The following is a 57,671-nucleotide window of genomic DNA, read 5'->3' as shown; positions in this document are numbered from 1 at the left end:
GGTTACAGCGGTTTCAAACCGACTTTTGCGTAAATCCTTTTCTAGCGCAGCATATATCTCTTCCTCCGAATCTTCCAAGGCGGACTTAAGCATTTTCAGTTTAGACATTCTAGCTTTTACATCCGTTTTACGCAAATCGAATTTATGTTGTTGCTGTAATTCGAAAACCGATTTTATTTCTTGTTCCATAACTATTAACGTTCAGCATTTAAGGAATGTGAGAAATATAAGTTTGTGAGCTTACATGAAATCCTAAATGTCTTATGTGGTAAATTGATGTATAAATTTAGTTAAAATGAATTCATTTCATTAAAAATTCATTCATTTAAAGCATATTGCAATTAATTTAAATTACACAAATGAAGAAATTGTTTTTTGTTTTTGCATTCTTAATTCCAACGTTTATTTATGCGCAAACCATTAAAACAGATGTATTGATTTTGGGCAATTCAGATGCTGCATTTGCTGCTGGAGTTCAGGCCACAGAATCAGGTGTAAACGCTGTGGTTTTAACGCAAAGCGATGGCTTCAAACTCAGTAAAATTAAAAACTTCCCTCAAACCGGTGTAACTAAAGCCTTCGAAAAAAGAGCTAGAAAATCATTAAAACTAGCGGATAGTATTCCGCTGCCAGAAATGAATAATCAGGTTTTAAATGCAGTTATTAAAAACTGGTCTGACAGCTCGAAACTATTGGATGTAATAAATAATGCTCCTTATTATGAAATTAAACGCTCGGGAAATGGTTGGGAGGCAAAACTCACAAAGGATGAAAGTATCAAGGCAAAAGTTTTAATTGTTACTGATAATCCAGAAAAAATTTTCTCGGCGCTTAAAGTCCAAAGTTTAAAAATAGCCGAAACGAGCCCTTTAAATTATGCCGAAAACTTATACCGCACAACAATTAGCGGGATAAATGGTTCTTCTGATTTTCTCTCTTTGTATAATCTACTCATCCCAAATCAGGAAAATATTTTATACATCAATTCTGATAATTTAGAAATCGGTCAGGCAGCTGGTGCAACTGCAGCTTATGCAGCATTTTATAAAACTAAAACAAGCTTATCTAGCCTAAAAAGAATCCAAGGCGAATTATTAAGTTATAAGCTTTCTTTAATGCCTTTTGAGGATGTTAAAATTACTGATTCGAATTGGCTGGCGATACACAAGATTGGCATTACTGGAATTTTAAAGGCAGATATTAAAAACGGCAAAGTTTTCTTCAATCCTGAAAAAGAAGTAAGTTACGATGAAATTAAGCAACCAATAAAAGATTATTATTACAAAGCTCAAATCTGGTTTGACGATCATAAAAATATACCTATTAATTTAGAAAACACCATTTCTATGATTTGTTATGTTGGTAACAAAGCGGTTGAAGCAACCAAAACAGAAATTCAAAAGAAATGGAATAAGAACTATAAGTTTTCTTCAAAATACGATTTGAAAAAGGCACTAACACGTAGAGAATTTTCAGTTATCATCAATGAATATTTAAAACCCTTTGACGATGTGAATGTGGATAGAACCGGAAGAGTTATTCGATAAGAATTAACCATAGGTGCATACAGATTCTATATTCGGTGATTTCAGTATTTCCTGGACAATATTAACGAATTAACCGCTGTAACATTTCCATTTCCTTAATGATTTAGTTACAGTATTCTCTAAATTGCAGCATCCAAACAAAAATTCATGAAGAAATATTTATTTTTCCTTTTGCTTTGCACGGGCGAATATACATTTGCGCAGCAAATTGCTCCATTAACGGTAGAAAAAATTATGCGAGACCCAAAATGGATTGGGATTTCACCAACAAATTTTCGCTGGACTGCAGATAGCAAAACCTTATACTTTAATTGGAATCCTGAAAAAAAAGCTAAAGAAGAGCTTTTTAAAATCTCGCCATCATCTACAAAGCCAATTAAAGCTATAGATAAAGAAGATGAAAAATTATTGAGTTTAAACTACGTTTACAATAAAGATAATTCGCTTGGCTTGGTAGAGAAAAGTGGTGACATCTATCTTCAGAATTTTAAAACGAAGAAAGAAGTTCGTTTAACTAATACTATGGAACGAGAAAGCACCCCTGTTTTCTTAACGAATGGAAACATAGCTTACCAATTGGGCGATAATATTTTTCAATTAGATTTAAAAACAGCTGAAACTAAACAAATAACCAATTTTGTAAAGGGAAAAGCAGCGGGGAGAACGCCTGCAAAATCAGGAACTGAACAAGATAGCTGGCTGAAAGCACAACAAACAGAATTGTTCGACATCAATAAAAAAAGAAATGCAGAAGCACGTTTTGGTGGCAATCGTGGCGGAAGAGGTCGTTTTGGTGCTCCGTCTGCCGATACAAAATCGCTTAAACCATTATATACGGATGATAAATTTTTGAATGGTGTTGTAATTAGTCCCGATGGCCATTACGTTACGTATAAACTAACCACACCCGCACAAAACAACCACAACACTGTTGTTCCAAATTATGTAACCTCTTCTGGCTATACTGAAGATATTCCGGGAAGAACAAAGGTTGGAGAAAATGAAAATATTTCTCATGGTTTTGTCTTCGATACACAGAAAGATTCTGTTTATATGATTCAAACGGCAACAATTCCAGGTATAAAAGATATCCCGGATTTTTACAAAGAATATCCAAAAGAGCTTGATACTTTAAAAAAGAAAAACACTGATAGACCTGTTAATTTCTTCGGGCCAACATGGAATGAAAATGGAACCACGGGGATTGTTATTGCAACTTCTTTGGATAATAAAGACCGCTGGATTTTAAAATTGGATGCATCAACTGGTAAATTTAGCTTGGTAGACCGCCAACAAGATGAGGCTTGGATTGGCGGCCCCGGGATTAGTGGTTTTTTTCAGGGAAGTGCAGGTTGGATAGATAATAATCGCTTTTATTACCAAAGTGAGGCAACTGGATATTCGCACTTATATGTAGCGAATATTTCAACTGGCGATAAAAAACAATTGACTTCTGGAAAATGGGAGGTTCAATCGGCTCAACTTTCAAAAGATAAAAGCACTTTCTATATTAAGGCAAACAAAGAACATCCAGGCATTACTAATTTCTTTAAAATTAATGTGAATGGTGGCGAACTTTCACAAATTACAACAATGAAAGGTTTAAACGATATAACCCTTTCTCCCGATGAAAAGTACATTGCCATCAATTATTCTTTTATGAATAAACCTGGCGAATTATATATCCAACAAAACAAAGTTGGTGCTAAAGCTCTAAAGGTTACTGAATCTACGTCTGCTGAATTTAATTCTTACAAATGGCGTGAACCAGATATGGTGACCTTCAAAAATCGTTATGGCGCTGATGTTTATGCAAGAGTTTATAAATCAGAAAATCCTAATGCAAATCACCCTGCTGTAGTTTTTGTTCATGGAGCTGGTTACTTGCAAAATGTGCACTTTGGCTGGAGCACTTACTTCCGTGAGTTTATGTTTAACAATTTACTGGCAGATAATGGTTACACTGTTATAGATATTGATTATACAGGAAGTTCTGGTTACGGCCGCGACCACAGAACAGGAATTTACCGCCATATGGGTGGAAAAGATTTAACAGACCAGGTTGATGGCGTGAAATTTTTAGTGGAAAAATACGGTGTAAATCCTAAGCACGTTGGTTTGTACGGTGGTTCTTATGGCGGTTTTATTACCCTGATGGCCATGTTTAACGAGTCAGATGTTTTTGCTAGTGGAGCTGCTTTGCGTTCGGTTACCGACTGGGCACATTACAACCATGGATATACCTCGAATATTTTAAACGAGCCTTTTAACGACCCGATCGCTTACAAAAGAAGTTCGCCAATTTACTTTGCCGATAAGTTGAAAGGAAACTTGTTAATGGCACACGGGATGGTTGATGTAAATGTTCATTTCCAGGATATTGTTCGCATCTCTCAACGCTTTATTGAGCTTGGTAAAAATAATTGGGAGCTTGCTGTTTATCCAGTGGAAGACCATGGCTTTATTGAACCAAGCAGCTGGACTGATGAGTATAAAAGAATATTTAAATTGTATGAAAATACATTGAAGAAATAATTTTTTTTGAATCCCTCTTGATGAAAATTGAGAGGGATTTTTGTTTCCGTCGGCTGAAGCACGACGGTAATGAAATGAACAGCGTTTAGACTAAAAGCTCATCGCGTTGTAAGGTTTTGCAATCTTTGCCGTTGGTTTCAACCAACGGAATAAAAGTCATTATTCTTAGCTTTAGCCAAATAGGCACCTTACCAGAAACTACTTCCACCCCTTTCAAAAAAATAAATAGCTAAAAATTATACATAAATACACATATATAGTTTTTGACTATATCGCTATCAATAAATACAATGAACTATTAATAAATCTTGGTTGGTTTACACAGGTTTTCGCCTTACCTTTGCAGTACAAAATTAAAGATAAAAAATTATGGCAATAGTAGGTAAAAAATTCCCGAGTGTTAGTATTGATGCAATGTCAGACATGGGTGATGACTTGAAAATCAACGTATTTGAAGAAGCTGTAAGCAAAAACAAAAAAGTGTTATTATTCTGGTATCCAAAAGATTTTACTTTTGTTTGCCCAACAGAGTTACATGCTTTCCAAGCGGCTTTACCTGAATTTGAAAAAAGAAATACAATCGTTATTGGTGCATCTTGCGATACAAACGAAGTTCACTTCGCGTGGTTAAATACACCAAAAGATAATGGTGGTATTGAGGGTGTTACTTATCCGATTTTAGCAGATACACATAGACAATTGTCTGGTATTTTAGATATTTTAGACCAAGAAGTTAACTATGATGAAGAAGGAAATGAATCTTTTTCAGGTTCAAATGTTTCTTTCAGAGCAACATATTTAATCGACGAAACTGGTAAAGTTTTCCACGAAAGCGTTAACGATATGCCACTAGGTAGAAACGTTAAAGAATATTTGCGCTTAATTGATGCTTATGCTCACGTTCAAAAACATGGTGAAGTTTGTCCAGCAAACTGGGAAGAAGGAAAAGAAGCTATGAATGCAAACAGAACTGGCGTTGCTGAATATTTAGCCGCTAACTAATTAAATAAAACGTTATGTTTTTAGAATTAACAGAAGATAATCTTCAACAATATTTAGCCGATAACTCTAAAGTTATGGTTCAGTATGCAGCATCTTGGTGCGGAAACTGCAGAATCATGAAACCAAAGTTTAAAAAATTAGCTGCTGAAAATGAAGATGTAGCCTTCTTAATTGTTGATGCCGAGAAACTTCCGAACTCACGCAAATTTGCAAACGTTGATAATTTACCAACTTTTGCGGCTTTTGAAGGTGGTGCTTTGGTAGACCAAGTGCAAACCAATAAAGCTGAAGGTTTAATTGAACTATTTAACAAAATAAAGTAATGAAGATTCCGGTTATAAGACAATTATTTCAAAACACGACACCTGCTCAGTTAGAAACAACCTTAGAAGTTTTAGAGGCTTTCTGCGAGTTTAGAGGCGTTAGCGAACATGAAGTTGATGTTGCGGGCGAAATGATTACCAATATTTGTGGTGCGCTTGAGGTGCATCAAATGGTAAGCGATGGCGCTGCTGAAAAGGATGCGCTTAACGCTTTCGGCCAAAAAGTAATGGGCTCGATTGATAGATAATTGTTTGAAGCTTTAATCTGGCTTTATTAAAATCATAATCCCTTGTAGATATTTCTGCAAGGGATTTTTTTGTGTATTTTCGTCATTGGTACGAAGCAATCTTAAGGCGTTATTTTTTAGGCGATTACTATAGGATTGCTCACGGCATTAAAATGATAACCTTTTTTAGGCCTAAATTATAATTTGAACCTCATAGGTTTTAAAAACCTATGAGGTTTGTGATTAAAATTAAGCCAAATTCCTACCCGCATTTACAATACCAAAAACTGTTCTTACTGCCAGTTTCTCTAAAGCTGTTTGGTCTTTTTCGTTTTGGTCGTGCTGTAGTTTTTCTAAAGCGAAATGCTGAATTAACACCAAAGGCAAAATGATTTTCTCACGGGTTGCGATTGATTTTTTATCTACAGGATAGTTCGCCATTAAAGTTGCTTGTCCTGATAGTCTTAAGAGCATCTGTTTTGTTAACTCGAATTCGTCGCGTAGTTGAGTCCAGAAAGCACCAAATTCTTTATCGTTAGCTAAATGAGCTGTAATTACAAAGTCTGATTTGCTCATACTCATCATACAATTATCTACGATGGTTTTTAAATAATCAGAATCTTCATAAACCTTAACCACTTTATCCCAATTCCCAGCCTTTTCTTGATTTTTCATTGCCGTTCCCATGCCATAGAAACCCGGAACATTTTGTTTAAGCATACTCCAAGCGGTTACGAAACTAATGGCTCGTAAATCTTCGAGTTTCATTTTACCTCCGCCATTTCTTTTTACCGGGCGACTACTGATATTTGCCTGTGATAATAATTTCAGCGGAGAAAGTTTCTCTAAATAACTTACAAATAATGGATGCTCTCGTAAATCGACGAAAGCTTTATAACCATCTTCCGCCATTGCATCCAACAAGGTTTTATTTTCAGGGTCTAAAAGCACATTATGTTTTTCTTTTAAACCTGATGAAATACCTGCATTAATTAATTGCTCGATATTAAATTCGGCGCTTTCTACCGAACCATATTGAGAACTAATGGTTTGTCCCTGAACAGTTAATTGTATGTTTTTGTTGGCAATTTCTTTACCCATTGATGCGTAGAAACGATGTGTTTTACCTCCGCCACGAGATGGCGGTCCGCCGCGACCATCGAAAAACGCTAATTGAATATTATGTTTTTTAGAAACTTCAGAAAGCGTAGTTTTTCCATTAAAAATTGACCAATTGGCCATTAAATAACCCCCGTCTTTGGTGCTATCTGAGTAGCCAAGCATAATATCTTGTTTATTGCCACGGCTAGCCAAATGCGCTTTGTAAAAAGGATTGCTGTACAACGTTTCCATAATATCCGCAGCACCTTTTAAATCGTTTACCGTTTCGAAAAGCGGCACGAAATCAACCTTTAAATTATCTTTACTCCAGCCATTCCAAAGGAAAAGTTCGATTAATTGAAGAATATCGCTGGCTTGTTGGCAATTACTGATAATGAAACGGTGGCAAGCTTTTTCGCCATTACGCTTTTGAATACCTCTAATTTCATTGATAACCTCAATAGTATCTTTAATTAAATCATCGCCCTCGGTAACATAAACTGGAGTTGCTTGTTTAAACGAAATTAATTTTAGTTTTTCAGCCTCAGAAAGTTTATCATAATCTGCGGGATAAAGCGAAGAAATCGGTTTGTTCTGACGGCAATAGGCATGAACACTTCTCAATACGCGACTATCCTGACGGATATCAAGCGATGCGAAATAGTTTCCGTACAAATCAACTTTACGAATTAAATCGTTAACCAAATCAACAAACAAACCATCGTGCTCTTTTAATAAAGTCTCTTTTATTTTATTTAGATTTTCTCTTAACTCATCCGAAATATCGTGCAATTCGCACGTTTGGTCGAAAGCATTTTTATATAAAACATCATGTAAAATTGCGATGTTTTCTTCCACACCTCTAAAAGTTATGCGGCGTTTAATTACCCTAAAATCACGATAATAACAACGGAAAAGGATTTGACGCAACATTTTAGAGACCTCTAGAGTAGTATCTGCATGAATATTTGGATTTCCATCTCTATCGCCACCTGGCCAGAAACCTAGTTCTAAAATCTTTTTGGTTTCCAGATTATATTCATCCAGATTCTGGTCGATTTCTTCCTGAACATTTGCCGCAGCGAAGTAAAATGTATTTTCCAAAAACCATGCTAAATTTAAAGCCTCATCAACAGGAGTTGGAGATTTCTTATTAAAAAACGGCGTTTTACCTAATTGTTGCAGTAACGAATTCATTGCTGTAATGTCGTTATCGCGGATTGCCTGTGTTAAATCGGTAATAATCGCTAAAACACTACCCGGATAAAACTGGGTTGGGTGAGCAGTTAGAACCAAACGTAGAGATAATTCATCAATCAACTTCTCGATTTTTGAAAGCATTGGTTTGTTATCCGCATTCTTTTTTAAGATAAATGCAAGTGTGCTTTGCTCATCTGTGGTATTTAACTTAGTAAAAGATGCATCTTCAACTGCATCGAAAAGTACAACCTGGCGCTCAATATATTGTATGAACCGAAAAAGCAAATCGATTATATCCTTACGATCGGTATAGCTTGTGTATTTTCCGAAAAACTCTTCAATTACCTGGGCGGGTTTTTGCCCGTTTACAATACCCTCTTCGCAGCTTTTAAAGAATAAAGGCAACAATGTTCCGGTATCTTTTATTTTATAAAAAGGCAGTGTTAAAAAAAGACTGTTAAAGAGTTCAAATTTCGAGATAACCTCGTTATTAAAAATAGATTCACGCTGTGTGGTCAAACGGAGTTTAGGCATAGCTTAAGCAATAGTTTTGTATATGGTAATACTACAAAAAATGCGTAAGGTATTAAAATTCTAAGGCTTACAATTTGGAAAATTGTAGAATAAATTTTAATTTTAGAATCTTATTTGGCTACTTGGTGGTTAAGTAAGAACATATGCAATGTTTAAGGGCATTGCATTGATTGTTAATTTTTTGGGTTAAAACAGCCGATGTAATAAAATACACCGGCTGTTTTTATTTTTTGGCATTATTTACACCATTTCTTTGCTAATATTAATGAGCATCGGTAACAATGTTTGCATTTTTCTTAAACTTTTGCAGATACAACAAAGGTATAGAAAACAACATAATTAATCCTGCAACCCAATAAGCATCGTTATAAGTTAGCAGCATGGTCTGTTTAATTACTGTACCTTCAATCGCTTTCATTGCCATTAATTTTGCATCCACAAATGATGAACCTTTTGTCATAAAAGTATGAATCAAGCCATTTAATTTTTGAGTAAATGCAGGGTTGTATTCGTTTATGTTAGTTAACAAATTACTTCTATGGAAACCTGCACGAACGTGAATTAAAGTAGTTAAGGCTGCGATACCAAATGAACCACCTAACTGTCTACTCATATTGTTTAAACCTGAGCCTTGTCCAATTTCTGGTCCTGTTAAATCTTGCATAGCTAAAGTAGTTAGCGGAACAAATAGTAAAGCCATTCCAAATCCTCTAATTACTAACGGCCAGAAGAAATCTCCAGTTCCCGACGCCAGTGTTGATTTGCTCAACATCCAACAGAAAACGAAAAATAAAAACATACCTCCAGTAGCCATAAATTGTGCTGGCACTCCTTTTTTAAGCATTATACCAATAAATGGCATCATTGAAATGGTACAAATACCACCCGCAATAAAAAGCTTTCCGGTTTGTAAAGGCGTAAAACCTAAGAGATTTTGTGCAAAAACCGGAAACACGAATACCGAACCATATAATCCAAATCCTAAAATAAAGGAAGTAAACATCCCGATGGAGAAACTCCTTTTTTTCATAATCCGAAGATTAACAATAGGATATTCTGTAGCTGTTTCTCGCCAGATGAATAAAAGCAAACCAAAAACAGATGCTACTGCTAAAGCAATGATGTATGGTGTAGAAAACCAATCTTCGCTTTCGCCTTTTTCTAATAATGTTTGCAAACTTCCAACCGCCACAGCCAGTAAACCAATTCCCCACCAATCGACTGGTTTCCCTTGCCCATCCTTGGGCGTCTCTCGAATAAAGGTTATGGTACAGTATGCGGCGAGTATCCCGACGGGAATGTTCACATAGAAAATCCAAGGCCAATCTGCTATCTCTAAAATATATCCACCAATGGTTGGACCAACTGTTGGGCCTACAACCGCACCTAAACCAAATAGGGCTGTTGCAATACCCACGTCTTCGCGAGGCCAGGTTTCAATCAGAATAGCTTGTGCTGTGGATATTAAACCACCACCTGCTAATCCCTGAATAATCCTGAATAAAATCAGCTCATTTAAAGATGTTGCGTTTCCGCATAAAAATGAAACTAGTGTAAAGACAATGATGGAGGTTAAGAAATAATTTTTACGCCCGAAACGGCTACCCAACCAACCCGACATAGGCAAGATGATAACATTCGCAACAGCGTAACCAGTAGATAACCAAGCCACATCCTCCAGGGTTGCGCCCAGGTTTCCCTGTATTTGAGGAATCGCTACGTTTACGATCGTTGTATCAATCAGCTCCAAAAGAGATGCTGTGATTACCGTAAATGTAATAATCCACTTTTTTAAACCTACTTCGGCCATTATATTATTAATTAGTAGAAACTGATGCTTTAACGCTCATACCTGGACGTAATTTGGCTAACAATTCCTTTGATGGATGAATTTTAATTTTAACTGGAATACGCTGAACAACTTTTACGAAGTTACCTGTAGCGTTATCTGGTGGCAATAAAGAACCTTTTGCACCCGTAATTGGCGAGAAATTATAAACTTCACCTTGGATTTTTTCATCAGGATAAGCATCAACTTCAATTTCTACTTTAGAGCCTGTTTTAATTTTTTCTAACTGCGTTTCTTTAAAGTTAGCCGTAACATAAATACTTCCATCATTAACTACAGAAAACAAAGCTTGCCCAGCTTGAATCAACTGTCCTTTTTGAATATTCTTTTTAGAAACTATACCAGTTGCTGGCGCTTTAATATCGGTATATGATAATTGTAGTTGGGCAAAATCGATATCACTTTGGCGCTGGCTAATCACGTTGCTGCTCACTGCTAATTGCGATTGAGTTGTACCCACTTGTTTAACCGCAGCGTTATATTGGTCTTGTGCTGCATGGTAAGCTGCTAAAGCCGATTGCTGTGCTGCCTCTGCCGATTCTTTATTCGCTTTTGCCTGGTCGAAAGCTTGTTGTGTTATCGAACCATCTTTTACCAGATTCTCGTATCGGTTATAATCTTTCTGTGCTAAATTTACTTTAACATTTGCAGCCTGCACATTTGATTTTGCAGCATCTACATTTGCTTTAGCTGTACTTGTATTGGCTTGTGTAGCCGCAATTTGTGAGTTTGCAACACCAACACCAGCACTTGCACCTTTCTGGCCTGACTGTGCTTGCTCTAATTTTACTTTATAATCTGCATCATCAAGCTTAACCAAAATCTGGCCTTCTGTTACCCTTGTATTTTCTTCGAAATTAATCTCCTTTACGTAACCCCCAACGCGAGCAACAACAGGACTGATATCTCCATCAATCTGCGCATCATCCGTATCTACGTGTTTGCTAAAATAATTCCACTCTGTGATACCAAAAACGATACCTATTACCAGTAAAACACCTAAGATTATAGGTACTACTTTACTCTTCTTTTTATTTTCAGTTGTCATTGTTGTATTTATTGCGTTATTTTTCCTGTTGATTTTAATAATGTGTAGTAAGCCAAACCTGCATCTGCCTTAGCTAATTCTAAGTTTATTTTTGCTTGATATAATAAGGTTTCAGCGTCGATTCTATCTGTAACAGATGCTACATTGTTTTTGTATTTTGACGCTAATAATTTATCGTTTTCTGTTGCCTGAGCAATTGAAGTTTCCAAAACCTGAATCTTATTCATGGCAACCTGATAACCCTGGAAGTTTTTATTGATATCCGTTTTCACGTTATCTGATAAAATATCTTTTTGAATGGTAATTTCGCTCTGCTGAATTTTAGCCTCACTCACTTTATTTCTGTTAGACCAAAGACTTGCGATGTTCCACGAAACCGTTGCGCCTAAAGTAACAGGCATTAAATACTGGTTCGTTGGTGGAATAAAATTACCACTTGGATTGATGTAATATAGGTTTGCGCCAACACCAACTGTAGGCAAAGTATTTGCTTTAATGGTTTTGATGTTGAAACCTGCAACTTTATTTTGCACATCAAGCTGTTTTAGTTCCTGGCGATTTGCCATTGCTAATCCAATATATTCGTTTAACGAACTTGGCGATTTTAAACCAACATTTGGGTCAGTAATTTTAACCTCAGTATCCTCTGGTAAACCTAAAAGGATATCTAAATTATAGTTGATTATTTTGCGGTTGCTTTCGATATCTAATTGCGTTAGCGTAACATTTGCTTGCTGTAACTGGAAACGTAGCACATCATTTTTAGTTACAATGCCTTGTTCAAAAAAACGTTGTGCTTGCTTAATCTGAGCCGCAATTGATTCTAAATTTTGGTCAACTACTTTTTTACTTTGTGCTACCTTATATAAAGCATAGTAAGTATTAATTATCGCATAAGTAACCTCCTCTTTGCTTTTGTCTGCATCTAACCGAGCAACATCTGCCAATAATTTAGTAGATTCTTTTGCATATTTTAATTTACCACCTCCATAAACTAATTCCTGTACAGCAGCTGTTCCTACAAAAGCATCGGCTCTTTTGGGCAATTCTAAAGAAGAACCTCCTCCAGGCAATGTAAATGTACTTGTTGGTATTTCTGCATGATTGTACAAAAAACTTGCATTTGCCGTAGGCAAAGCATTGTCTTTTACAATATCCAGCCTTGCTATAGCCTGGTCTATTTTATTTTGAGATAATTTTAAGTTTTTACTATTGGCTAAGCCAAGTTCAATTGCCTGGTTGATATTTAATTCCTTTGTGCTTTGTGCAAATAAAGCCGCCGGAACTAATGATGCCACAAGCATTAATCTAATCGATTTGGGTATCATTTTTTTGTTGTTAAATAAACTGTTAGTAAATCTTGAAGATGAGCAACAGCCCTATCTTTAATCAATTTTTTGTCTTTCGGATTGTTCAAATCAAAATCAGAATCTGGGATAACTTTTGTTGGTGCGATTACAATATTGGTTAATGTGCCCATTATTGTTGCAATAACCATTCTGTTATCAGCCTCTCTAAAACTTCCATCTTCCTGTCCATCAGTTAAAATTTTCTCTAATAACTGCATGTTTTGGCTCATGGCATCCTTAATTTTATTATACATTTCAGGACGCTGGCTTAACGACAGTTCTCTGTGCATCATTTTATGGAATGATGGATTAGCTAAAATTCGTGTCGCATAACCATCTATCACCCTATTCAATTTCTCAATTGCCGAAATTTTATCTTCGTTAATGATTTTTAATTGAGAACCAAATCCCGCAATACGGGCATTCATAATTTCAAGAAAAACGCCTTCCTTCGAACCGAAATAATAATTAATCATGGCCATATTTGCTCCAGATTCTTTTGAAATCTGGCGAGTTGATGTACCCTCATAACCTGTTTCGCAAAACAGCTTTTCAGCGGCATCAATTATGGCTTGCCTTTTATCTATCTTTTCTACTTTCATTTCTTTTTGGTAGCACAAAATTAATCAAACGATTGATTAACTTCCAAATGTTTTTGCACATCTTTTACATTCTCTTGATAAAAGCTTAATTTTATTGTATCTAACTGCCCAAAAATGAAAATTAAATATCTTTTATGCTCAATATTTTTTATCACTCTCCTATCTTTTAAGGCTTACAAGACAGAAAATCAGCAAAGCTGGATAAGGATAAACTTACTAGGTTATCCAACGTCAGGATTAAAAGTTGCGGTTTGGGCCAGTAAAGAAAACTTATCGCCATCTTCATTCGAGATTATTGAAAAGTTATCAGGTAAAGTGGTATATACCTCAACAAATATCAGTTCTTTTGGGGAATATGGCCCTTTTAATAAAACGGCACGCTTAAATTTTTCAGAATTTAAACAAAAGGGAGAATTTATGATTCGTGCGAACGGAATCTTATCGCCATTAGTTATCATTAATGATAACGTTTACGAAGGCGCTGCAGATTTTTGTCTTCGATACATGCGCCAGCAAAGAAGCGGCTTCAATCCTTATTTAAAAGACAGTTGCCATACCCACGATGGATTTGTTTTGAATGGACAAAAAGCAGGTATAAAAGATAGTGCGCACTTCGATGCTTCTGGAGGATGGCACGATGCAAGCGATTATCTGCAATATTCAACAACATCGGCAAATGCCACCTACCACCTTTTAATGGCATACCGAGATTTCCCTCAGGTTTTCGGCGATGAAAAGCAAGCTAATGGTTTAGATGGTAAAAATGGCAAAGCCGATGTTTTAGATGAGGCAAAATGGGGTTTAGATTGGTTGATTAAAATGCACCCCAAAAAGAATATTATGTTTAATCAACTCGCTGATGACCGCGATCATATTTCTATGCGCATTCCAAAAGAGGATAACCAATACGGCAAGGGATTTGAGCGTCCGCTATATTTTATAACTGGCGAACCTCAACAAAGGGGGAAGTTTATGAATGCAACAACAGGAACAAGCTCTACCGCCGCCAAATTCAGCAGTGCTTTTAATCTGGGGGCTTTCCTGTTTAGCAAAACAGATAAGGCTTATGCAAAGCAATTAGCACAAAAAGGCGAAACATCTTACCAGTTTGCTCTAATTAAGCCTGGTGTAACGCAAACTGCATCTGTAAAATCTCCTTATATATACGCAGAAGATAACTGGGTTGATGATATGGAGTTAGCAGAATCTGCCCGAAATTTTACCAAAGACAAACTAAATCAGAAATCAATAAACGCAGCCCTGAACTTTGCGGAAATGGAAAAAACCACACCCTGGATGTTAAAAGATACTGCAGCTCACTATCAATATTACCCCTTTATAAATCTAGGGCATTACGAATTGGCTAAACAATTAAAAGGAACTAACAAGCGCAAAATAGAAGGTTATTACAAACAAGGAATTGAACAGGTTTGGACCAGAGCTAAAGAAAATGCTTTCTATCGAGGTGTTCCATTTATTTGGTGTAGCAATAACTTAACAGTGGCTTTTGCAATGCAATGTGGTTGGTATAAAAACTTAACTGGCGATGAACGTTTTTCGGAATTGGAACAAGCAAATTTCGATTGGATTTTTGGTTGCAACCCTTGGGGAACAAGCATGGTTTATGGTTTGCCTACATGGGAAGACACACCCACCGACCCACATTCTGCTTTTACACATTTAAAAAATTATCCTATTGATGGAGGTTTGGTTGACGGCCCGGTTTATACAAATATTTACAAAGGATTGATAGGAATTACTTTAGCTAACGATGATGAATACGCTGAGTTTCAAAGTGACTTAGCTGTATATCATGATGATTATGGTGATTACAGTACCAACGAACCAACGATGGACGGAACAGCATCGCTAATTTATTTACTTGCAGCTAAGGAGGCGCAAATAAGGCCAAAAAAGTAATTGCCTCTGTGTTAGGAGGCCAAACCCAAGTTTTAGGGGCAACTGTTCGCGGCGATTCTACAAAAAAGAAAATCTCCTTGGTTTTTACGGGTGATGAATTTGCAGATGGCGGAGAAGAAATCGCAAAATCGTTAAAAAGTGAAAATATTAAAGCATCTTTCTTTTTAACCGGAAATTTCTACCGTAATTCTAACTTTAAATCCTTAATACAAAAACTTAAAAAAGATGGTCATTATTTAGGTTCGCATTCTGATAGGCACCTACTTTATTGTGATTGGAATAAGCGAGATAGCTTGTTGGTAACAAAAGCGCAATTTGAAAGGGATCTAAAATTGAGCTATAAAGAAATGGAAAACTTTGGCATAAGCAAAACTGATGCAAACTACTTTCTACCACCATACGAATGGTACAACAAAACGATTTCAGCGTGGACAGAGGAACAAAATCTGAGGTTGATAAACTTCACATCTGGCACACGTTCAAATGCAGATTATACTTTTCCTCAATTAGGTAAAGGCTATAAAAGCAGTACTGAAATTTATCAATCAATAATTAGCTTAAATGAATCAAAACCGACTGGGTTAAATGGATATATTTTGCTGCTACATATTGGTACAGATCCTCGCCGAACAGATAAATTTTATCGTTTACTGCCTAAACTAATCGCTTATTTAAAAGAAAATGGATATGAAATGGTAAAAATTGATAATTTATTAAATCATTAGGTAATTATCACAAATTAAAATTTAAAATAAATATTAACTTTGTATCAAATTTTAAAAAAAAATGAGCGTACAAAAAAACAGCAACAATAACTTCAATTGGCTTTATTATGCCCTAGGTTTATTTTTCGGTCTATTTACAGGAGCAATTATTACTCAAAACTATATTTATGCACTTTTGGGTGGCGTTTTTGGTTTATTAAGCGCAGGCCTATTTTTAAATGCTATCGTTAAAGGCAGAAAATACTAAGCGTTTCGCTGGTTATACCTTTTTGCGTTAACATTCTTTTAATTTTACTTAAACTTTTACAGCAAATGAGGAATGTATTAATTCTTGTTTTAGCTCTTTTATGCTTCAGTGTTAATGCTCAGGAAACAACCAATACTGAAGTAAAATTTGCAGCTGCAGATCCAAGCCCAGCAGATATCGTTTATTATCCACTTAATGCGGCAAAAGTAAAAACAGACGATGCGACCAAGCCTGTAATAAAAGTGGTTTACTCACGCCCTCAAAAAAAAGGACGCGATATTTTCGGGGTTTTAGAGCAGTATGGTAAAGTTTGGCGTTTTGGTGCAAACGAAAGCACCGAAATTCGTTTCTATGACAAAGTAACCATTGGTGGTAAAAAAATAAAAGCTGGCATTTACTGTTTATTTGCAATTCCTAATAAAGATACCTGGACAATCATTATAAATAAACAAACGGATAGATGGGGTGCTTTTACATACGATGAATCGAAAGATGTTATTCGTTTAAATGTTCCTGTTAAAACTTTAGTAAAGCCCGTAGAATATTTCTCGGTAACCTTTACCCCTCTTGATAAAGGCGCAACACTAATTGCCGCCTGGGATAAAATACAAGTAGAATTCCCGATTACTTTTTAGAGCAATAAAAACACAACACAAAAGGCTTCGGAAATTCTGAAGCCTTTTGATGTTTTAAAGTTTAAGTAGCTAAAAAACAAAAAGCAAACTCCAATCCTGGCAGTTTGCTTTTTCTATCATTATTAACCTAACAGGTAAAACTTCTACAATGTCTGTCCCTGTAAGAATCGTCTAAAAGAAGGTTATACAGAATGCTAAAATGTATAGGAAACCCCTTTTTTATATTTTATTAGAATATATATATTGTATTTTACATCAAAAGAACATCAACATAGTCTGATAGGAAACTACGGCATTAGAAAACTACCAAATAAATTTGTTCGATGTAAAAATAGAATGAAAAAGGGGAAATATTACCACCCAAAAAGGGGGATTTTTTAAATAAAAAAAGAATAGATTCTTGTAAATCAGATAAATCGCCTTTCCTTGGCTCTCTTTATTGCTTCATATTTTGAATTTACATCCAGTTTAGTGTAAATATTCTTAACATGACTTCTTACCGTTTCTTGTTCAATAAATAAATCGTTTGCTATTTGAGGTTTGGTTTGTCCGTTTGCAATACGCTCTAAAATTTCTGTTTCGCGTTTGGTTAAAGGAGAATTTAAGTTTTTTTGAAAAGAGCGCATCACAATTCTTGCAACATTCGTGCTCATGGCACCTCCCCCAGTGCTAACTTCTTTTATAGCATCGATAATTTTAGATGAGCTCGAATCTTTTGTAAGATAACCTCCTGCACCAAGCGTAAGTGCTTCAAATACTAATTCTGAAGAATCGAAAACAGTTAAGATAATGACACTGGTATTAGGCAACGCTCTTTTAATCAGAGGCAAAGCTTGCAGGCCTGATGTGCCAGGCATCTGAATATCTAAAAGGACAACATCCGGATTGTCTGTTTCCAAAGATTTCCTTGCTAAATCGTATGAAGCATAAGCTTTTATAAAATTAAACTCCTCAACTCCACTTAGAATTGATTCGTATCCCATTCTAAGGATTTCATCATCTTCAATACATACAATTCGCAGGTTTTTATTCATAATTTAATAAGGGAAAATTATAATTTTTAAATCTCGCTATTTTTTTAGAAGAATTTTAGTAAAAATTGTAGTTCTTGTTCCTAAGCCAATAGTTGAGCTGATTTTAAAGGTAGAATTTATCCGTTTACACCTGTTTTTGATGTTTTTTAAACCACTTCCCATTGTAATAGAAGCAAAATCGAAACCTTTGCCGTCATCTGTGGTTGAAATTTTAATCATATTCTGCTCTGAAGATTCTATTAATACTATAACTTGTGTAGCATTGGCATGTTTAAGTGCATTATTTAACATTTCCTTAAATATTAGCGATAAGTTTCGGTTAAACTCCATTGATAATTGCAACTTCTGATATTCGGGCAGAATACCTTCCATTTTAAAATCAATACCTGTATTTTGAAATAAATCAATGCCGAAATTTTTAATATGAACTAGTATTTCAAATAGGTTATCACTTTTAGGGTCTAGAGCCCATAAAATATCCTTCGTTCCAGAATACAATAAGCCAGCATTCTCTTTTATTAATCTAATTATTTCCTTTTGCTCAACTTCCTGATCATTAACCTTTTTATCTAAAATTTCGGATAAGACATTAATTCTTGTGAGCTTGTTTCCAATATCATCATGAAAATCTTCTGCAGTTTGTTTTCTAATTTTTTCTTGTTCCTTTAGCTTTATTTCTTCGTGACTCTGCTTCTTCTTTTCACGGGCTTTGAAAAACAGATAGAAAATTAACCATATCAGTAAAACAATTAAAAGAACTGCAAATGATTTAAAGATAATAGTATCGTAGAAAGGAGGAACAATTGTTAAATTCAGTTCTGCAACGTTGGATTGTTGTCCATTTGCTAAGGCTATTACTTGAAAAGTATAATTTCCGGGTCTTAGCGCAGAATATTCTACTTCAGTATTTTCGGCGGCACTTCCAAATTCAGCATCAAGTCCAACTAACCTGTATTTGTAGGTTACAGCTTTTGGATTAGTTAGAAAGATAGCGTTATAATGAATTGTAAGGTGGTTTTGATTATAACTTAACTCATAATGCAAGTCTTTATTAATTGAAGAGATTACAATATCTTTAGCTTTGTTATTTTTTCTATAGATGTTAACCTTTCCTACTTTAATAAAAGGAGCTTGTTTTATTTCGGCCGATGGTCCGGTTTTACACCTAACCAAGCCGCTAATTGTACCAACAATAATGTTATTTTTATAATTTAGAATAGCATTTTGATTACATTCTATAATTAGCTGATTATTTCTATAAACCTCATATGCTTTTGTAAAAGTATTAAATTTGAATTTGTTAATTCCTCTGCCTGTTCCAATCCACAAACGGTCATGATCATCTAACGCAAGACTATAAACATCGTTCGAGTTTAAACCATCTTTTGTAGTATATCGACGGCTTTCTTTTGTTTTTGAATTCCAGCTTATCATTCCATCACCTAAAGTTGCGAAAAGGAAGTTATTTCCGTGTTTAATTATGCTCAAAACAAAAGCACTACTTAATGCTTTTATTTGGAAGTGCTTATCAATTACTCTGTTTTTGATCAGATAAATTCCTGAGGAAGTTCCTAGCAAAACACTGTCTTTATTAATTGGATATATACACGATGTATAGCCATTAAATCCAGTAATTCTTGCCGTTTTACCACTTTTTATATATAAACATACATTCGGACTGTTTAACCATAAGCCTCCCTCTTCATCCTCGCCCATGGAATTAAAATCCATTTTCGGGAAATTAATTGCTTGATTGAATTTTTGACCATCGTACTTCCAAATTCCATTTCCTGCAGCCGAAACCCAAATATTCTTTGCCTTATCCGAAAAAACAAAATAGATATTTCTATTTTCCAGCTCTGCTTTTTTTACATTTTCAATCTTAGCCCCTTCGTATTTAAGTAATCCTTTGTTGAAAGTTCCGATCCATAAGTTATTCTTTTTATCCGCCGCGATTCCACTAATTGGGTATGCCAGATTTTGACCTTTAAACGTATTGTACTTGATAAAAGCATCACCCTCATATTTAAAAATACCATCGCTCGAACTTGAAATCCAGATGTTATTTTCAGCATCGCTAAAAATCTCATCAATTCTATTATCTGTTAATCCATTGTTTGAGTTAAAATAAATTACTGATTTTTTCTTGATAAGATAAGCACCGTTTTCTGTTCCAACCCAAACATCGCCCCTACTATCTTGTTCTATCGAATAGTATGTTAAAGCTTTTTTATCGCTAAAGAGCGGCTTAACACCATCCTTATCTGATACAAAAACGCCTTGCTTTAGAGTTAATAAATATATTTTATCTCGGTTTTTTTTATCAAATAATATTTTTTTCACCTCGTTAACAGCCAAACTAGCCGGTAATTTTAAGTGTAAAATCCAAACTCCGTTAACCAGTCTATAAATTCCTCTTCCTCTGGCGCAAACAAATAAATTTCCTGTTGCATCAGCATTCAAACTCGTTATGCTCAAACCTTCTATGGGGCAGAAAATCTGTTTATTATTTTTTATCGAAAACAGCTTATAGTCGCTAATGCCCCAAATTGTTCCATTTTTATCTTTATTTAGGGCGTAGACTTCGTCGCTTTTTAGCAGCGTAGAAATTTTACCGTTCTTTATAGTATTTATGCCTGCCTCGGTTCCTAAAAATATTTGATTTTGATTATCCTCTACAATACTCCGGATAGAGTTAGAAATTAATCCATTTGCTTTACTGTAAGATGTAAATTCTTTCCCATCAAAATTACTTACGCCACCAAAGGTACCTAACCAAAGTGTTCTGTTTTTTGCTTGATAAATAACTTTAACCTGGGATTGAGGCAGTCCTTCTTTTAAGCTGTAATTCGAGAAATTATAATTTTGTGCCGATAGCTTCAGGCTAGTAAGCAAAATGAAAGAAATTATGATTTTTAGCTTGATGGCAAACAGTTTGCAGTACATGTTACTACAAAATAAGCATAATTTCTTTCAAATACCATCACCCTTTTTGGAGATAATGTATGTATTGCCCATAAATGGGTCTGTAGATGTGATTTCTCCTGTTTCTATTTTTCCTGCATAGCGGTGTTTAAAAACTGTATTTCCTTTTTGAAGAATACTGAAATCGTACCAATTTGAACTTTTAGAAAGCTTTAAAAGCACATTGGTCGAAGATTTAGCTTTTAAAGAAACGTTTTGTGTGGAAGAATTATATTTGTTATCAACCACCTGGATATTTATAGCAACCGCACTTCTATTTTCTATTGAAAAAATAAGATTGCCGGTTAATTTTTTAGTGATTAAACCACCTTGTTCTGGAAAAGCTTTAATCAGCAATGCTGGGTTCTTCTTATTCCCTACAAAGTGCCTGTAAAATCCATTTGGGCCATTTACTGCTAAATCGTAAACTTCATTATCAAAATCTTCAATGCTTATTGTGTCCTGTAAAATATCGCCAGCTTTAACGCCATAAGCCCAAATTTTACCAGCTACACCTTTAAATTTTGCAATAGTACTCATATTAAACGGCGCACCAACCGTTTCTATTTCGTTTCCGAAAAGTGTTTTTGCCGATTGAAAATTTAGCTCTATTTTGTTGTTAAGCAAATTCGCATCAACCGTTATGTTATAGGGTAAAGCGCAAGCTGCTTTTGTGCCATTTTCTTGTTTTGGCGCATGTACAGATGTTAAAGGAGAAAAAGCCTCGTATTTATTAATTTTTGTGACTTCCACCTTATTCAACGCCGTTGGACCAACTTGAGCAGGCTTGTTTTTAGCATTGCCAATATTGGTTACCACAGCATCTCTTTTCAACGTCTCCGGCGATTTTATTTCTTCGCCATTATAGGGCCGAAATACCGAAGTTAAATCGCCACAGATATTTCTTCGCCAATCGCTTATATTATTGCTCTTGATGTTCTTGCCTGTCTTTTTGCTTAGCCATTTCTCCATAAACATTATGGATGAAGTATGGTCGAAAACCTGCGAATTTACAAAGCCACCTTTACTCCAAGGCGATGCAACAATAAAAGGAACGCGATAGCCCAAACCTATTGGACTGGCTTTTCTGTTCTCAAAATCTGTTGCATAATTTATTCCAGCAGAAACTTTCCCGCTTGAGGAATCATCAGGATTTGGAACAACAAAAGGCGGTTGGTGGTCGAAATAACCATCATTTTCATCGTAGGTTAAGATGAAAATTGTCTTCTTCCAAACCTCCGGGTTTTTGGTTAAAATATCTAAAGCTTCGCTTACATACCAGGTTCCGTAAAGTGGAGAACTGGTATGGTCTGAAAATCTTTGAGGGGCAACAAACCAGGAAACAGTTGGTAATTTTCCGCTGTCAACATCTTTTCTAAATTGATGAAAAATATCGCCTTTGGGCACATTAATCGTTTCTGGTTTACCCTGGTCGTTAGTGAAAGTAAAAGGCTCCAATTCTAAATAATCCTTTTCGCTAATATTCGTCTGAAAAGCTTTATCTATCAGGTTTTTTTCCCGTTGAGATAATTTATCGTATTTGGCCTGCACTTCTGCGGCGCTTAATGCTGGTTTAACTGTGTTGTCGCCATTTTTTCTGAAATAGGCCGAAAGCTTAACATTATGCCTGCTCACATACTCAACAGGGTTATCCCCATAATTGCCTAACCAATCATCAACCTCTCCTTCTGGTAATTTCGATGTCCATAATTCGTTTTGATAAATTCGCCAATCGATGCCGTTATCTTCTAAAGTTTCTTGAAAAGTTGGCCAATCTACAAACACATTATTTTGCGATTCTGCCTGGTCGTTATTTACAACTGCAATCCGGTTTTCGCTTTTTTCACCGCGTATGGTTCCTGTAAAAAAGAATAGCCTGTTCGGCGTTGTGCCAGTTAATGAAGAACAAAAATGCTGGTCGCAAATGGTAAATGCATCGGCCATGGCATAATAGAAAGGTATATCATTTCTATCATAATAAGCCATGGTCATCGGTGTTTTTACTGGCAACCATTTGTCGTAGCGACCTCCATTTCTGGCTGCAACCTGGTCATTCCAGGAGTGAGGCAAGCCACCTTGCCAGGTTATTTTAGTTTTATTAATATCTACATGAAACGGCGCAAAAGTATACCCTTGTCCATCTTTTTGCAACCAAACCTTATTTCCATCAGGTTGAATATGAGGATTTGGATCGTTAAACCCTCTTACGCCTTTCATTTTGCCAAACATGTGGTCGAACGAACGATTTTCCTGCATTAAAAATACGATGTGTTCTGCATCGTAAAATGAGCTGCCCAGTTCGGGATTAATCGACATCGCTTTTAGTACAGAACTTGGTAAAGTACTGACCACTCCAGTTGCCCCAGCAAATAAAGCTGCTTTTTTTAGAAATTCTCTACGCGAATCCATTGGATTTAAAATATTTAAAAATGTAAAAGGGATAATGTTGCTAATCCATAAAACACTTTACATCACTTTTGATAAACTCTTACATAATCAACCTTCATCGTTGCAGGGAAAATTGTATCATCCACACCTTTTTTACCACCCCATCCGCCGCCAACGGCAACATTTAAAATGATATGGAAATTTTGGTCGAAAGGCCAATCGCCAGAGCCCTTGCCAGAATTTTTAAAGCTTAAATATTTTTGGTCATCTACAAAGAAGTCGATTTTGTCTTTGCACCATTCGATAGCATAAACATGATATGAATCGTAAGGATCTATTTTAACACCTTTACCAGCCTGCGTATGAATTACATGATTAAATTTTTCTGTGTGTACCGTTCCATAAACGCTATCTGGTTCGTAACCAACATGCTCCATAATATCTATTTCACCACTCTTTGGCCAGCCACCATATTTCCATTCAGTTGGTAAAGCCCAAATTGCAGGCCATAAACCTCTTCCTTTAGGCAATATTGCTCTTACTTCAACTCTACCATATTTAAAATCGAACTTGTTTTTGGTAACCAATCTTGCTGAAGTATAATGGTTGTTTTCTTTATCGGCTTTTATTGCGGTAATATTTAAGTTTCCCTTATTTACATTGGCATTTGCAGAATCTGCATCGGTGTAATATTGCAATTCGTTATTTCCCCAGCCTTTTCCGCCAACATCATAACTCCAGTTTTTACTTAATGGTAAACCTTTTTCATCAAACTCATCGCTCCATTTTAAATTCCAACCTAACGCTGTTGGTGTTTTCTTTAATTCTTCAAAAGTTAATTCGGGCTCATTGGTGGTAATAAAATCAACTTTATGTGCCAATAACCACTGAATTTCAGGCACAGTATTTACCGTCCATGCATTAACAGTTAAACCCAATTTGTGTGCATTTTCAATCCAACCATCTTTTTGATAAACGCTGTAGTGATAATCTACACCAGTCAATTTATCGGCTTTCATCTGCTCTGCACTTATTTCGCCTCTTAAATAGGCGACTTTAGCATACGGCAATAATTCTAAAACTCGTTTGCAGTAATCGTAATCAAAACTGATATACTCTGTCCAATCTATTACACCTACTTTCTTTACCATTTCGATGCTGGCATTAGTTACTTCTATTCCGCGTTCTTTGCTTATTAATGATGGTTTAATTTCTAAAATGAGCCTAGTCGTTTTTTGCTTTTTACCCTCTTTCAGATAAGCCTCCAACGTTGGGATTTTCTCGCCATTGCTCATCGTTTTGGTTAATAGCTCTTCGTATTTTACTTTTTCGATGGTTAAACCTTGAAATTCAGGGTCGTGATTTACAACCAATACATTATCAGCGGTCATCCAAACATCAAATTCAGAACCATAACAACCAAGTTTAACAGCTTCCTTTAGCGATGCAATTGAGTTTTGAGGAAAATTTTGTTTTTTCCAGGCGCCGCGATGTGCAATTACTTGATTTTTATTCCAGTTAAATTTTTGGGCAAATGATGTGGTAAAAATTAATACCATACATGTTGAAATAAGTGCTCGTTTCATATTTTGGTTTTTTACGAAAGGTCAAAAGTAAATTTTTAAGAAAATTTTAAGTTAAAATCTATGTAACCTTTGTATTAACTATAACAAGATAGAAATTTTAAGTTAATGTTGATGTTTGCCCCCTTTACAGGTGGTCGTTAATGGCATTAAACTTTGTTAAATAAACGCGATTGTAGTGTAAATACTTTTGAAATTAGCCGCAAATGTTTTGTCCTAGCCAGACGGGCTTTTTTCTTTTGGCCGTAAAAGACCAGCACAGCTAGCTTAAACACAACAAAAATCATATGAAAACACAAACCTGTCGGCTTAAAATTTTTCTATTAAATTTTGTGGTTGGGCTTTGACGGTGGAATCCGAAAAATTTGTTAGGCCGATCAAAGCTTAACGTAGATTTACTACTCAGGCTTAGTTGGATGGAAATGCAAACATCACAAAATATTTATGCCCTTTTTAGGTTTTGGCTAAAGCATTGAACTTTGTTGAATAAACCCGATTGCAGTGTATGCCGATTTTTATACGACAGAAACGGAAAGCGGGGCTGAAAACCGCCATGAAAAACTACCATTCATTTCCAAAAATTAATGTACAATACTCATCATAATCGCGTTACGATATGGGGCAATTGGCAGAATTATTTTTACATTTACGAAGGCATGGTGAGCAATAATTACAATGATTTACTCAAAAAGATAGACGAATTCATCCGCAAGTTTTATTTAAATAAAATTTTGCGTGGAAGTATTTATGCTGCTGCTATACTTTTGGGTTCGTATTTGCTTGTTTTTTTAAGCTTATATTACCTCAACCCTGCTGCCGCCTTTAAAACCTTTATCTTCTTTTCTTACCTTTTTCTTGGGCTTTTGCTGATTAGTTTTTTGATCATCAAACCTTTGCTTTCGATGCTTAAACTGGGGAAGCATTTATCTTTTGATGAGGCATCGGTTATTATTGGAAATCATTTTTCTGATATAAAAGATAAACTGCTCAATACTTTGCAATTGCATCAGTTAGCTGAAAATCGTCCTGAAAATAATCAGTTGATTTTGGCCAGTATCGACCAGAAAATTCTGGAATTAAAACCTGTTCCATTTTACACTGCAGTTCGGATAAATGATAATAAAAAGTACCTCAAATATCTTATTATACCACTTTCTATCATTTTATTGATTGCCATTATTGCACCAACCATTTTACGCGATGGAACAAATAGTTTTCTTAAATACGATGAATACATTGCGCCCAAAGCGCCTTTTAGTTTTTCCCTTTTAAACAAAAATTTATCAGTTACACAAGGAGATGATGTTACTTTAAACCTGAAATTAACAGGAGATGAATTACCGGCTGAAGTTTATGTTGAGGATGGAAAAAACACCTACAAACTCGAAAAAGAGAACATCAGCAAGTTTAATTACAGCATAAAAAATATTCAGGCGGATAAAAAACTGATATTTAAAGGTGGTGGCTTTAGCTCTTCGGTTTTTACGATAAGCGTTAAACCTCGTCCGGAATTGCTAAATGCAACTGCGACTTTAAATTATCCGGCCTATTTGAATAAGAAAGCAGAACTGATTGCTAATGTTGGAGATATGCTTTTGCCTGAGGGAACACGTGTAACCTGGAATTTTAAAACCGAACAAAGCAGCTCGCTCCTGTTTATATTAAATAGTGTCGAAAACATTTTGAGAGTTGATGATAACCAATCGGCCTTTAATGCAACCATCAAAAATAATTCGAAGTATAGCATTACGCCAAAAAACGATTTTGTAACCCTCAGAGATTCTTTATCACATCAAATTACGGTTATTAAAGATCAATCCCCTAGTATTGTTGTTGAGGAGAAGCCAGATTCGATAAGTAATAAGGCTTTGTATTTTAGTGGCCAAGTAGCTGATGATTATGGCTTTAGTCGTCTCAGCTTTAAATATAGCATCAAAGAAAACAACAAAATTATTAATACAGTTACCAAAAATATTGCGATAAAAAGTAACACCTCTGAAAATAGTTTTTTCTATTTCTGGGATTTAAAAAAAGCTTTAGCAAAACCCGGACAAGAAATAGAATACTATTTTGAAGTAGCTGATAACGACGGTATTAATGGTGCAAAAATTACCCGTTCTGAAATAAAAACTTTTAAACAACCTACTAAAAAGGAAAATGCAGCACAGGTTAATGCAAATAATCAGGCGCTTAAACAAAAAATGCAATCAGCTATTCGTTTGGCCAATACAATTGAAAGGGAAAGTAAAAAAGTTGCCGAAAGTTTGATTGATAAAAAACAGATTTCCTTTGAGGATAAAAAACAAATTGAGGCCTTGCTTGATAAACAAAAACAGCTTGATGATGCTGTAAAAGAAATTAAGGAGCAAAACGACAAAAATATTCAACAAAACGAAGACCAAAAGCAAACCGAAGAGTTATTAGAAAAGCAGAAACAGATTAAGGATTTGTTTGATAATGTGCTTGATGAGAAAACGAAAGAGCTTCTGCAAAAACTTCAAAATTTGATGAATGATAAGAATAAAGACCAAACGCAAAACGAGCTTTCGAAAATGCAGTTGGATAATAAAACCCTTAAAAATGAATTAGATAGGATTTTAGAGCTTTATAAGCAGTTAGAGTTTGAGCAAAATCTTCAAAATGATATTGACCGTTTAAATGAATTGGCAAAAGAACAAAAAGACCTTTCGGAGCAAACTGCAGGTAAAAAACAGGATAATGAATCTCTAAAGCAAAAACAAGATGCTTTGAATAAAGAGATGAAAGATTTGAAAGATGATTTAAAAAAGCTTGAAGAAAAAAATCAATCTCTGGAAAGACCAAATCCATTTGAAAATCCAGAAAAAGATCTTCAGGAAATTCAAAAAGAGCAGCAAGAAAGTAAAGATGCTTTAGATAAAAAAGACTCGAAAGGTGCAAGTCAGAAACAGCAAAAAGCTGGCGGGGAAATGGAAAAATTATCTAAAAAAATGAGTGATATGCAGCAGCAAGGCGAGGAAATGGAAAACAACCTGAATGCAAAAGAACTTCGCCGTTTATTAGAAAACTTATTAAATACTTCTTTCGAGCAGGAAAAGGTAATGCTCTCGCTAAAAAAAATGACATCTGTAGACCCGTCTTACACCACGAATGTGCAAAAACAACGTAGCATTAAAGATAACCTTAAAACCATTGCAGATAGCTCGTATAGCTTAAGCAAGCGTGTTCCTCAAATCGAATCAACCATTAATGAGGAAATGAATAAGATTAATTTCAATCTAGATAAAAGTTTGGAAAGTTTGGGTGAAAGAAGAACACCAGAAGCAAATCGTTATCAGCAATTTACCATGACTTCTATTAATAACCTGTCCTTAATGCTTAGCGAGGCTTTAAACCAACTTCAAAATATGAGTAAAAACTCAAAAGGTGGAAGTGGAAAAAAACAAAAGCAGGGCATGAAACAGCTTTCGCAAATGCAGGAGCAACTGAACAAAAGTATGCAGAAGGCTCGTGAGCAGATGCAAAAATCGGGTGGGAATCAAGGCACTGTTGTTAAGGGGCAAATGAGTCAGGAGTTTGGTAAAATGGCGCAGCAACAGCAAATGATTCGTCAGGCGCTGGAAAAGATTAACCGTGAAGAAAATAAAGATGGCTCTGGTAAAATGGGCAACCTTAATGAGGCTATTAAGGAAATGAAACAAACCGAGAGTGACTTGGTTAACAAGCGCTTGCAACAAGAAACTTTAAATAGACAAAAAGAATTGTTAACTAAATTATTAGAGGCCGAAAAAGCAGAACGCGACCAAGAAGAGGATTCTAAGCGTGAAAGTAAAGCGGCAACGGCATTTCCTCCATCTTACCAAAAAATGATTCAGCAATATAACCAACAACAGAAAAATGGCAATGATATGCTTCAAAAAATGCCTCCATCATTAAACTATTATTACAAAAATAAAATTGCAGAGTATTTGAAATCGTTAAATTTGCAGCCATAAAATAAATTATTATGCCGGCAATTTCCTTTTTTACCGAATCAATTAGCTATAATCTTCCACAAAAACTTAAGGTTAAGAAATGGATAAAAGCAACAATTGAAAGAGAGGGTTTCAATTTGCAGGAACTTAATTTCATTTTCTGTAGCGACGAATATTTGCTGGGCATTAATCAGCAGTACCTAAATCACGATACTTATACAGATATCATCACTTTTGATAATTCTGAGGAAGAAAAACAGATTGTTAGTGACATTTTCATCAGTATTGAACGTGTTAAAGAAAATGCCAGAACCTTTAAAACCGAGCCATTTGATGAGGTTTGTCGCATTATGATTCACGGAACTTTGCATTTACTTGGTTACAAAGATAAAGGTAAGGCTGCAAAAACCTTAATGACTCAAAAAGAAGATGAATATTTAGGTTATAGAAGTGAGGCAGGTTTATTATAATTCCGTCATTTCGACCGCAGTGGAGAAATCTTTGCAATCAATTCTATAGTTCCATCGCATTCTTACTACACCTCGAAAGATTGAAGCTCTAACTTACTATAATAGTTAAATAAACCCGATTGCAGCGGAAACAAAAATCTTTTTATGCTTTTGTTGTGGCAAAAAGTGGGGCTACTCTTCCCGATATTCACAGAAACCTGCTTTTCAAATAAAATTTTTCTTCCTGTTCGTCTAATAGTTACTGGCGTTCGTCGATAATTTATCTACGCTGGTATATTACCGCAAATCTACGTGCAACTTTTCTGCTGTAAGGCAGTCTTATATTCAAAATAGCAACAAAAAGATTTAAAATATTAAGATATACAGTTATGAAAACTTCTATTAAAACATTATTCGCAGCAGCTTTAACAACAATCATTTTAGGTACTGCAAGTGTAGCCGCAAATGCTACTGAAAATAACAACAATTACACAAATTTAACTTCGATTAAAAACATCAGTAAAATTAAAATCAGCGGAAACGTTAAATTAATTTTGGTTCAGGATGCTAATGAAAGTGTTGAAGTTTTTGATAATTACTTCGCTAAAAATGCTTTGGTACAACAACAAAATGGCGAATTAAGAATTAGCTCATTCACCGCAACACCGCTTACCGTTATTGCCCACGTAAACAATATTTCATCTATAGAGGCATCAAATACATCGACGGTGGCCACGGCTGGAAACTTCAATCTACTAAACCTTAATGTGGTTCTGAACGATAATGCAGCTGCCGATATCAAGGCAAACACCGTGAGTTTAATTACAAGCATAAATGGTTCTTCTAACCTGGTTTTAAGTGGTTCCACAGAAAGTTATACAGCTGTTTTGGGTTCTTCAGCTAAAGTTGGAATGAATGATTTTACTGCTAATGATAGCAATGTGAGTGCTGCTCCATTAGCAACAACATACAGCGCAAATAGATATGAAGATTTAAAAATTGAGGTTTTAGAATCTATTTTCTAACCATCAAACAAAGATAAAGTTTAGTTTTAGTTAATGATTGATGCAGCGGCGGAGCGATTCCAGCCGCTGTTTTCTATTATAACCCATTGCCAGAAACACAGAAATCACGGAATAATCAAATTAACTGCTCCATGTACTGCTCTTGAGCTACATCAATCTTTTGCCATTTTTATCTGATACTTAAAGCTTTGAATGATGAATATGCCGTTCCAAGAATTTTATCCGTACTTTTGCACTAATTTTCCTTTATAAATCCGAAATACAAAAAAATTGAGCACACTAATTGCGGCAGAAGGCTTAGGTCATGGTTATCATGATGAATGGCTATTTAAAAATTTAACCTTAGGTATTAACTCTGGTCAGCGGGTAGCGTTGGTTGGCATTAATGGTGCGGGTAAGAGTACCTTATTAAAATTACTTGCCGAAAGATTCCCTCCGCTTGAAGGTAAAATTGTAAAAAATAAGGCTGTTAAAATTGGCTTTCTAGACCAAGAGCCTCAATTTAATGAGGGTTATTCCATTAGCGATTTTATTTTTTCGTTAGAGAATAAACAACAACAGTTGATTAAAGAATATGAGGAATTAATTGAAAACCCTAATCCAGATGAAAAAACGCTTAATCGTTTATATGAAGAATTAAGCGAACATAATGCATGGGAATATGAGCATGAGATAAAGACTATCCTGAATAGAATGGGCATTACTCATTTGCAACAAAAAATTGCTACACTTTCTGGTGGACAAAAGAAACGTTTGGCCTTGGCTAAGCTTTTAATTGAAGACCCTGAAATTTTAGTTTTAGATGAACCAACGAATCATTTGGATATTGATACAATTGAATGGTTGGAGAAACTTTTAACTACAGGACAAAAAACAATTCTTTTAGTTACTCACGATAGGTACTTTTTAGATAATGTTTGCAATACGATAGTTGAATTGGATAGAGGTAAGATTTTCAATTACAACGGAAATTATGCCTACTATCTGGAAAAGAAATCGGAAAGAGAGGCTTTAGATGCAACTGTTTTACATAAGAACCAACAGCTATTAAAGAAAGAATTAGAGTGGATGAGACGTATGCCACAGGCTCGTGGAACTAAATCTAACGCCAGAATCAATGCTTTTTACGATTTAGAAGAAAAATCGAATAAAAAGTCTGATAATCAGAGTATTAGCTTACAAATGAAGATGTCTCGCCAAGGTGGGAAAATTATTGAGGTAGAACATATTGCAAAAGCATTTGATGGTCGCCCAATTATAAATGATTTTAGTTACACCTTTAAAAAAGGAGATAGAATTGGTTTAGCTGGTAAAAATGGTACAGGTAAATCTACCTTATTAAATATCATCACGAGTCAGTTAACTCCAGATGCTGGTCAAGTTGACACGGGAGAAACGACAGTTTTTGGTTATTATAAACAAGGCGGTTTAACATTCGATCCAAAAGAAAGAGTAATAGATATTGTAAAATCAGACGCTGAATATATTAAAATGGCTGATGGCTCTGTGATTACAGCTTCTGCCCTATTAACGCTTTTTCTCTTCCCGCCGAAGAAACAACATGGCATGGTAGAGAAGTTAAGTGGTGGTGAAAAGAAGCGTTTGAACCTGATGAAGGTGTTGATGCAAAATCCTAATTTTTTAATTTTGGATGAGCCAACCAACGATTTAGATATTGATACTTTAAATGTTCTAGAAGAATTTTTAGAGAACTTCCCCGGCATTTTAATGCTCGTTTCTCACGATAGATACCTGCTTGATAAAATGAGCGACCAGCTATTTATTATGGAAGGCGAAGGTGTTGTTAAAATTTATAACGGTAATTATTCTGAATATCGTTTGAGTTTAGAACAACCAAAAGCTAAAGTAGAAAGTAAAAAAGAACCTGCTCCTGTTGTAGAAAACACACTAATAAAAGCCGTTAAAAAATTAAGTTTTAAAGAGCAAAAAGAATTAGATGATGCTGAAAAAGGCATGGAAGAAACGGAAAGTAAAATAGCTGAATTAACCAAAACCTTGAATAATATGGATGCTTCGGACTACGTAAAGATTCAAGAAGTATCAGCAGATATCGAAAAACATCAAGCCAAATTGGATGAATTTACAATGCGTTGGCTAGAGCTTTCCGAATAAAATGATATAGCCTTATTGCAGAGCCTAAGCAGTTTTTAAAGAGAGATTGCTTCGCGCCTCCCAATGACGATGTTGTTTGTTAACTTATGTTTCACGTGGAACATTAAATAAATTAAGGAATATTACAATTTAATTTTCCAAAAAAAAAGATTACAAACAAATTGTTTCACGTGGAACAATTTAATAAATACAAAATAAAATGTTTTCAAAATACGATTTGATTGTTGTTGGTGCGGGTCACGCAGGCTGCGAAGCTGCTGCCGCTGCCGCCAATTTAGGATCATCTGTTTTACTCATAACAATGAATATGGGCACTATTGCCCAAATGAGTTGTAACCCCGCTATGGGTGGTGTAGCTAAAGGACAAATTGTTCGCGAGGTGGATGCAATGGGTGGTTATTCGGGTATTATATCTGATAAATCTACTATTCAATTCAGAATGCTAAACAAATCTAAAGGACCTGCGATGTGGAGTCCTAGAGCGCAAATTGATAGAATGCGATTTGCTGAGGAATGGCGTTTAGCATTAGAACAAACGCCCAATGTAGATATGTGGCAGGATAGCGTTGTAGGCTTATTAGTTAAAGATAATACAGTTTATGGCGTCAAAACGTCTTTAGGTATCGAGATAAAAAGTAAGGCTGTAGTTCTAACAAATGGAACTTTTCTTAATGGCGTAATGCACATTGGAGAAAAGAAATTTGGAGGAGGAAGAACAGCAGAAAGAGCATCAACTGGTATTACAGAGCAACTCGTGGAATTAGGCATGGAAGCGGGTAGAATGAAAACAGGTACCCCTCCCCGTGTTGATGGAAGAAGTTTAGATTATACCAAAATGGAAGAGCAATGGGGAGATGAAAATCCAGGTAAATTCTCTTACACGGATACCGAAGTTTCAACTGACCAACGTTGTTGTTGGATTACTTATACCAACAGTGAAGTTCATGAAACTTTGAAAGAAGGCTTTGAGAAATCGCCAATGTTCACCGGAAGAATTAAAGGTTTAGGTCCTAGATATTGCCCATCTATTGAAGATAAAATTAACCGTTTCGCAGAGCGAGACAGACATCAAATTTTTGTAGAACCTGAAGGATGGAACACTTGTGAAATTTATGTAAATGGATTTTCTACTTCACTTCCAGAAGATGTTCAATTTAAAGCCTTACGTTTAATACCGGGTTTTGAAAATGCAAAAATGTTTAGACCAGGTTATGCTATTGAATATGATTTCTTCCCGCCTACTCAATTATCTTTAACGTTAGAAACTAAATTAATCAATAATTTATTTTTAGCTGGACAGATAAATGGAACTACCGGTTATGAAGAAGCCGCTTGCCAAGGTTTCATGGCAGGTATAAATGCACATCAAAAAATTACCGATAAACATGAACTGATAATGAAAAGGTCAGACAGTTATATTGGTGTTTTGATTGATGACTTAGTAACTAAAGGAACTGAAGAACCTTACCGCATGTTTACTTCTAGAGCTGAACATCGTTTATTATTAAGACAAGATAATGCTGATATTCGTCTCTCCCCTATTGGCCATGAACTGGGCTTAATTTCTGATGAGCGTTTAGAAAAAGTAAATCAGAAAATAGCAAACGCCGATGCATTGGTTAAATTTACAAAAACACAAGGGATAGAGATGAGCGAGGTAAATGAAACCTTAGAAAGTTTAGGCTCCAGTCCGTTAAACCAGAATGTAAAAATTAACAGTTTAATTTCACGCCCTCATGTTGGTTTGCAAGATATCATTAAAGTAAGCAAGGCATTAGCAGAAGCAACTAAAGATTTGGATAATGAAACTATTGAGCAGGCAGAAATCAAAATTAAATACGAGAGCTATTTCGAAAAAGAAAATGAAATTGTAGCGAAAATGCTTAAAATGGAAGACAAGGAAATTAAGCCAGATTTCGACTATAACAAAATTGTTTCTATATCAAAAGAAGCTCGCGAAAAATTATTTAAGATAAAACCACGTACTTTAGGTCAAGCATCAAGAATTTCGGGTGTTTCACCGTCAGATATATCTGTTTTAATGGTTTATATTAGTAAGTAGTTGATTATCAATACTTTAAATAAGAAATAATTAACCTTAAAATAAAGCGTTTAAATTAAATAAAAATTATTTTTAATATTAATATTCCAAAAAGCACAAAAACTCGTTAAAACGCTTAAAATATGCCAAATTTAAAACGTCAGTATTTTAATCTTATAAATTTAATTGTCCTTGCAATTATTTCGCAATTTTTTGGCTGTGCCTCTCCTCAACCTGTATCTGGTGGTCCACAGGATAGAACTCCTCCAAAAGTTCTGAGTATGACGCCAAAAAATTTGACTAGAAATTTTAAGGATAAAAAAATCATTATTGAATTTGACGAGTATTTTAAAATTCAAAATGAAACGAAAGAATTTTCAATTTCTCCAGAATTGGAAAAAGCTCCAATATTAAAAATTAAAAAGAAAACCTTAGAAATTACACTACCAGATACCTTAGAAAAAAATACAACTTATACTTTAAACTTTGGTAAAGCTATTGCCGATATTAATGAAAGTAATGTTATAAAAAACTTAAGTTATGTTTTTTCTACTGGCAATGAAATAGATTCTTTAAGCTTAAGCGGAAAAGTTTCTAATGCGCTAACTGGAGAATTAGAAAAAGAAGTTACTGTATTTATTCTTCCTGCAGAAAGAGATTCTTTATTCGGAAAAAAACGTCCTTCAATTTATACCCTAACAGACAGCTCAGGAAATTTTAAATTAAACAATTTAAGAGGTGGGACTTACAAAGTTTACGCCTTAAAAGAAGCAACGGGTGGTGGTGATAAAATCTATCAGCAAACTTCCGATGAAGTTGGATTTATTAAAGAGCCAATCGATATCAATAAAAATATAGATAGCATTAGCTTAAAAGTCTTTAAAGAAAATGCGCCGGATTTTAGAGTTATCGAAAGAAAAATAAATACAGATGGTATCATATCTTTAACATTCTCTCAGCAATTAAAAAAACCAAGTATTACAATTACAGAACCCGCTTCTGTAGATGTAGGAAAGCTAGTTCTTTTTAATTTAACAAATGATACTGCCAAAGTTTGGGTTAACGACTTAAGTTTCGATTCAATTAAAGTTGCTATTAAGGATGATGGAAAATTGCTACAGACAATAAATCTTAACAGGGCTAAAAAAGATAGTTATACTAGAGATGTAACCCCTGTTGATAACACAAATAATAGTAAATTAAATCCATTTCAAACTTACACGCTTACTTTTCCTTTACCAATTACGGCAGCAGACGCATCGAAAATTACCTTACTTGATGATTCTATAAAAAGAACAAATTTCGTATTGATAAAAGATAGCACGAGCTTTTTAAAATATAAGATTACTTTTCCCTGGAAGATTAAGAGAAGCTATGATTTAAAATTCGCTCCTGGTGCATTTACTGGACTTTTTAATACAAAAAATAAAGAATTTTCAAAGAAATTTACTTTAGAACCAACTGAAAACTATGGAACACGTGCACTAACAGTTCAAGTTCCTGATACAGCTAAAAGTTATATTGTTGAATTTATTAATGAAAAAAAACAAGCTGTAAAATCATTTATAATTTCTAAAAAAACAAGGGTTGTTTTAGCTAATTTTCCAGCTGGAAAATATTTTGTAAGGGTTATTTACGACGAGAATAGGAATGGAATATGGGATACCGGAAACGTAAAATACGGTATTCAACCGGAAAAAATATGGTATTCTCCAGAAGAGCAATCCTTAAGGCCAAATTGGGAAGTGGAAAACACTTTAATTATACCACTACCTGGTAATTAAGTATTCGTAAACCAACTCGAGTACATAATATAATTATCAGGTAACTTATTTAATAAAGCCCTTTGCTCTTCAGTAATGGGCTTTATTTTTTTTGCTGGCGTTCCTGCATAAAGATAACCTGTTTCACAAATTGTATTTTCCAAAACTACAGAGCCAGCTGCTATAATACAATATTCTTCTATTATTGCATGATCCATAACAATAGCTCCCATACCTATTAAAACATTATCCTGCACCGTACAGCCATGTACAATTGCATTATGACCTACAGAAACCCGATTGCCTATATGCGTTGATGCTTTTAAGTACGTGGCATGAATTACTGCACCATCTTGAATATTAGATTCATTTCCAATAGTAATAGCATTTACATCGCCTCTAATCACGGTATTAAACCAAACTGAACAGTTATCGCCAATCATAACATCGCCGACGATTGTAGCGTTTTCTGCAATGAAATTATCTTTTCCTATTTCTGGATATTTATTTTTTACTGGAAGTATTAAAGGCATATTTTTAATGTAAGATATTTGATGTAATGTCTAAAAATATTGTCAGCCTGAGTTCGTCGAATACTTATGAGTGCGATTCAACAGGCTAATCATAAAAATTTACAAAACAGTATCTACCAATTCATCAGCATGATTCGGATAATCTGTAGTATAATGCAATCCCCTACTCTCTTTACGTTGCATAGCCGATTTAATTACTAAATAAGCAGTTTGAATTACATTTCTCAACTCACAAAGTTTAACAGAAACCTTATTCTTTTTATAAAAATCTTCAGTTTCCTGGTAGATTAAAAACAAACGACGGTGTGCCCTATCTAACCTAAAATCAGAACGTACAATACCCACATAATCACCCATTACTTTCTGTAATTCTCTAAGATTATGAGTCACCAAAATATCTTCATCAGTTTGTGTTACGCCTTTAGAGTCCCATTCTGGAATGTTATCAGGAATAATATTCTTTTTAAAATTTTCAATTGCATCCTGATAAATACGATGTGCAAATACAGTAGCCTCCAATAAAGAATTAGAAGCCAATCGATTAGCACCATGTAAACCTGTAGATGAGCATTCTCCACAAGCATATAAATTTTTAATTGATGACCGACCGTATTCATCAACCAAAACTCCTCCACACATATAATGTGATGCAGGTGTAACCGGAATAAAATCCTTAGTCATATCTATACCAATAGATAAACACTTGGCATATATATTAGGAAAATGCTTTAAAATATCAGCCTTATTACGCATTGTAATATCTAAATAAACAAAATCATCACCAGATTTCTTCATTTCATTATCTACTGCTCGTGCAACTATATCACGCGGAGCTAATGATCTACGTTCATCATATTCATGCATAAATTCTTCCCCATTCTTACGACGAAGAACACCTCCAAAACCACGAACTGCCTCCGAAATTAAGAAAGATGGGTACTCTCCAGGATGATATAATGCAGTTGGATGGAATTGAATAAACTCCATATTCCTCACTTTTCCTTTTGCACGATAAACCATCGCCATACCATCGCCGGTTGCAATTACCGGATTTGTAGTGGCAGAATATACATGTCCGGCACCACCAGATGCCATCACCGTAACATTTGCAACAATCTTTTCCACATCGTTAAGCTCTGTGTTAAAGGCATATATACCGTAACAGTTAATAACTTCGGTACGTTTGTCCACAAACTCCCCAAGGTGATGCTGGGTAATTAACTCCAATGCAAAGTAATGTGTTAATATCTCTATATTCGGATTCTCGTGAATCTCCTTTAAAAGTACACGCTCAATCTCATAACCAGTGATGTCTTTATAGTGTAAAACACGATGTTCAGAGTGACCACCTTCCTTAGCTAAATCATAGAAACCAGAGTTGTCTTTATCGAAATTTATACCGTAGTCAATAATCTCTTGTATACGTTGAGGCCCCTCTTTTACAACGATTTCCACAATTTTCTCGTCGCATAATCCATCTCCCGCTATCAAAGTATCGTCTATATGTTTTTCAAAAGAATCATCTTTATCTACTACAACAGCAACGCCACCTTGAGCGTATTTTGTGTTAGATTCATCCTCATTAGACTTGGTAACAATTAAAACCTTACCAAACTTGGCAGCCTTAAGTGCAAAACTTAAACCTGCTATACCTGAACCAATTACCAGAAAATCTACTTTTCTCATTTAAAAAACATTTACTTTATCAACGGTGTTGATAACTATAGAACAACTGTTAGCTTTATGTAGAAATAATGCTAACAAATAAATTTGAATGTTTAAAGCTACTCTAAAAAGACAATTTGCCACAATCTTTTACCCAATTTTTAAGCACATTTGTATAAGTAATTAACTTTTCAGTCACTTATAAACAATTAACATTCCAGTATTGATAAAATTTGAGACCTTTTTCGATAGTGCTGTAAATCAATCTTATCATATTACAAAAATGTAATCTAAATGTTAGTAAACGATTAACAACTTACATAAGAGAACTTTTTTTAGAAACTTGCCAACAATACTAACACACTAATAAACAAACAAGATCTATTTATTTAAAATAACTTATTAATTATTGAGACGTGGAAAGCTTTATCTTTGGACAACGTCAAACTTCAAAAAAGGAAAATTTAAAAATGAACATAGATGTCTTAGAAGAAATTAACAAAAAAGGATTTGTAGAGGAAGATATCGACCCTACACTTGACCTCTTTGTTGAGATTGAAAAATTAAAGAAAGAAAAGAATGCGATTATTTTAGCGCATTATTATCAAGAACCTGATATTCAGGATATTGCTGATTATATCGGAGATAGTTTAGGACTATCTCAAGAAGCTGCAAAAACTGATGCCGACGTAATTGTATTTGCTGGTGTCCATTTTATGGCCGAAACAGCTAAGATTTTATCGCCTACAAAAAAGGTTTTATTGCCCGATGTTAAAGCGGGCTGTTCTTTGGCCGATAGTTGTCCACCTCACTTATTTAAAAAATTTAAGGAAAAATATCCCGACCATTTGGTGATTACTTATGTGAATTGTACAGCTGAGTTAAAAGCACTGAGTGATATCGTTTGTACATCCACAAATGCTGTTCAAATTGTAGAAAGTTTGCCAAAAGACCAGAAAATTATCTTCGGTCCGGATAGAAATTTGGGTGCCTGGGTTGCAAAAAAAACAGGTAGAGATTTAGTGCTTTGGAATGGAGCTTGTATGGTTCATGAAATTTTTTCTCAGGAGAAAATCACCAAATTGAAAGAACGCCATCCAAATGCAAAGTTTATTGCTCACCCAGAATGTGAAGAGCCTGTTTTAAAAATGGCTGATTACATTGGTTCTACAACTGGATTGTTAAAATATGCCATTTCTAATCCAGCAACAGAATTTATTGTTGCTACAGAAAGTGGAATTATTCACCAGATGGAAAAAGCTTGTCCGGATAAAACTTTCATTCCGGCACCACCAAATAACAGCTGTGCTTGTAACGATTGTCCGTACATGAAGAGAAATACTTTAGAAAAACTATATTTATGTCTTAAAAATAGTTCTCCGGAAGTAACTGTACCTGAACATATTATCGAGCAAGCTCGTAAACCAATTCAACGTATGCTTGATATTTCGGCAGAGTTAGGATTATAGACACTTTCACAATGAAAATAAACAACATTCTTAAAAATTATTCAGGCTTATTATGGCTTTTGGTAGGAATTACCACTGGAAGTATAGTAGGCTTAATTTTTGGGAAAAGTGTTGAAAGTATAAAACCATTAGGTGATATATTCTTGAATTTGTTATTTACAGCGGTTATTCCGTTGGTGTTTTTTGCGGTTTCATCTGCAATTGCTAATATTGATAGGTCGAAAAAATTGGGGAAATTATTAACTGTAATGGTTTTGGTTTTTCTTGCAACTGTTTTAATATCAGCAATACTAACATTAGCTGCCACTTGGATTTTCCCTATTCATCAACAATTAGGAACAAGTAATTTACCTGCAGAAACCGAAAAAATTCAATCTGTTGGAGAACAGATGACACAGCTTTTAACCGTTGGAGAATTTTATGAAATTGGTAGTAGAAAAAATATGCTGGCGCTGATTATTTTTTCAGTTTTAGTTGGATTTTCTACACTTTATGCCGAAGAAGCTGGCGATGGTTTTAAGAAATTTTTGGTATCGGGAAATGAAGTGATGAAAAAACTCATCATCTTGATTATGAAATTAGGGCCAATAGGTTTAGGTGCTTATTTTGCTTATCAGGTTGGTGTTTTCGGACCGCAACTTTTTGGAACTTATGCTAAAGCTCTGGGCTTATATTACGGAGTTGGTGCATTTTATTTCGTTGTATTTTTTACTTTATACGCTTTTATTGCGGGTGGTTTTAAAGCCATAAAAGTATTTTGGAAAAATAATATCGTTCCTTCTTTAACATCAGTAGGAACTTGTAGTAGCATTGCAACTATACCTGCAAATTTAGAAGGAACAATGAAAATGGGTGTTCCGGCTTACATTACAAATGTGACTATTCCACTAGGTTCAACCTTGCATAAAGATGGTTCTAGTATAAGTTCCATCATAAAAATAGCAGTGGTTTTTGCTATTTTTGGAAAAGATTTAGTTCATGTAGATACGATAATTTTGGCATTAGGGATTACTGTTTTGGTAAGTATTGTAGAAGGTGGAATTCCAAATGGTGGTTATATAGGTGAATTATTAATGATTTCTGCTTACCAATTACCGCCCGAAGCTTTGCCACCAGCAATGATTATTGGAACCTTGGTCGACCCAATGGCAACTTTGCTGAATGCTACTGGAGATAATGTTGCTGCTATGCTAATTGCCAGGTTTACAGAAGGAAAAAACTGGATGGAAAGTAAAATACCATAGTAATAAAAAAAGAAGATGTAGAAAAAACGTCATTGCAAGGCACGAATCAATCTAAAAATTAAAAAAGTCAGTGGTAGTTGGCTTCTATCAATAAAATAAGAGGAAGCACCTCTTATAAAAAAAAATAATTTAATTAAAAAGCCCTTTAGTGGTCGTAATATTATGTTTGAAAATAAAGAACGTACAGATATTAATGAGTTAGGTGAGTTTGGTTTAATAAAACACCTAACCAGTAATTTTAAAATTAGAAATGATTATTCGGTAAAGGGTGTTGGCGATGATGCGGCTGTGTTGGATGCAAAAGGCAAACAAATATTGGTTTCTACCGATTTACTTTTAGAAGGAATTCATTTCGATTTGGCTTATGTTCCGCTTATGCATTTAGGCTATAAAGCGGTACAGGTTAATCTATCCGATATTTACGCGATGAACGGTAAAGCAAGTCAGATAACGGTTTCACTTGGTTTATCTAGTAAATTTCCATTAGAAGCAGTAGAAGAAATTTACAAAGGCATTGAATTGGCTTGTAATAAATTCAACATAGATTTAATTGGCGGCGATACTTCTTCAAGTAAGCAAGGTTTAGTAATTAGCATTACCAGTATTGGCTACGCGGATTCTGATAAGGTAACGTATAGAAATGGTGCTCAGGAAAATGATTTGCTTTGCGTTTCTGGCGATTTAGGTGGTGCTTATGTTGGTCTTCAAATTTTGGAAAGAGAGAAGTTAATCTATTTAGAGAACCCACAAATTCAGCCAGATTTAGAAGGAAAAGATTATATCATAGAAAGGCAATTAAAACCGGAAGCAAGAATGGATATTGTTGCACTTTTGGAAGATATGGATATTAAACCTACTTCCATGATTGATATTTCTGATGGTTTGGCTTCTGAAATATTGCATTTGGCTACCGAAAGCGACAAAGGAATTACCATTTACGAAGACAAAATCCCGTTAGACCCAATGACTTATGAAACAGCTAGAGAATTGGGAATTGACCCAACCGTTTGTGCTTTAAGTGGTGGCGAAGATTATGAATTGCTATTTACCATCAGCCAGGAAGATTACAAGAAACTAAAACACGATGTAGATATCACCGTTATCGGGCACGTTACTGATAAAAATTCGGGTTGTAAAATGGTTTCAAAATCGAATAATGTTCATGAGTTAAAAGCACAAGGTTGGAATGCTTTTAATAAGTAGTAATTAACTCGTCATTGAGAGGAACGAAGCAATCTGTTTCATATAAGATTGCTTCGTTCCTCGCAATGCCAACTTTTTTATTACTCTTCCCCATCCAAATACTTCAAGTCAATCTGCTTAGTTGTTTTTGCGCCAAGTTTTTTAATCTTCTCTGAAGTGTTCATTAAATTTCCAGAACCTTCAGATAACTTATTTAAAGCCTTATCGTAAGCATCTTGTCCATTTTTAATATGCTTGCCAATGTTTTCCATATCCGTAACAAAGCCAACAAACTTATCGTACATGCTTCCGCTTAAACGGGCAATTTCCATAACATTTCGGTTCTGTCTTTCCTGTTTCCATATACTGGCAATGGTGCGTAAAGTGGCCAGCAAAGTAGAAGGACTTACGATAACCACTTTTTTATCCCAGGCAAAATTAAAAAGCTCGGCATCTTTTTGCACGGCAATGCTGAAAGACGATTCTATCGGAACAAAAAGTAAAACAAAATCGGGAGAGTTTATTTTATACAAATCCTGATAATTTTTGGAGGATAGCTCTTGAATGTGATTCTTAATGGAAGCCAAATGCTGTTTTACATAGCCTTCACGCTCTTCATCGGTTTCGGCAGATATGGAACGCTCATAAGCAACTAAACTTACCTTAGCATCAACAACAAGATGTTTATCGTCTGGTAAATCTATAACCACATCGGGTTGGTATCTACTGCCTTCGGCCGAAGTATGAGAAGCTTGAATGCGATATTCCTGGTCACGCACCAATCCCGAACGCTCCAACACCTTTTCTAATATTACCTCACCCCAGTTTCCTTGCTTTTTATTATCACCTTTAAGCGCTTTAGTCAGGTTATTTGCATCTTCCTGAATCAGTTTGCTTTGAATTTGAAGTTCAGAAATAACACCTTTTAAAATATTACGTTCATCAGACTCAGCTTTATAAACCTTTTCTACCTTATCCTCAAAAGCTTTAATATTTTCTTTAAGCGGATTTAAAATAATATCAAGATTGGTTCTATTTTGCTCGATAAACTTTGTCGATTTTTCTTCTAAAATCTTGTTTGCAATCAATTCAAAATCTTTATTAAACTTTTCCTGATTTTGTTCAAGACTAGCTTTTTGCTCAATTAATTTTTCTTTTTCGGCAATGTAAAATGAACGAGTACTTTCCAGTTCGCGGTTTGCATCCGCTAACCTATCGCGTTCGCCTTGTAATTCATCAATTAAACGTTGTTGCTCCTGTTTAAGTAAAATAGTAATATGTTCTTTTTCTGCCGATAAATTAGATACACGTTCATCAGCTTTGGCTAAGGCAATCTTTAATATTTCGTTATCTAACTTTAATTTTTCAAAATCTTCTACAGAAATCAAAGAGATGGCTGCTTGTGGCTTTTTAAAAAGTAATACGACTAAAACAACCAAAATAACGATTAGTAAAGCGATACCGACGATTTCCATAATGATAAAAATTTTAGTAAAAATGAAGATTAAAAACAGATATACCAAAAAATATTAGTTAATATGAGCTACGTATAAAGAAAAAAATTTATATAATTGAGCTTTATATAATGCAAATGAACGAATTAACAATTCTTATTTCTTGTACTGACCAGGTTGGCTTGGTAACTAATATAACCAGGGTTTTGGCTACTCATCAATTCAATATTATAGCCATGCGAGAATTTGTGGATGAGCCAAATAAGGCTTTTTTTACAAGAATTGCCTGTACCGGGGTTTTCGAAGAAACTGACGAGCTTAAAGAAAAATTGTTAGAGAATTTGCCTAATGATGCAAAAGTTAATCTCATAACAAAAAAGGAAAAGCAAATTGTTGTTTTAGTAACTAGAGAATACCATTGCCTGGCTGAAATTCTAATAAAAAATCAATTTAAAACTTTGGGTGCAAATGTTATGGCTGTAATTGGTAATTACGAAGAATTGAGAGGTTTTACCGAAAAACTTGGCATTCCATATTTTTATGTTTCTCATGTTGATAAAGAAAAAAGCCAATTTGAAGATAAGATTAAAGAAATTATCAATCAATTCGATGCCGATTATTTAGTTTTGGCAAAGTTCATGAGAATTTTATCAGCAGATTTTGTAAAAGATTATGCAGGAAAAATAGTTAACATTCATCATTCGTTTTTGCCCGCATTTATTGGTGCAAATCCGTATCGGCAGGCTTTTGAGCGTGGCGTTAAAATTATTGGTGCAACTGCTCATTTCGTAACCAATAATTTAGATGAAGGCCCGATTATAACACAACACACTACCCATGTAGACCATAATTTCGGCGTTAAAGAAATGGTAAGAGCAGGAAAAGAAATAGAGAAAAAAGTATTACTAGAAGCTTTAGAACTTATTTTCGAAGACCGGGTTTTTGTTAATGGAAATAAAACGATTGTGTTTAAGTAATAGCCTTATCACGAGGAACAAAGCTACTTATTGTACAATAAAAACTAAGATTATAAGCTATTCAATACCAACTCTGCTACGTCTGCGCCAGTTTGCGAACCCATTGCCACGCCCATTCCATTGCATCTTACAGCGCAAAAAACATTTGGCCTGGCTTCGGTAATTATTGGTTCGAGCTGTTTGCCAAAAGCCATAATACCGCTCCAATGCTGCTCTATTTCAAAATCTGTTTCAGGCAAAATAACTTCGTGGAGCAAATTTTCCAAAGCAAACTGAATCTTTTCTGTCTGTCCAAATTCGGTTGTTTCTTCAGTTTTAAAATCTAAGTTTCTTCCTCCGCCCAACAAAACTCTTCCATTTATATTTCTGAAATAATAATAACCCTTATCGTAATGAAAAGTACCTTTCAACTTTAGGTTTTTAATAGGCTTGGTAATTAAAACTTGCCCACGACCGGGTGTAACATCTAGATCAGGTATTAATGTATTTATGAAAGCATTAGTTGTAACTATCGTTTTTTTACATTCAAAATTTCCTTCTTTGGTTTTAATTAAAACAGCAGAATTTTCGGAAATAATTTCTTCAACCTTACAATTATTAAAAATTGTAATGCCAACTTGCTGTGCATATTGAAGCAAAGCAAACATCATTTTTCCGGTATCTATTTGCGCTTCATATTGGTTATAAATTAGACTTTCAACACCTTTAAATCCAAAGTTCCTAATCCTTTCATTTTTTAAATCAAAAGCGTTTAATCCAATTATAGGTGCAATAAGCTGATTAAAATGTTCAATTTTAGATACACACTGTTCAGTCAAATCAACGGCACTTTTTTTAAATAATTCATAACCACCTAAAACCTGGTAATCAATAGATTTATCATCCAATAAACTTCTTAACTTTAATAAACCTTTCCAACGTTTCTCAATCAACATTGCCAAACCACTTTCACCACAGATTTTTTCTTGCTCAATCAGTTCAGAAAGACTGCCAAAACAGGCAAAACCTGCATTTTTTGTACTTGCACCAGATGGTAAAAAACCGCTTTCCAAAACCGCTATTTTTAAAGAAGGCGAAGAATTTTTAAGGTGAATTGCGGCATTTAAACCAACTATTCCACTACCAATTATAATTACATCATAATTAAAAAATGAAGCCTTTTCCCAGTAAGATAATGCGTTAGCCATAGAATAAAAATAGCACATTTTCATTGCCTTCCAATATGGGAACGCTTTTTGATATACAGCCTATTGAAAAACATACACAAAGAAATGGGAATCTATTTAATTATAATAGTCCCGGTATTATTACTGAGCATGTTTGTACAATGGCGTTTTAGAAATAAATTTTCTAAGTACGCAGAAATGCAACTGAGTTCAGGCTTATCGGGTAAGGAAGTAGCGGAGCGAATGCTGCATGACAACGGCATATTCGATGTGAAAGTGATGAGTACCGAAGGTCAACTTACAGACCATTACAATCCATCAGACAGAACGGTTAATTTAAGTACCGATGTTTATTATAGCAGAAGCGTTGCAGCTGCAGCAGTTGCGGCACACGAGTGCGGACACGCCGTACAACATGCTAAATCGTATACATGGCTAAATTTACGTAGCACAATGGTACCGGTTGTAAGCATTTCATCGAATTTACTACAGTGGGTTTTGCTTTTGGGCGTAATGTTACTTGTATTTGCAATAACTCCGGTTGTTTTGGCAATTGGTGTTGTTGGTTTAGCATTAGTTACCATATTTAGCATTATTACGCTACCAGTTGAATTTGATGCAAGCAACAGAGCATTAGCCTGGTTAAAAAACAATAACGGTGTAATGCAAACGCAGGAAGAAAATGCACAAGCTAAAGATGCACTTTGGTGGGCTGCCATGACTTATGTTGTTGCTGCAATTGGTGCGCTGGCAAACTTACTTTATTACGCATCTATGCTGTTTGGAAGAAGCAGAGATTAAAATATTTTCATCTACTTATGAAAATTGAAAAGCGGTTCGGAATTAATTTTTCGGCCGCTTTTGCATTTAATGGTTTCAATTAATATTTTTTTGAAGCGCAAAGGTTGTGGAGCTTAGGTTGGTTCAGTCCCGCCAATACTGCAATCTTTTGGTTAAAGACTTTGCTAACTGAAAGGTTTAGCAACCAAAAGTATTTCCGTGTATGTCGGGGCTAGTAATTAAAGTAATTTTCGTTATTGAATCTGCTCATTTCCTTCATTTTGATCTTTAGAAGAAATCTATTAATATGCTATTTGAAAGGATTTTTACGTTTCTCTACGCTCCAGTCGAAAAGACGACGAGGGTTAGAAAAATAACCTATGAAAAAGAAATGTGAATTTTTAAACCCGATAGAGCCAAATAGCCCCGGAGTTGAGGAACGAAGCGAGAACTATGGGCGATAGCGGGACTGATGGCCGCAAAGAAAACACAAACGCTCATTTTCCAAAATTGAAAAAGCCATAAAACTTTTTAAAGGAAAAACTTAATTTAATTTATAAGGTGCGATAAGCTGAAATTCAGGAATATCAACATCAAATTCAGCATCGTCTACAAGGCGTTTCATAAGATATTTGCCTTGCATACTTCCCATATCGGTTTTTAAGTTACAGCCAGAAACGTAAACGTGACTTTCGCCGGGCGCTATAACTGGCTGTAGACCAACAACGCCTTCGCCTTCAACTTCGCGACGACTACTATTAGAATCGAATATAGACCATTGGCGACGCATTAATTGCACCGGATAATCAGAAAGATTAGAAATTTCTACGCGGTAAGCGAACATAAAATGCTCATTAGCCGGGTTTGAATATTCGGGCTGATATATAGTTTCTACTGAAACTTTAACTCCATCTGTAATTGCTGTAGCCATGATGATTTATACGAATGTACAAAAAGCATTTCAAAAATCAAGCCAGTTGATTAGCAGGATCATAGTTGGCAAATTTTTCTGCCACTTCTTCTAAAATGCTGTAAATGTTGGCAATATCTCCTTCGGAAACCAAACGCATGCGGTAAGGTTTAAAATCGGGTAAGCCTTTAAAATAATTTGCGTAATGACGACGCATTTCAAAAATTCCGGTTTTTGGACCTTTCCACTCTAAGGATTTCTCCAAATGTGTTCTGCAAACAGAAATTCGTTCGTCAATTGTTGGGCCTGCCAAATGTTCACCAGTTTTAAAGAAATGTTTAACCTCACGGAAAATCCATGGATAACCAATCGCTGCTCTGCCAATCATAATTCCATCAACCTCATATTCCATGCGCCAGTTTGCAGCCTTCTCTGGGCTATCAATATCGCCATTTCCAAAAATTGGAATTTTAATGCGTGGATTTCTTTTAATTTCGCGAATTAACGACCAATCTGCTTCGCCCTTATAAAGTTGTGCCCTGGTTCTACCGTGAATAGTTAAGGCTTGAATGCCTACATCCTGAAGACGCTCTGCAACTTCGTAAACATTTTTGGTATTATCATCCCAACCTAAGCGAGTTTTAACGGTTACTGGCAAATGAGAAGCTTTAACAACTGCTTCTGTCATTTTTACCATCTTATCAATATCTTGTAAAAGACTGGAACCTGCGCCTTTGCAAACTACATTTTTAACCGGGCAACCGTAGTTTATATCAACTAAATCTGGTCCGGCGGCCGATGCAATTTCCGAAGCTTCACGCATGTGTTCTATATCTCCACCAAAAATCTGAATCCCTATTGGGCGTTCATATTCGAATATATCGAGCTTTTGAATGCTTTTGGCCGCGTCTCTTATCAGTCCTTCGGAAGAAATAAATTCGGTGTACATCATATCTGCACCATTCTGTTTGCAAACAAAACGGAACGGCGGGTCGCTAACATCCTCCATCGGAGCAAGCAATAACGGGAAGTCTCCTAAATCTATATTTCCTATCTTAACAGACATTTTCTATCTTCAACGATTAATAATAAACACGCAAAGGTACAAATAATGAACGTTGTAACACCTAATAAGGAAGAAATCAACCCTTTCCTGCAATTACTTTTACTTTTAATTTACGCAATTGTTGGCGCAGTAGTATTTTCGATAATATCACTTGTACCGATTGTAATCATTCATGGGTTTCAAATTCTTAGCAACTTTGGGGTTATTACTTCGGGAGATGCGAAGTACACAAATGCCTTAAAGATACTTCAGATTTGCACATCAATAGGGATGTTTGTATTGCCTCCAATTGCTTTGGCTTTAACAAATCGGATAAAAATAAATCAATTTTTTGGACTTAAAAGCCCAAAGTTTTTACTGTTAATGCTGGTTTTAGTCATTATGGTTATTTCTATGCCACTTATGGAATGGACTGCGGTTTGGAATCAGAAAATGGTTTTACCAGACGGTTTGAAGTGGCTTGAAAACTGGATGAAAGAAAGCGAAGAATCGGCAATGAAAATGACGATTCAACTTTTAACAATGCGTAATAATTGGGATTTCATAGTTAACCTGGTCATGATTGCTGTTTTACCCGCTATTGGCGAAGAATTAATGTTTAGAGGCGGTGTTCAGCGGTCGATAAATAAAATGTTTGGAAACCATCATGCAGCCATCTGGATATCGGCGATTATTTTTAGCGCTATCCACATGCAGTTTTATGGTTTTGTACCAAGGTTACTTTTAGGCGCAGGTTTTGGATATTTATATTATTTCAGCGGAAGTATTTGGTACGCAATGTTAGCGCACTTTTTAAATAATGCCTACGCAGTTTGCGCCGCTTTATATATGCAAAAACACAACATGCCATTGGATAAAGCAGATGAACCAGTTGGTTTTCCTTGGTATGGCTATTTAATTAGTGCAATATTAACCATAGCTTTGTTTAAATTTTTTAAAGATACAGCACAACGTGAACGAAAACTGGGTTAAAGTATACACCACCGGCGATGCATTTGCAGCCGAAGTATTAAAACAAGGATTAGCTGAAGAAGATATTCCTGCGGTTGTAATCAACAAACAGCTATCTGCTTACAATATTGGCGAAATAAATGTTCTGGTGAATAAGGTAGATTTCGATAAAGCAATTGAATATATTGTTAAAAACGAAATCGAATAAACAGGCATTATAAGCTTTTATCTTACAACTTATCTTTTAATAATCGATGAAAACCCGGGCAATAACCGCTTTCTTTTTTACAATTGTAATGCTTGCTTCCGTTTTTTTAGGAACATATGTTTTTACAGCATTTTATCTGCTTTTAAGTCTTTTATCGCTCTTCGAGTTTTATAAATTAATTAAAAACTCCGGAATTAGACCACACAGAAATATAGGTTTAGCTGCAAGCGCTTTAATATTTTTAATGGCTGCTGGTTTACATTATTTAGATTACGATGTTAAATACCTTTTGCTTTGTATTCCATTAATTTTCTCGGTTTTTATAACAGAACTTTATAAGAAAAGCAAAATTCCGTTCGCAAATATTTCATACACTTTTGTTGGCTTTGTTTATGTAACCTTTCCGTTTTGCTTTTTCCACGCATTGGGCTTTTTAAGCGATTGGAATACATTTAATTTTCATTTTCCTTTAGCTTTCTTATTGATGCTTTGGGCAAATGATACCGGCGCTTATATGTTTGGTGTAAAGTATGGTAAGCGTAAACTATTCGAGCGCCACTCACCTAAAAAAAGCTGGGAGGGTTTTTTTGGTGGAATGCTCACCGCGGCTTTAGTTGGTTACGGTTTATCTTATTTATTTAAAGAAACAACACCTACTGTTTGGGTTGGTATGGCTATTTTAATTGCCAGTTTTGGTACGCTTGGTGATTTAGTAGAGTCGATGCTTAAACGTAGCTTAGATACAAAAGATAGTGGTGGTTTATTGCCTGGACACGGTGGCTTGCTGGATAGATTTGATGGTTTATTATTGGCAGCACCAGTTGTTTACGCGTACTTATATTTGGTTTTGTATTAATATCGCTTTATATTCATCCAGGTCTGTATCCTCACAGGCATAAAAAATTACGGTGTGTGAGGACACAGGCATGGAAGACGCTGAAAACTTATCCGCAAACAATAGTATGATAATTTCTGGTGACTAATCCTCCAGAATTACTTTGAATTTCTTCTTTGTTCACCTCTGATTTTACAATTCTGAAGCCTCCAATTTTTAACAAAGAAATTGCTTCTTCCTCATCATATAATGTAAATCCGTATTTAGTAAAAGGCAAACTTTGCATAAAAGTTTTATCGGCGAAGCAAAGCACAAATAGTCCATCTCGTCTTATAACACGTTTAATTTCTGCAAGATATTGAGCTGGGTTTTTCCAGAAATAGATTGTATTTACCGTGAAGACTTTATCAAATTTATTATCCTCAAATGGAATAGATTCTCCATTGCTTAGCTGAAAACAAGCCTGATTTTTCTTTATAAAAGATTCGTTGATTCGCTGCGCTTCGGTGATGATGGTTTCAGAAATATCAATTCCAAAATAGGTTAACTCTTTTGCTTTTTTAAGAAGATAAGATATATGCCCACCATTACCGTGACCAATTTCCAGTATAGTTTGCCCATCTAGAACACTTAATGCATTGATGGAACTTTTGGTCATACCGATGTTGTTAATATTCATCACTTCTCCAGTTTTGATGCCCTGGTCACCATCCGGGCAGCTTAATTGTCTGGCAATTTCTTGAAAGTAAGCTTCTGAAGGTTGATTTTCCATTATGCAATTTAACAATATGGTAGCAATGAATATTTATACTTAGCGAAAGATTTTATTTAATTACCTGAACAGGTTTTTTATTTTCATCGATGGCAACAAATGTGAAATCGCCGTGAACGGCTAATTCTCTGCCCTCTGCATACATCTGTTCAATATAAATTTCGACATTAACTTTTAAGCTGGTGTTTCCTACTTTTGTAACCTGTCCAATTAATTCAACAATTGTTCCTGCCGGGATAGATTTCTTAAAATCAATTCTATCGCTGCTAACGGTAACCATAATTTGTCTGCTAAAACGCGTTGCCGTAATAAAAGCAACTTCATCCATCATGTGCATCGCGGTACCGCCGAAAAGCGTATCGTAATGGTTAGTTGTATTTGGAAAAACAGCTTTAAAAATACTGGTTTTTGATGCTTCAATTCTTTCTTCTAAGGTCATGTAGATTATAATAAAATGCCACGGAAAACATTGTTTTCTGTCTTCCCGTGGCAAAAGTAATTTAATTAATCAGATTTTCGGCCGCTAAAACATGCTCAGTTTTGCGCATTTCTTTTGCCGCTTCAACCATCTCGATTAAAGCTTTTTTGGTTTCATTCCATCCGCGTGTTTTTAAACCACAATCGGGGTTTACCCAAAGTTGCTCTGATGGTATAACCGCTTTTGCTTTTTTAAGCAGCGTAATCATTTCTTCCCTTTTAGGAACTCTTGGAGAGTGAATATCATAAACGCCAGGACCAATTTCGTTTGGATATTTGAAATCGGCAAAAGCATCTAGCAGTTCCATTTGCGAACGCGAAGTTTCAATTGTAATAACATCGGCATCCATATCGGCGATGTTCTGAATGATGTCGTTAAACTCAGAATAGCACATGTGTGTGTGAATTTGGGTTTCATCTTCTACGCCTGCTGCAGAAATTTTGAAGGCATTAACCGCCCAGTTTAAATAAGTTTGCCAATCTGCTCTTCGCAATGGTAAACCTTCTCTAATTGCAGGTTCATCAATCTGAATAATCTTAATTCCTGCTTTTTCAAGGTCGCAAACTTCATCGCGAATTGCCAATGCAATTTGTGTACAAGTAACCGAACGAGGCTGGTCGTTACGAACAAACGACCATTGTAAAATGGTTACAGGACCCGTTAACATGCCTTTCATGTACTTTGAAGTGAGAGATTGCGCATATGTAGTACATTTTACAGTCATTGCCTGCGGACGAGAAACATCACCAAAAATAATGGGAGGCTTAACGCAGCGAGAGCCATAACTTTGAACCCATCCATTTTTGGAAAAAGCAAAACCATCCAGTTGCTCACCAAAATATTCTACCATATCATTGCGTTCAAATTCGCCATGAACCAATATATCTAAACCAATTTCCTCTTGCCATTTCACCGCTTTTGCAGTTTCTTCAGCAATTAAAGTATTGTATTCATTTGCAGTAAAAGTTCCGTTTTTAAATTTTGCTCTCCAGCTTCTAACTTCTGCCGTTTGTGGGAACGAACCGATTGTTGTTGTAGGATAAGCAGGCAATTTTAAAGCTTGTTGTTTAATTTTTCTCAACGAAAACGGACTTAAACGGTTAGCGTCTTCTGGTTTAAGCTGAGTTACCCTTTGCTTAACTGCCGGATTGTGAATTAAAGCAGAGCTTTTACGGTTGGCTATGGCTTGTTTATTTGCTTCGAATTTTTGCGTGGTAGATGCAGGGCTTTCGTTTGTGGCAAGTTTTTTTAAGGTTACAACTTCTGCAACTTTCTGTTTTGCAAATGCCAACCATTGTTTAATTTCTGCTGATAGGTTTTGTTCGTCAGTTTCATTATCTAAATCAACAGGCGAATGAATTAGTGAACATGATGGCGCAATCCAAACTCTATCTTTTCCAACCTTTTCGATTGCTTTGTTGATGATTTCTAAAGAGCTTTCAAAATCGTTTTTCCAGATGTTTCGACCATCTACAACACCAATTGAAAGAATGATTTTATCATTTAATGAAGAAATAATATGGTCTAATTGCTTCGGCGCCCGCACTAAATCGATATGTAAAATATCTACGGGAAGTGTTAGAGTTAAAGCCAAGTTATTACCTAAACCTTCAAAATAAGTAGCAAGAACAATTTTTAATTTAGGGAACGATTTTCGGATTTGTTTGTAAGCATAATCATAAGCTTGCTGCTCATTTTCAGTTAAATCAAGTGTTAAAAACGGCTCGTCAAACTGGATGTATTCAACTCCTAAAGAATCTAACCGCGTTAGAATGTCTAAATAAACTGGAAGCAGATTTTTAATTAAATCGATTTTTTCAAAACCCACTTCTTTTTCTTTTCCTAGTAATAAATAAGAAACAGGACCAATTAAAACTGGTTTGGTCGTAATTCCTAATTGCTTAGCTTCATAAAAATCATCAATAATTTTAGTAGAGAAAAGTTTAAATGGCTGGTTTTTGTAAAACTCCGGAACAATGTAATGGTAATTGGTATCGAACCATTTTGTCATTTCCATTGCCACAACATCAAGCCCATCTTTTTGGTAGCCCCTAGCCATTGCGAAATACAAATCGAGCTCAGAATTGCCTTTTTTAAGTATAACTTCGTTGTACCTTTTCGGTATTGCACCAAAAGTTAAAGAATGGTCAAGTACCTGGTCGTAAAAAGAGAAATCATTTGAGGGAATTACATCAATTCCGGCCTCTTTTTGTAATTTCCAGTTTTCGTGGCGAATGTTTTTACCAACCTGTAGCACATTTTTGTACCCGGTTTTATCTGCCCAATAGTTTTCGCAGATTTTTTTTAGTTCTCGGTGGCTACCAATACGCGGATAGCCCAGATTTTGCGTTAGCATTTCTTTTAAAGATTAAGTAAATAAATCGTTTAAAAGCCCTTTAAGCAATATTTTACGATGATTTTATTAAAAATGTGAAGGAAAGGTTAGCGCACAAAAAATCTTCTTTGCAGCAAAAAGCTCAAAGCAAAACCAAATAAAACAGTTAAATTTTATTGTACAAATCAGACCTGACCAATTGCTTTTTAACGCGAAAGCATCGTCAATTCGATATTTGGCAGGTCTCCTGACTTATCCCCAAATTATCGCCTTCCCATTCTGGCGAACCAAAACAGTGGCATTTTTGATAATTTGTTGTCTTTTGTTTAAAAAGACAGGATTTACAGTTGCGCGACAGCTCGTGATTTACACACGATTCCCTTTTAATCTACAGCTAAGTAAAACCAACATCGGTTTGATGAAAAAATAAAGATAAGAACTTACATCAAAGGCAAATGTATGCAATATGGAGGAGGAATTTCAAAAGAATTAAGGGTTTTTGTAAATAAGAAGTGATTTGATAAAATTGAAGAACTGTAACAAATTTACAGCAAGGATATTAACACCATATTTCTGTTATATATTTGATATTAACCAACCAAACTTTCCCGACTATGATAAAAAACTACTTTAAAAAGTTGTGCATGGCTTTTTTAGTGTTAAGTAGCACTGTAGCTATTGCACAAGAAATTCCCAGCCCAAAATCTCACTTTGGCTTTAATATTGGCGATGATTATCAACTCGCAACCTACACTCAAACAGAAGCTTATTTTAAGAAATTAGCTGAAACTTCTAAGCGTGTTAAACTGGTAGATATCGGTAAAACAGAAGAAGGCAGAAGTCAGTACATGATGATTGTGACTTCTCCAGAAAACCTTAAAAAATTAGACAGATACAAAGAGATTTCACAGCAATTGGCTCATGCCGAAATTACCCCAGAGCAAGCAAAAGCTTTGGCTCAAGAGGGTAAGGCAGTAGTTTGGATAGATGGTGGTTTACATGCAAACGAAACTGTAGGTGCTCATCAGCTTATTCAAACGGCTTACGAATTTGCTTCTAGAACGGATGCAGAAACTTTAAGGGTTTTAGATAATGTGATTATTCTATTTACACACGCAAATCCTGATGGTCAGGAATTGGTGAGTAACTGGTACATGAGGGAAAAAGATCCAAAGAAAAGAACTTTATCTGGCTTGCCAAGACTTTACGAAAAGTATGCTGGACATGATAATAACCGAGATTTCTTTATGTTAAACCTTAAAGAAACCCAAAATATGGGTCGCCAGCTTTTTGTAGAATGGATACCGCAAATTATGTATAATCATCATCAGGCTGGCCCTGCCGGAACAGTAGTTGCAGGCCCGCCATATCGCGATCCTTTTAATTACGTATTCGATGCAACTATTTTAACCAGTTTAGATGCTGTTGGCGCCGCAATGCACAACAGAATGAACGTTGAAAATAAGGCAGGTTACACCCAAAGAGGCGGTTCTGTATATTCAACCTGGTATAACGGCGGTCTACGTACTACAACCTATTTTCACAATATGGTTGGTTTACTAACGGAAATTATTGGTAGCCCAACACCTTCTGATATTCCTTTGGTTCCATCGAGATTATTGCCAAGCGGCGATTCTCCAAATCCGATTACACCACGCAAATGGTATTTCAAAAACTCGATAGACTATTCTGTTTCATTAAACTACGCTGTTTTAGGTTATGCCCAGCGTTACCGCGATGAATTGTTGTACAATATCTATCAAATGGGAAAAAATTCTATTGATAGAGGAAAAAAAGATAACTGGTCTTTCTCTCCTAAAAAAATTGATGCCATAAATGCTGCAGCGAAAACATCAACTCCTGCAGCAGGAGGAGAATTTGGCAGAGGCAGACAAATTAGTATAAAAGCTTTCGATACGGTTATGAAAGCGCCTCTAAATCGCGACCCAAGGGGTTATATTTTATCTGCCGATCAACCAGATTTTAACTCTGCAATTAAGTTCTTAAATGCATTAATACGAACCGGAATTTTAGTTCAAAAAGCAACAGCTCCTTTTACTGTTGCAGGTAAAAATTATCCTGCCGGAAGTTATGTTGTTAAAACCGACCAAGCTTTCCGTCCGCATGTATTGGATATGTTTGAGCCTCAAGATCACCCAAATGATTTCAAATACGAAGGCAGTGCGCCAACACCGCCTTATGATGCGGCAGGCTGGACATTAGCTTATATGATGGATGTTAAATTCGATCGTTTACAAGATGATTTTAATGGTCCTTTCGAGAGAATTCCTTTTGGGCAATTATTAAAACCTGAGAACAAATTAGCATCAGGATCTAGTTATGTGTTAAGTGCAGCTCAAAACGATTCTTATACAGCGGTTAACGACCTTTTGAAAGCTAAGACAGACGTTTATCGCTCTACTGAAAACGGAGATTTTTACGTTTCTGCTTCGGGTAATGCAAAAAGCATTTTAGAGAAGGCAAATGTTAAATTAAAATCGTCTTCTGCGCCGAAAAATAAAACTAAAATTACGGCAGGAAGAATTGCACTTTGGGATACTTATGGTGGTTCTATGGCATCGGGATGGGTGCGTTGGATGATGGAACAGTACCATTACAACGCGACTGTTATTTATCCGCAAGATATTGATGCAGGTGATTTGAAATCAAAATATGATGTAATTGTTTTTGTTGGAGGTGCAATTCCTGCATTGCCTAATGCAGGTGCAACTGGAAGAGGTGGAGGTTTTAATGCCCCGACACCACAAGATATTCCTGATGAATACAAAAAACAAACAGGAAGAATTACAGCGGATAAGTCTATTCCTCAAATAAAGAAATTCCTTGAAGATGGTGGTAAAGTTGTAACTATAGGCTCGAGTACAAACTTAGCTTATCATTTACAATTACCTGTTCGTAATGCAATGGTAGAAATTGTTAACGGGATAGAAAAACGCTTGCCAGATGAAAAATATTACGTTCCGGGAAGTGTTTTAAATGTAGAAGTTGATAGCAAACAACAAGCAAACTGGGGTATGGAGAAAGAAGCAGATGTTTATTTCGATAATAGCCCGGTGTTTAGATTAACTGGCGATGCAATTGCTGCGGGCAAAATAAAACCTTTAATGTGGTTTAATTCGGCAACACCCTTGCGCAGCGGCTGGGCTTGGGGGCAAGCTTATTTGCAGGACGGCGTAACGGCTTTCGAAGCCAATATCGGTAAAGGAAAACTTTATGCTTTTGGCCCGGAGATTGCTTTTAGAGCACAAACACATGGAACTTTTAAGTTGATATTTAATCAGTTGTATAAGTAATATTAAATTAACCAGCAACGGTTGCCAATTTGGTAACCGTCGCTGGTTTTTTGTTATTTTGTGTAAGGGAAATTTCTAGAAACTTTTCTCATCATTTGCTCTACCAAATCATCTGTAGATGAAGCTATTGAAGCATCCATTGTTTTAAAAAACCT

At 35.3% G+C, this 57,671-nt stretch carries 44 protein-coding genes and 1 riboswitch (2 of these 45 running past the window's edge); of the genes, 24 read left to right on the top strand and 20 right to left on the bottom strand.

Going from position 1 to position 57,671, the window contains the following annotated elements; translation table 11 throughout:
- Nucleotides 1-189, bottom strand: partial view of an aldehyde dehydrogenase family protein gene (locus tag ACFOUY_RS05700; RefSeq protein ID WP_378959511.1) — the 5' end (the start) only. Its footprint begins 1,209 nt before the window's first position; 189 of the gene's 1,398 nt are visible here — the first part of the coding sequence; its start codon is at nt 187-189; its stop codon lies off the left edge, out of view.
- Nucleotides 190-359: 170 nt separating this feature from the next.
- On the opposite strand from ACFOUY_RS05700, the gene ACFOUY_RS05695 reads away from it, so the two are divergent.
- The 5 genes from ACFOUY_RS05695 to ACFOUY_RS05675 all read left to right on the top strand — a co-directional run bounded on the left by ACFOUY_RS05695 (nt 360) and on the right by ACFOUY_RS05675 (nt 5,655).
- The gene (locus ACFOUY_RS05695) at nt 360-1,547 is read left to right on the top strand and encodes a hypothetical protein (RefSeq protein WP_378959510.1); all 1,188 of its coding nucleotides are present in this window, start codon (nt 360-362) and stop codon (nt 1,545-1,547) included.
- 147 nt (nt 1,548-1,694) lie between these two features.
- Nucleotides 1,695-4,082, top strand: a complete 2,388-nt coding sequence (locus tag ACFOUY_RS05690) for a S9 family peptidase (RefSeq protein ID WP_378959509.1) — start codon at nt 1,695-1,697, stop codon at nt 4,080-4,082.
- Between the two features lie 369 nt (nt 4,083-4,451).
- The gene (locus tag ACFOUY_RS05685) at nt 4,452-5,084 is read left to right on the top strand and encodes a peroxiredoxin (protein ID WP_378959508.1); all 633 of its coding nucleotides are present in this window, start codon (nt 4,452-4,454) and stop codon (nt 5,082-5,084) included.
- 14 nt (nt 5,085-5,098) lie between these two features.
- A complete protein-coding gene (locus tag ACFOUY_RS05680) occupies nt 5,099-5,407 on the top strand; it encodes a thioredoxin family protein (RefSeq protein ID WP_123207128.1) in 309 nt (102 codons plus the stop codon).
- Entirely contained in the window at nt 5,407-5,655 is a 249-nt protein-coding gene (locus ACFOUY_RS05675) for a DUF6952 family protein (RefSeq protein ID WP_029281635.1), read from the top strand. Before ACFOUY_RS05680 ends, ACFOUY_RS05675 begins: the two co-directional genes overlap by 1 nt.
- A 228-nt stretch (nt 5,656-5,883) precedes the next feature.
- Here the strand turns inward: ACFOUY_RS05675 and ACFOUY_RS05670 are convergent, their stop codons facing one another.
- The 5 genes from ACFOUY_RS05670 to ACFOUY_RS05650 form a co-directional block, all read right to left on the bottom strand.
- Entirely contained in the window at nt 5,884-8,469 is a 2,586-nt protein-coding gene (locus ACFOUY_RS05670) for a phosphoenolpyruvate carboxylase (RefSeq protein ID WP_378959507.1), read from the bottom strand.
- A 262-nt stretch (nt 8,470-8,731) separates the two neighbouring features.
- Entirely contained in the window at nt 8,732-10,279 is a 1,548-nt protein-coding gene (locus ACFOUY_RS05665) for a DHA2 family efflux MFS transporter permease subunit (RefSeq protein WP_378959506.1), read from the bottom strand.
- Nucleotides 10,280-10,286: 7 nt separating this feature from the next.
- Complete coding sequence (locus tag ACFOUY_RS05660; protein WP_378959505.1) at nt 10,287-11,366, bottom strand: HlyD family secretion protein; 1,080 nt, start codon at nt 11,364-11,366, stop codon at nt 10,287-10,289.
- A gap of 8 nt (nt 11,367-11,374) precedes the next feature.
- The gene (locus tag ACFOUY_RS05655; protein WP_378959504.1) at nt 11,375-12,694 is read right to left on the bottom strand and encodes a TolC family protein; all 1,320 of its coding nucleotides are present in this window, start codon (nt 12,692-12,694) and stop codon (nt 11,375-11,377) included.
- A complete protein-coding gene (locus tag ACFOUY_RS05650) occupies nt 12,691-13,317 on the bottom strand; it encodes a TetR/AcrR family transcriptional regulator (protein ID WP_378959503.1) in 627 nt (208 codons plus the stop codon). Before ACFOUY_RS05650 ends, ACFOUY_RS05655 begins: the two co-directional genes overlap by 4 nt.
- Nucleotides 13,318-13,431: 114 nt before the next feature.
- On the opposite strand from ACFOUY_RS05650, the gene ACFOUY_RS05645 reads away from it, so the two are divergent.
- From ACFOUY_RS05645 to ACFOUY_RS05630, 4 genes are all read left to right on the top strand, one after another.
- A complete protein-coding gene (locus ACFOUY_RS05645; protein WP_378959502.1) occupies nt 13,432-15,237 on the top strand; it encodes a glycoside hydrolase family 9 protein in 1,806 nt (601 codons plus the stop codon).
- A gap of 8 nt (nt 15,238-15,245) precedes the next feature.
- Nucleotides 15,246-15,962 carry a polysaccharide deacetylase family protein gene (locus tag ACFOUY_RS05640; protein ID WP_378959501.1) on the top strand — a complete coding sequence of 239 codons (717 nt, stop codon included), beginning with the start codon at nt 15,246-15,248 and terminating at the stop codon, nt 15,960-15,962.
- Nucleotides 15,963-16,023: 61 nt separating this feature from the next.
- On the top strand, nt 16,024-16,209 hold the full coding sequence (locus ACFOUY_RS05635) for a hypothetical protein (protein WP_378959500.1): 186 nt from the start codon (nt 16,024-16,026) through the stop codon (nt 16,207-16,209).
- 65 nt (nt 16,210-16,274) lie between these two features.
- Entirely contained in the window at nt 16,275-16,844 is a 570-nt protein-coding gene (locus ACFOUY_RS05630) for a DUF2911 domain-containing protein (RefSeq protein ID WP_378959499.1), read from the top strand.
- A 407-nt stretch (nt 16,845-17,251) separates the two neighbouring features.
- On the opposite strand, the gene ACFOUY_RS05625 is transcribed toward ACFOUY_RS05630, so the two are convergent.
- The 4 genes from ACFOUY_RS05625 to ACFOUY_RS05610 form a co-directional block, all read right to left on the bottom strand.
- Nucleotides 17,252-17,878 carry a response regulator gene (locus tag ACFOUY_RS05625; RefSeq protein ID WP_378959498.1) on the bottom strand — a complete coding sequence of 209 codons (627 nt, stop codon included), beginning with the start codon at nt 17,876-17,878 and terminating at the stop codon, nt 17,252-17,254.
- A gap of 36 nt (nt 17,879-17,914) precedes the next feature.
- Entirely contained in the window at nt 17,915-20,824 is a 2,910-nt protein-coding gene (locus ACFOUY_RS05620; protein WP_378959497.1) for a ligand-binding sensor domain-containing protein, read from the bottom strand.
- Nucleotides 20,825-20,851: 27 nt separating this feature from the next.
- A complete protein-coding gene (locus tag ACFOUY_RS05615; protein ID WP_378959496.1) occupies nt 20,852-23,251 on the bottom strand; it encodes a phosphocholine-specific phospholipase C in 2,400 nt (799 codons plus the stop codon).
- A 62-nt stretch (nt 23,252-23,313) separates the two neighbouring features.
- A complete protein-coding gene (locus ACFOUY_RS05610) occupies nt 23,314-24,816 on the bottom strand; it encodes a glycerophosphodiester phosphodiesterase family protein (RefSeq protein WP_378959495.1) in 1,503 nt (500 codons plus the stop codon).
- Nucleotides 24,817-25,397: 581 nt separating this feature from the next.
- On the opposite strand from ACFOUY_RS05610, the gene ACFOUY_RS05605 reads away from it, so the two are divergent.
- The 6 genes from ACFOUY_RS05605 to ACFOUY_RS05580 all read left to right on the top strand — a co-directional run bounded on the left by ACFOUY_RS05605 (nt 25,398) and on the right by ACFOUY_RS05580 (nt 36,198).
- Nucleotides 25,398-28,787, top strand: a complete 3,390-nt coding sequence (locus tag ACFOUY_RS05605; RefSeq protein WP_378959494.1) for a hypothetical protein — start codon at nt 25,398-25,400, stop codon at nt 28,785-28,787.
- A gap of 11 nt (nt 28,788-28,798) precedes the next feature.
- Entirely contained in the window at nt 28,799-29,236 is a 438-nt protein-coding gene (ybeY, locus tag ACFOUY_RS05600) for an rRNA maturation RNase YbeY (protein ID WP_378959493.1), read from the top strand.
- Nucleotides 29,237-29,604: 368 nt separating this feature from the next.
- Nucleotides 29,605-30,240: a GIN domain-containing protein gene (locus tag ACFOUY_RS05595; protein ID WP_378959492.1), complete on the top strand. Its 636-nt coding sequence runs from the start codon at nt 29,605-29,607 to the stop codon at nt 30,238-30,240.
- 270 nt (nt 30,241-30,510) lie between these two features.
- Entirely contained in the window at nt 30,511-32,373 is a 1,863-nt protein-coding gene (locus tag ACFOUY_RS05590; protein ID WP_378959491.1) for an ABC-F family ATP-binding cassette domain-containing protein, read from the top strand.
- Between the two features lie 199 nt (nt 32,374-32,572).
- Nucleotides 32,573-34,435: a tRNA uridine-5-carboxymethylaminomethyl(34) synthesis enzyme MnmG gene (mnmG, locus tag ACFOUY_RS05585; protein ID WP_378959490.1), complete on the top strand. Its 1,863-nt coding sequence runs from the start codon at nt 32,573-32,575 to the stop codon at nt 34,433-34,435.
- 122 nt (nt 34,436-34,557) lie between these two features.
- On the top strand, nt 34,558-36,198 hold the full coding sequence (locus ACFOUY_RS05580; protein WP_378959489.1) for an Ig-like domain-containing protein: 1,641 nt from the start codon (nt 34,558-34,560) through the stop codon (nt 36,196-36,198).
- On the opposite strand, the gene ACFOUY_RS05575 is transcribed toward ACFOUY_RS05580, so the two are convergent.
- Nucleotides 36,195-36,710, bottom strand: a complete 516-nt coding sequence (locus ACFOUY_RS05575; protein ID WP_378959488.1) for a gamma carbonic anhydrase family protein — start codon at nt 36,708-36,710, stop codon at nt 36,195-36,197. The genes ACFOUY_RS05580 and ACFOUY_RS05575 overlap by 4 nt on opposite strands.
- Nucleotides 36,711-36,809: 99 nt before the next feature.
- Entirely contained in the window at nt 36,810-38,396 is a 1,587-nt protein-coding gene (nadB, locus tag ACFOUY_RS05570) for an L-aspartate oxidase (protein WP_378959487.1), read from the bottom strand.
- Nucleotides 38,397-38,791: 395 nt separating this feature from the next.
- Between nadB and nadA the strand changes: the two genes are divergently transcribed.
- From nadA to thiL, 3 genes are all read left to right on the top strand, one after another.
- Nucleotides 38,792-39,844: a quinolinate synthase NadA gene (gene nadA, locus ACFOUY_RS05565; protein WP_378959486.1), complete on the top strand. Its 1,053-nt coding sequence runs from the start codon at nt 38,792-38,794 to the stop codon at nt 39,842-39,844.
- Nucleotides 39,845-39,855: 11 nt separating this feature from the next.
- Nucleotides 39,856-41,088 (top strand): dicarboxylate/amino acid:cation symporter, encoded by a 1,233-nt coding sequence (locus tag ACFOUY_RS05560; protein WP_378959485.1) that lies wholly within the window; start codon nt 39,856-39,858, stop codon nt 41,086-41,088.
- 162 nt (nt 41,089-41,250) lie between these two features.
- Nucleotides 41,251-42,291: a thiamine-phosphate kinase gene (gene thiL, locus ACFOUY_RS05555; protein ID WP_378959484.1), complete on the top strand. Its 1,041-nt coding sequence runs from the start codon at nt 41,251-41,253 to the stop codon at nt 42,289-42,291.
- An 80-nt stretch (nt 42,292-42,371) separates the two neighbouring features.
- Here the strand turns inward: thiL and ACFOUY_RS05550 are convergent, their stop codons facing one another.
- Nucleotides 42,372-43,745, bottom strand: coding sequence for a DNA recombination protein RmuC (locus ACFOUY_RS05550; protein ID WP_378959483.1), 1,374 nt, complete (start codon nt 43,743-43,745; stop codon nt 42,372-42,374).
- Nucleotides 43,746-43,861: 116 nt separating this feature from the next.
- Here ACFOUY_RS05550 and purU point away from each other — a divergent pair, with 116 nt between their 5' ends.
- Complete coding sequence (gene purU, locus ACFOUY_RS05545) at nt 43,862-44,701, top strand: formyltetrahydrofolate deformylase (protein ID WP_378959482.1); 840 nt, start codon at nt 43,862-43,864, stop codon at nt 44,699-44,701.
- Nucleotides 44,702-44,751: 50 nt separating this feature from the next.
- On the opposite strand, the gene ACFOUY_RS05540 is transcribed toward purU, so the two are convergent.
- Nucleotides 44,752-45,888: an NAD(P)/FAD-dependent oxidoreductase gene (locus ACFOUY_RS05540; protein ID WP_378959481.1), complete on the bottom strand. Its 1,137-nt coding sequence runs from the start codon at nt 45,886-45,888 to the stop codon at nt 44,752-44,754.
- 84 nt (nt 45,889-45,972) lie between these two features.
- Here ACFOUY_RS05540 and ACFOUY_RS05535 point away from each other — a divergent pair, with 84 nt between their 5' ends.
- The gene (locus tag ACFOUY_RS05535) at nt 45,973-46,668 is read left to right on the top strand and encodes a zinc metallopeptidase (RefSeq protein WP_378959480.1); all 696 of its coding nucleotides are present in this window, start codon (nt 45,973-45,975) and stop codon (nt 46,666-46,668) included.
- Nucleotides 46,669-47,191: 523 nt separating this feature from the next.
- Here ACFOUY_RS05535 and apaG read toward each other — a convergent pair.
- Both apaG and dusB read right to left on the bottom strand, forming a co-directional pair.
- On the bottom strand, nt 47,192-47,578 hold the full coding sequence (gene apaG / locus ACFOUY_RS05530; RefSeq protein ID WP_378959479.1) for a Co2+/Mg2+ efflux protein ApaG: 387 nt from the start codon (nt 47,576-47,578) through the stop codon (nt 47,192-47,194).
- A gap of 37 nt (nt 47,579-47,615) precedes the next feature.
- The gene (gene dusB, locus ACFOUY_RS05525; protein ID WP_378959478.1) at nt 47,616-48,623 is read right to left on the bottom strand and encodes a tRNA dihydrouridine synthase DusB; all 1,008 of its coding nucleotides are present in this window, start codon (nt 48,621-48,623) and stop codon (nt 47,616-47,618) included.
- Between the two features lie 45 nt (nt 48,624-48,668).
- Here dusB and ACFOUY_RS05520 point away from each other — a divergent pair, with 45 nt between their 5' ends.
- Genes ACFOUY_RS05520 through ACFOUY_RS05510 form a run of 3 tightly spaced genes read left to right on the top strand, consistent with a single transcriptional unit; the run spans nt 48,669 to nt 50,638 of the window.
- A complete protein-coding gene (locus ACFOUY_RS05520; protein WP_378959477.1) occupies nt 48,669-49,595 on the top strand; it encodes a CPBP family intramembrane glutamic endopeptidase in 927 nt (308 codons plus the stop codon).
- Nucleotides 49,576-49,782, top strand: coding sequence for a putative signal transducing protein (locus ACFOUY_RS05515; protein ID WP_378959476.1), 207 nt, complete (start codon nt 49,576-49,578; stop codon nt 49,780-49,782). The genes ACFOUY_RS05520 and ACFOUY_RS05515 overlap by 20 nt, the downstream gene beginning before the upstream one ends.
- A 46-nt stretch (nt 49,783-49,828) precedes the next feature.
- Complete coding sequence (locus ACFOUY_RS05510) at nt 49,829-50,638, top strand: phosphatidate cytidylyltransferase (protein ID WP_378959475.1); 810 nt, start codon at nt 49,829-49,831, stop codon at nt 50,636-50,638.
- Nucleotides 50,639-50,726: 88 nt separating this feature from the next.
- On the opposite strand, the gene ACFOUY_RS05505 is transcribed toward ACFOUY_RS05510, so the two are convergent.
- The 3 genes from ACFOUY_RS05505 to metE all read right to left on the bottom strand — a co-directional run bounded on the left by ACFOUY_RS05505 (nt 50,727) and on the right by metE (nt 54,223).
- Nucleotides 50,727-51,389, bottom strand: a complete 663-nt coding sequence (locus ACFOUY_RS05505) for a class I SAM-dependent methyltransferase (protein WP_378959474.1) — start codon at nt 51,387-51,389, stop codon at nt 50,727-50,729.
- A gap of 52 nt (nt 51,390-51,441) precedes the next feature.
- Complete coding sequence (locus tag ACFOUY_RS05500; RefSeq protein ID WP_378959473.1) at nt 51,442-51,828, bottom strand: acyl-CoA thioesterase; 387 nt, start codon at nt 51,826-51,828, stop codon at nt 51,442-51,444.
- A gap of 61 nt (nt 51,829-51,889) precedes the next feature.
- The gene (metE, locus tag ACFOUY_RS05495) at nt 51,890-54,223 is read right to left on the bottom strand and encodes a 5-methyltetrahydropteroyltriglutamate--homocysteine S-methyltransferase (RefSeq protein ID WP_378959472.1); all 2,334 of its coding nucleotides are present in this window, start codon (nt 54,221-54,223) and stop codon (nt 51,890-51,892) included.
- A gap of 198 nt (nt 54,224-54,421) precedes the next feature.
- Nucleotides 54,422-54,626, bottom strand: a riboswitch (cobalamin riboswitch).
- A gap of 220 nt (nt 54,627-54,846) precedes the next feature.
- On the opposite strand from metE, the gene ACFOUY_RS05490 reads away from it, so the two are divergent.
- The gene (locus tag ACFOUY_RS05490; RefSeq protein WP_378959471.1) at nt 54,847-57,516 is read left to right on the top strand and encodes a M14 family metallopeptidase; all 2,670 of its coding nucleotides are present in this window, start codon (nt 54,847-54,849) and stop codon (nt 57,514-57,516) included.
- Between the two features lie 53 nt (nt 57,517-57,569).
- Here ACFOUY_RS05490 and ACFOUY_RS05485 read toward each other — a convergent pair whose 3' ends face one another.
- On the bottom strand, nt 57,570-57,671 hold the 3' portion of the coding sequence (locus ACFOUY_RS05485; protein ID WP_378959470.1) for a hypothetical protein. Its footprint extends 531 nt past the window's final position; the window shows 102 of its 633 coding nt (coding positions 532-633); the start codon falls outside the window, past its right edge; the stop codon is at nt 57,570-57,572.

The sequence above is a fragment of the Pedobacter jamesrossensis genome (assembly GCF_042650905.1).
GTDB lineage: Bacteria > Bacteroidota > Bacteroidia > Sphingobacteriales > Sphingobacteriaceae > Pedobacter > Pedobacter jamesrossensis.
The sequence above is the reverse complement of the archived record's forward strand: the minus strand, read 5'-3'. Positions and strand labels throughout refer to the sequence as shown.

Excerpts from the sequence above, each read along its gene's own strand:
- ACFOUY_RS05535 (WP_378959480.1), top strand. The coding sequence starts at position 45,973 with ATGGGAATCTATTTAATTATAATAGTCCCGGTATTATTACTGAGCATG.
- ACFOUY_RS05560 (WP_378959485.1), top strand. The coding sequence starts at position 39,856 with ATGAAAATAAACAACATTCTTAAAAATTATTCAGGCTTATTATGGCTT.
- thiL (WP_378959484.1), top strand. The coding sequence starts at position 41,251 with ATGTTTGAAAATAAAGAACGTACAGATATTAATGAGTTAGGTGAGTTT.
- ACFOUY_RS05595 (WP_378959492.1), top strand. The coding sequence starts at position 29,605 with ATGAAAACTTCTATTAAAACATTATTCGCAGCAGCTTTAACAACAATC.
- ACFOUY_RS05670 (WP_378959507.1), bottom strand. The coding sequence starts at position 8,469 with ATGCCTAAACTCCGTTTGACCACACAGCGTGAATCTATTTTTAATAAC.
- ACFOUY_RS05625 (WP_378959498.1), bottom strand. The coding sequence starts at position 17,878 with ATGAATAAAAACCTGCGAATTGTATGTATTGAAGATGATGAAATCCTT.
- metE (WP_378959472.1), bottom strand. The coding sequence starts at position 54,223 with ATGCTAACGCAAAATCTGGGCTATCCGCGTATTGGTAGCCACCGAGAA.
- ybeY (WP_378959493.1), top strand. The coding sequence starts at position 28,799 with ATGCCGGCAATTTCCTTTTTTACCGAATCAATTAGCTATAATCTTCCA.
- ACFOUY_RS05605 (WP_378959494.1), top strand. The coding sequence starts at position 25,398 with ATGTACAATACTCATCATAATCGCGTTACGATATGGGGCAATTGGCAG.
- ACFOUY_RS05645 (WP_378959502.1), top strand. The coding sequence starts at position 13,432 with ATGAAAATTAAATATCTTTTATGCTCAATATTTTTTATCACTCTCCTA.
- ACFOUY_RS05690 (WP_378959509.1), top strand. The coding sequence starts at position 1,695 with ATGAAGAAATATTTATTTTTCCTTTTGCTTTGCACGGGCGAATATACA.
- dusB (WP_378959478.1), bottom strand. The coding sequence starts at position 48,623 with ATGTCTGTTAAGATAGGAAATATAGATTTAGGAGACTTCCCGTTATTG.
- ACFOUY_RS05630 (WP_378959499.1), top strand. The coding sequence starts at position 16,275 with ATGAGGAATGTATTAATTCTTGTTTTAGCTCTTTTATGCTTCAGTGTT.
- apaG (WP_378959479.1), bottom strand. The coding sequence starts at position 47,578 with ATGGCTACAGCAATTACAGATGGAGTTAAAGTTTCAGTAGAAACTATA.
- purU (WP_378959482.1), top strand. The coding sequence starts at position 43,862 with ATGAACGAATTAACAATTCTTATTTCTTGTACTGACCAGGTTGGCTTG.
- ACFOUY_RS05650 (WP_378959503.1), bottom strand. The coding sequence starts at position 13,317 with ATGAAAGTAGAAAAGATAGATAAAAGGCAAGCCATAATTGATGCCGCT.
- ACFOUY_RS05500 (WP_378959473.1), bottom strand. The coding sequence starts at position 51,828 with ATGACCTTAGAAGAAAGAATTGAAGCATCAAAAACCAGTATTTTTAAA.
- ACFOUY_RS05665 (WP_378959506.1), bottom strand. The coding sequence starts at position 10,279 with ATGGCCGAAGTAGGTTTAAAAAAGTGGATTATTACATTTACGGTAATC.
- ACFOUY_RS05675 (WP_029281635.1), top strand. The coding sequence starts at position 5,407 with ATGAAGATTCCGGTTATAAGACAATTATTTCAAAACACGACACCTGCT.
- ACFOUY_RS05615 (WP_378959496.1), bottom strand. The coding sequence starts at position 23,251 with ATGGATTCGCGTAGAGAATTTCTAAAAAAAGCAGCTTTATTTGCTGGG.
- ACFOUY_RS05505 (WP_378959474.1), bottom strand. The coding sequence starts at position 51,389 with ATGGAAAATCAACCTTCAGAAGCTTACTTTCAAGAAATTGCCAGACAA.
- ACFOUY_RS05510 (WP_378959475.1), top strand. The coding sequence starts at position 49,829 with ATGAAAACCCGGGCAATAACCGCTTTCTTTTTTACAATTGTAATGCTT.
- mnmG (WP_378959490.1), top strand. The coding sequence starts at position 32,573 with ATGTTTTCAAAATACGATTTGATTGTTGTTGGTGCGGGTCACGCAGGC.
- ACFOUY_RS05490 (WP_378959471.1), top strand. The coding sequence starts at position 54,847 with ATGGCTTTTTTAGTGTTAAGTAGCACTGTAGCTATTGCACAAGAAATT.
- ACFOUY_RS05660 (WP_378959505.1), bottom strand. The coding sequence starts at position 11,366 with ATGACAACTGAAAATAAAAAGAAGAGTAAAGTAGTACCTATAATCTTA.
- ACFOUY_RS05635 (WP_378959500.1), top strand. The coding sequence starts at position 16,024 with ATGAGCGTACAAAAAAACAGCAACAATAACTTCAATTGGCTTTATTAT.
- ACFOUY_RS05520 (WP_378959477.1), top strand. The coding sequence starts at position 48,669 with ATGAACGTTGTAACACCTAATAAGGAAGAAATCAACCCTTTCCTGCAA.
- ACFOUY_RS05680 (WP_123207128.1), top strand. The coding sequence starts at position 5,099 with ATGTTTTTAGAATTAACAGAAGATAATCTTCAACAATATTTAGCCGAT.
- ACFOUY_RS05540 (WP_378959481.1), bottom strand. The coding sequence starts at position 45,888 with ATGGCTAACGCATTATCTTACTGGGAAAAGGCTTCATTTTTTAATTAT.
- ACFOUY_RS05580 (WP_378959489.1), top strand. The coding sequence starts at position 34,558 with ATGCCAAATTTAAAACGTCAGTATTTTAATCTTATAAATTTAATTGTC.
- ACFOUY_RS05620 (WP_378959497.1), bottom strand. The coding sequence starts at position 20,824 with ATGTACTGCAAACTGTTTGCCATCAAGCTAAAAATCATAATTTCTTTC.
- ACFOUY_RS05575 (WP_378959488.1), bottom strand. The coding sequence starts at position 36,710 with ATGCCTTTAATACTTCCAGTAAAAAATAAATATCCAGAAATAGGAAAA.
- ACFOUY_RS05685 (WP_378959508.1), top strand. The coding sequence starts at position 4,452 with ATGGCAATAGTAGGTAAAAAATTCCCGAGTGTTAGTATTGATGCAATG.
- ACFOUY_RS05695 (WP_378959510.1), top strand. The coding sequence starts at position 360 with ATGAAGAAATTGTTTTTTGTTTTTGCATTCTTAATTCCAACGTTTATT.
- ACFOUY_RS05655 (WP_378959504.1), bottom strand. The coding sequence starts at position 12,694 with ATGATACCCAAATCGATTAGATTAATGCTTGTGGCATCATTAGTTCCG.
- ACFOUY_RS05610 (WP_378959495.1), bottom strand. The coding sequence starts at position 24,816 with ATGAAACGAGCACTTATTTCAACATGTATGGTATTAATTTTTACCACA.
- nadB (WP_378959487.1), bottom strand. The coding sequence starts at position 38,396 with ATGAGAAAAGTAGATTTTCTGGTAATTGGTTCAGGTATAGCAGGTTTA.
- ACFOUY_RS05550 (WP_378959483.1), bottom strand. The coding sequence starts at position 43,745 with ATGGAAATCGTCGGTATCGCTTTACTAATCGTTATTTTGGTTGTTTTA.